This is a genomic window from Bacillus sp. MC1252, from assembly GCF_056838025.1.
Window position 1 is genome coordinate 2,525,337 of record NZ_CM166369.1, and the last position, 57,671, is coordinate 2,583,007.

Annotated in this window: 57 protein-coding genes and 2 other annotated features (2 of these 59 cut by a window edge); of the genes, 9 read left to right on the forward strand and 48 right to left on the reverse strand. The window is 42.2% G+C overall.

The window, feature by feature from the left end:
- The 3 genes from polX to zapA form a co-directional block, all read right to left on the reverse strand.
- Positions 1–491 carry the 5' end (the start) of a DNA polymerase/3'-5' exonuclease PolX gene (gene polX, locus ACYH0L_RS12980; protein WP_482354088.1) on the reverse strand. Its footprint begins 1,222 nt before the window's first position, so only the first 491 of its 1,713 coding nucleotides appear in the window; the start codon lies at positions 489–491; its stop codon lies beyond the left edge, outside the window.
- A 114-nt stretch (positions 492–605) separates the two neighbouring features.
- Positions 606–1,139, reverse strand: a complete 534-nt coding sequence (locus tag ACYH0L_RS12985) for a CvpA family protein (protein WP_099726927.1) — start codon at positions 1,137–1,139, stop codon at positions 606–608.
- A 7-nt stretch (positions 1,140–1,146) separates the two neighbouring features.
- The gene (zapA, locus tag ACYH0L_RS12990) at positions 1,147–1,404 is read right to left on the reverse strand and encodes a cell division protein ZapA (protein ID WP_034320877.1); all 258 of its coding nucleotides are present in this window, start codon (positions 1,402–1,404) and stop codon (positions 1,147–1,149) included.
- A gap of 134 nt (positions 1,405–1,538) precedes the next feature.
- Here zapA and rnhC point away from each other — a divergent pair, with 134 nt between their 5' ends.
- Positions 1,539–2,462, forward strand: a complete 924-nt coding sequence (gene rnhC, locus ACYH0L_RS12995) for a ribonuclease HIII (protein ID WP_256498888.1) — start codon at positions 1,539–1,541, stop codon at positions 2,460–2,462.
- Between the two features lie 56 nt (positions 2,463–2,518).
- Here rnhC and pheT read toward each other — a convergent pair whose 3' ends face one another.
- From pheT to ACYH0L_RS13010, 3 genes are all read right to left on the reverse strand, one after another.
- Positions 2,519–4,933, reverse strand: a complete 2,415-nt coding sequence (gene pheT, locus ACYH0L_RS13000) for a phenylalanine--tRNA ligase subunit beta (RefSeq protein WP_230031022.1) — start codon at positions 4,931–4,933, stop codon at positions 2,519–2,521.
- Positions 4,934–4,948: 15 nt separating this feature from the next.
- Complete coding sequence (pheS, locus tag ACYH0L_RS13005) at positions 4,949–5,983, reverse strand: phenylalanine--tRNA ligase subunit alpha (RefSeq protein WP_099726924.1); 1,035 nt, start codon at positions 5,981–5,983, stop codon at positions 4,949–4,951.
- A gap of 372 nt (positions 5,984–6,355) precedes the next feature.
- Positions 6,356–7,099 carry a TrmH family RNA methyltransferase gene (locus ACYH0L_RS13010; protein ID WP_230031023.1) on the reverse strand — a complete coding sequence of 248 codons (744 nt, stop codon included), beginning with the start codon at positions 7,097–7,099 and terminating at the stop codon, positions 6,356–6,358.
- Positions 7,100–7,212: 113 nt separating this feature from the next.
- On the opposite strand from ACYH0L_RS13010, the gene sspI reads away from it, so the two are divergent.
- Positions 7,213–7,434, forward strand: a complete 222-nt coding sequence (gene sspI, locus ACYH0L_RS13015; RefSeq protein WP_024425725.1) for a small acid-soluble spore protein SspI — start codon at positions 7,213–7,215, stop codon at positions 7,432–7,434.
- 53 nt (positions 7,435–7,487) lie between these two features.
- On the opposite strand, the gene cstA is transcribed toward sspI, so the two are convergent.
- Together cstA and ACYH0L_RS13025 are read right to left on the reverse strand one after the other, a co-directional pair.
- Positions 7,488–9,284 carry a carbon starvation protein CstA gene (gene cstA, locus ACYH0L_RS13020; protein WP_482354089.1) on the reverse strand — a complete coding sequence of 599 codons (1,797 nt, stop codon included), beginning with the start codon at positions 9,282–9,284 and terminating at the stop codon, positions 7,488–7,490.
- 352 nt (positions 9,285–9,636) lie between these two features.
- The gene (locus tag ACYH0L_RS13025; RefSeq protein WP_099726921.1) at positions 9,637–10,725 is read right to left on the reverse strand and encodes a M42 family metallopeptidase; all 1,089 of its coding nucleotides are present in this window, start codon (positions 10,723–10,725) and stop codon (positions 9,637–9,639) included.
- Positions 10,726–10,904: 179 nt separating this feature from the next.
- Here ACYH0L_RS13025 and ACYH0L_RS13030 point away from each other — a divergent pair, with 179 nt between their 5' ends.
- On the forward strand, positions 10,905–11,309 hold the full coding sequence (locus ACYH0L_RS13030) for a sigma-w pathway protein ysdB (RefSeq protein ID WP_099726920.1): 405 nt from the start codon (positions 10,905–10,907) through the stop codon (positions 11,307–11,309).
- Between the two features lie 23 nt (positions 11,310–11,332).
- On the opposite strand, the gene ACYH0L_RS13035 is transcribed toward ACYH0L_RS13030, so the two are convergent.
- The 8 genes from ACYH0L_RS13035 to ACYH0L_RS13070 form a co-directional block, all read right to left on the reverse strand.
- A complete protein-coding gene (locus tag ACYH0L_RS13035) occupies positions 11,333–11,599 on the reverse strand; it encodes a DUF1294 domain-containing protein (RefSeq protein ID WP_249704969.1) in 267 nt (88 codons plus the stop codon).
- Positions 11,600–11,661: 62 nt separating this feature from the next.
- Positions 11,662–12,021: a 50S ribosomal protein L20 gene (rplT, locus tag ACYH0L_RS13040; RefSeq protein WP_007501659.1), complete on the reverse strand. Its 360-nt coding sequence runs from the start codon at positions 12,019–12,021 to the stop codon at positions 11,662–11,664.
- A gap of 31 nt (positions 12,022–12,052) precedes the next feature.
- Positions 12,053–12,253 carry a 50S ribosomal protein L35 gene (gene rpmI, locus ACYH0L_RS13045; RefSeq protein ID WP_003216324.1) on the reverse strand — a complete coding sequence of 67 codons (201 nt, stop codon included), beginning with the start codon at positions 12,251–12,253 and terminating at the stop codon, positions 12,053–12,055.
- Between the two features lie 24 nt (positions 12,254–12,277).
- Positions 12,278–12,793: a translation initiation factor IF-3 gene (infC, locus tag ACYH0L_RS13050; protein WP_034320896.1), complete on the reverse strand. Its 516-nt coding sequence runs from the start codon at positions 12,791–12,793 to the stop codon at positions 12,278–12,280.
- A 71-nt stretch (positions 12,794–12,864) separates the two neighbouring features.
- Positions 12,865–12,995: a sequence feature (ribosomal protein L20 leader region), on the reverse strand.
- A gap of 128 nt (positions 12,996–13,123) precedes the next feature.
- Complete coding sequence (gene lrgB / locus ACYH0L_RS13055) at positions 13,124–13,819, reverse strand: antiholin-like protein LrgB (protein WP_482354090.1); 696 nt, start codon at positions 13,817–13,819, stop codon at positions 13,124–13,126.
- Between the two features lie 14 nt (positions 13,820–13,833).
- A complete protein-coding gene (lrgA, locus tag ACYH0L_RS13060; protein ID WP_099726917.1) occupies positions 13,834–14,274 on the reverse strand; it encodes an antiholin-like murein hydrolase modulator LrgA in 441 nt (146 codons plus the stop codon).
- A gap of 137 nt (positions 14,275–14,411) precedes the next feature.
- A complete protein-coding gene (locus tag ACYH0L_RS13065; protein ID WP_099726916.1) occupies positions 14,412–15,149 on the reverse strand; it encodes a LytR/AlgR family response regulator transcription factor in 738 nt (245 codons plus the stop codon).
- Entirely contained in the window at positions 15,146–16,903 is a 1,758-nt protein-coding gene (locus ACYH0L_RS13070) for a sensor histidine kinase (RefSeq protein WP_230031025.1), read from the reverse strand. Before ACYH0L_RS13070 ends, ACYH0L_RS13065 begins: the two co-directional genes overlap by 4 nt.
- A 177-nt stretch (positions 16,904–17,080) precedes the next feature.
- Here ACYH0L_RS13070 and ACYH0L_RS13075 point away from each other — a divergent pair, with 177 nt between their 5' ends.
- Positions 17,081–17,860 carry an HAD family hydrolase gene (locus ACYH0L_RS13075; protein WP_099726914.1) on the forward strand — a complete coding sequence of 260 codons (780 nt, stop codon included), beginning with the start codon at positions 17,081–17,083 and terminating at the stop codon, positions 17,858–17,860.
- Positions 17,861–17,925: 65 nt separating this feature from the next.
- Here the strand turns inward: ACYH0L_RS13075 and ACYH0L_RS13080 are convergent, their stop codons facing one another.
- The 20 genes from ACYH0L_RS13080 to ACYH0L_RS13175 form a co-directional block, all read right to left on the reverse strand.
- Positions 17,926–18,270: an IS3 family transposase gene (locus ACYH0L_RS13080; RefSeq protein ID WP_370461124.1), complete on the reverse strand. Its 345-nt coding sequence runs from the start codon at positions 18,268–18,270 to the stop codon at positions 17,926–17,928.
- A gap of 247 nt (positions 18,271–18,517) precedes the next feature.
- Positions 18,518–20,458, reverse strand: a complete 1,941-nt coding sequence (gene thrS, locus ACYH0L_RS13085; protein WP_099726913.1) for a threonine--tRNA ligase — start codon at positions 20,456–20,458, stop codon at positions 18,518–18,520.
- 45 nt (positions 20,459–20,503) lie between these two features.
- Positions 20,504–20,752 (reverse strand) — a binding site (T-box leader).
- A gap of 43 nt (positions 20,753–20,795) precedes the next feature.
- The gene (ytxC, locus tag ACYH0L_RS13090; protein WP_256498895.1) at positions 20,796–21,665 is read right to left on the reverse strand and encodes a putative sporulation protein YtxC; all 870 of its coding nucleotides are present in this window, start codon (positions 21,663–21,665) and stop codon (positions 20,796–20,798) included.
- A 60-nt stretch (positions 21,666–21,725) separates the two neighbouring features.
- Positions 21,726–22,364: a TVP38/TMEM64 family protein gene (locus tag ACYH0L_RS13095; protein ID WP_230031026.1), complete on the reverse strand. Its 639-nt coding sequence runs from the start codon at positions 22,362–22,364 to the stop codon at positions 21,726–21,728.
- 33 nt (positions 22,365–22,397) lie between these two features.
- Positions 22,398–23,327, reverse strand: a complete 930-nt coding sequence (gene dnaI, locus ACYH0L_RS13100) for a primosomal protein DnaI (RefSeq protein WP_482354091.1) — start codon at positions 23,325–23,327, stop codon at positions 22,398–22,400.
- A gap of 17 nt (positions 23,328–23,344) precedes the next feature.
- Positions 23,345–24,769, reverse strand: a complete 1,425-nt coding sequence (dnaB, locus tag ACYH0L_RS13105; RefSeq protein ID WP_256498897.1) for a replicative helicase loading/DNA remodeling protein DnaB — start codon at positions 24,767–24,769, stop codon at positions 23,345–23,347.
- Between the two features lie 101 nt (positions 24,770–24,870).
- A complete protein-coding gene (gene nrdR, locus ACYH0L_RS13110) occupies positions 24,871–25,329 on the reverse strand; it encodes a transcriptional regulator NrdR (protein ID WP_003216720.1) in 459 nt (152 codons plus the stop codon).
- A 4-nt stretch (positions 25,330–25,333) separates the two neighbouring features.
- Positions 25,334–25,720 (reverse strand): cytosolic protein, encoded by a 387-nt coding sequence (locus ACYH0L_RS13115; RefSeq protein WP_482354092.1) that lies wholly within the window; start codon positions 25,718–25,720, stop codon positions 25,334–25,336.
- A gap of 183 nt (positions 25,721–25,903) precedes the next feature.
- Entirely contained in the window at positions 25,904–26,284 is a 381-nt protein-coding gene (gene speD / locus ACYH0L_RS13120; RefSeq protein WP_003216492.1) for an adenosylmethionine decarboxylase, read from the reverse strand.
- A gap of 234 nt (positions 26,285–26,518) precedes the next feature.
- Positions 26,519–27,541 carry a glyceraldehyde-3-phosphate dehydrogenase gene (locus tag ACYH0L_RS13125; RefSeq protein WP_099726907.1) on the reverse strand — a complete coding sequence of 341 codons (1,023 nt, stop codon included), beginning with the start codon at positions 27,539–27,541 and terminating at the stop codon, positions 26,519–26,521.
- A gap of 172 nt (positions 27,542–27,713) precedes the next feature.
- The gene (coaE, locus tag ACYH0L_RS13130) at positions 27,714–28,319 is read right to left on the reverse strand and encodes a dephospho-CoA kinase (protein ID WP_099726906.1); all 606 of its coding nucleotides are present in this window, start codon (positions 28,317–28,319) and stop codon (positions 27,714–27,716) included.
- A 13-nt stretch (positions 28,320–28,332) separates the two neighbouring features.
- Entirely contained in the window at positions 28,333–28,965 is a 633-nt protein-coding gene (gene ytaF / locus ACYH0L_RS13135; RefSeq protein WP_099726905.1) for a sporulation membrane protein YtaF, read from the reverse strand.
- Positions 28,966–29,138: 173 nt separating this feature from the next.
- The gene (gene mutM / locus ACYH0L_RS13140) at positions 29,139–29,972 is read right to left on the reverse strand and encodes a DNA-formamidopyrimidine glycosylase (protein ID WP_230031030.1); all 834 of its coding nucleotides are present in this window, start codon (positions 29,970–29,972) and stop codon (positions 29,139–29,141) included.
- Between the two features lie 26 nt (positions 29,973–29,998).
- The gene (gene polA / locus ACYH0L_RS13145) at positions 29,999–32,638 is read right to left on the reverse strand and encodes a DNA polymerase I (protein WP_099726903.1); all 2,640 of its coding nucleotides are present in this window, start codon (positions 32,636–32,638) and stop codon (positions 29,999–30,001) included.
- A gap of 254 nt (positions 32,639–32,892) precedes the next feature.
- The gene (gene pnpS / locus ACYH0L_RS13150; protein ID WP_099726902.1) at positions 32,893–34,635 is read right to left on the reverse strand and encodes a two-component system histidine kinase PnpS; all 1,743 of its coding nucleotides are present in this window, start codon (positions 34,633–34,635) and stop codon (positions 32,893–32,895) included.
- Positions 34,628–35,356: a response regulator transcription factor gene (locus ACYH0L_RS13155; protein ID WP_230031032.1), complete on the reverse strand. Its 729-nt coding sequence runs from the start codon at positions 35,354–35,356 to the stop codon at positions 34,628–34,630. The genes pnpS and ACYH0L_RS13155 overlap by 8 nt, the downstream gene beginning before the upstream one ends.
- Before the next feature lie 188 nt (positions 35,357–35,544).
- Complete coding sequence (gene mdh / locus ACYH0L_RS13160; protein WP_099726900.1) at positions 35,545–36,483, reverse strand: malate dehydrogenase; 939 nt, start codon at positions 36,481–36,483, stop codon at positions 35,545–35,547.
- A gap of 34 nt (positions 36,484–36,517) precedes the next feature.
- The gene (gene icd, locus ACYH0L_RS13165) at positions 36,518–37,789 is read right to left on the reverse strand and encodes an NADP-dependent isocitrate dehydrogenase (protein WP_099726899.1); all 1,272 of its coding nucleotides are present in this window, start codon (positions 37,787–37,789) and stop codon (positions 36,518–36,520) included.
- Positions 37,790–37,936: 147 nt separating this feature from the next.
- Entirely contained in the window at positions 37,937–39,055 is a 1,119-nt protein-coding gene (gene citZ, locus ACYH0L_RS13170) for a citrate synthase (RefSeq protein WP_008346063.1), read from the reverse strand.
- Positions 39,056–39,429: 374 nt separating this feature from the next.
- Positions 39,430–39,894: a DUF441 domain-containing protein gene (locus ACYH0L_RS13175; RefSeq protein ID WP_099726898.1), complete on the reverse strand. Its 465-nt coding sequence runs from the start codon at positions 39,892–39,894 to the stop codon at positions 39,430–39,432.
- Between the two features lie 101 nt (positions 39,895–39,995).
- On the opposite strand from ACYH0L_RS13175, the gene ytvI reads away from it, so the two are divergent.
- Positions 39,996–41,114 carry a sporulation integral membrane protein YtvI gene (gene ytvI / locus ACYH0L_RS13180; protein ID WP_482354093.1) on the forward strand — a complete coding sequence of 373 codons (1,119 nt, stop codon included), beginning with the start codon at positions 39,996–39,998 and terminating at the stop codon, positions 41,112–41,114.
- Between the two features lie 24 nt (positions 41,115–41,138).
- Here the strand turns inward: ytvI and ACYH0L_RS13185 are convergent, their stop codons facing one another.
- From ACYH0L_RS13185 to dnaE, 7 genes are all read right to left on the reverse strand, one after another.
- Positions 41,139–41,525: an FxsA family protein gene (locus ACYH0L_RS13185; RefSeq protein ID WP_099726896.1), complete on the reverse strand. Its 387-nt coding sequence runs from the start codon at positions 41,523–41,525 to the stop codon at positions 41,139–41,141.
- Between the two features lie 98 nt (positions 41,526–41,623).
- Positions 41,624–43,384 carry a pyruvate kinase gene (gene pyk, locus ACYH0L_RS13190; RefSeq protein WP_099726895.1) on the reverse strand — a complete coding sequence of 587 codons (1,761 nt, stop codon included), beginning with the start codon at positions 43,382–43,384 and terminating at the stop codon, positions 41,624–41,626.
- Positions 43,385–43,411: 27 nt separating this feature from the next.
- A complete protein-coding gene (pfkA, locus tag ACYH0L_RS13195) occupies positions 43,412–44,371 on the reverse strand; it encodes a 6-phosphofructokinase (protein WP_099726894.1) in 960 nt (319 codons plus the stop codon).
- 342 nt (positions 44,372–44,713) lie between these two features.
- Entirely contained in the window at positions 44,714–45,691 is a 978-nt protein-coding gene (gene accA / locus ACYH0L_RS13200; RefSeq protein WP_034320966.1) for an acetyl-CoA carboxylase carboxyl transferase subunit alpha, read from the reverse strand.
- Positions 45,676–46,551 carry an acetyl-CoA carboxylase, carboxyltransferase subunit beta gene (accD, locus tag ACYH0L_RS13205; protein ID WP_099726893.1) on the reverse strand — a complete coding sequence of 292 codons (876 nt, stop codon included), beginning with the start codon at positions 46,549–46,551 and terminating at the stop codon, positions 45,676–45,678. Before accD ends, accA begins: the two co-directional genes overlap by 16 nt.
- A gap of 305 nt (positions 46,552–46,856) precedes the next feature.
- Positions 46,857–48,089, reverse strand: coding sequence for an NADP-dependent malic enzyme (ystJ, locus tag ACYH0L_RS13210; protein WP_025092260.1), 1,233 nt, complete (start codon positions 48,087–48,089; stop codon positions 46,857–46,859).
- A gap of 141 nt (positions 48,090–48,230) precedes the next feature.
- Positions 48,231–51,566, reverse strand: a complete 3,336-nt coding sequence (gene dnaE, locus ACYH0L_RS13215) for a DNA polymerase III subunit alpha (RefSeq protein ID WP_482354094.1) — start codon at positions 51,564–51,566, stop codon at positions 48,231–48,233.
- Positions 51,567–51,703: 137 nt separating this feature from the next.
- Between dnaE and ytrH the strand changes: the two genes are divergently transcribed.
- The 3 genes from ytrH to ACYH0L_RS13230 all read left to right on the forward strand — a co-directional run bounded on the left by ytrH (position 51,704) and on the right by ACYH0L_RS13230 (position 52,840).
- A complete protein-coding gene (ytrH, locus tag ACYH0L_RS13220) occupies positions 51,704–52,045 on the forward strand; it encodes a sporulation membrane protein YtrH (protein WP_034320977.1) in 342 nt (113 codons plus the stop codon).
- Entirely contained in the window at positions 52,042–52,545 is a 504-nt protein-coding gene (gene ytrI, locus ACYH0L_RS13225; protein WP_007501718.1) for a sporulation membrane protein YtrI, read from the forward strand. The genes ytrH and ytrI overlap by 4 nt, the downstream gene beginning before the upstream one ends.
- Positions 52,546–52,654: 109 nt before the next feature.
- Positions 52,655–52,840, forward strand: a complete 186-nt coding sequence (locus ACYH0L_RS13230; RefSeq protein WP_099726891.1) for a YtzJ family protein — start codon at positions 52,655–52,657, stop codon at positions 52,838–52,840.
- A gap of 51 nt (positions 52,841–52,891) precedes the next feature.
- Here the strand turns inward: ACYH0L_RS13230 and ACYH0L_RS13235 are convergent, their stop codons facing one another.
- Positions 52,892–53,833, reverse strand: a complete 942-nt coding sequence (locus ACYH0L_RS13235) for a DHH family phosphoesterase (protein WP_099726890.1) — start codon at positions 53,831–53,833, stop codon at positions 52,892–52,894.
- A gap of 147 nt (positions 53,834–53,980) precedes the next feature.
- Between ACYH0L_RS13235 and ACYH0L_RS13240 the strand changes: the two genes are divergently transcribed.
- Positions 53,981–54,283, forward strand: a complete 303-nt coding sequence (locus ACYH0L_RS13240) for a YtpI family protein (RefSeq protein ID WP_099726889.1) — start codon at positions 53,981–53,983, stop codon at positions 54,281–54,283.
- A 67-nt stretch (positions 54,284–54,350) separates the two neighbouring features.
- On the opposite strand, the gene ACYH0L_RS13245 is transcribed toward ACYH0L_RS13240, so the two are convergent.
- The 4 genes from ACYH0L_RS13245 to argH form a co-directional block, all read right to left on the reverse strand.
- Entirely contained in the window at positions 54,351–55,673 is a 1,323-nt protein-coding gene (locus ACYH0L_RS13245; RefSeq protein WP_099726888.1) for a CBS domain-containing protein, read from the reverse strand.
- A 147-nt stretch (positions 55,674–55,820) separates the two neighbouring features.
- A complete protein-coding gene (locus ACYH0L_RS13250; protein ID WP_099726887.1) occupies positions 55,821–56,504 on the reverse strand; it encodes a metal-dependent hydrolase in 684 nt (227 codons plus the stop codon).
- 65 nt (positions 56,505–56,569) lie between these two features.
- Positions 56,570–57,325 (reverse strand): SDR family oxidoreductase, encoded by a 756-nt coding sequence (locus ACYH0L_RS13255; RefSeq protein ID WP_230031033.1) that lies wholly within the window; start codon positions 57,323–57,325, stop codon positions 56,570–56,572.
- 274 nt (positions 57,326–57,599) lie between these two features.
- Positions 57,600–57,671, reverse strand: partial view of an argininosuccinate lyase gene (gene argH, locus ACYH0L_RS13260; RefSeq protein WP_230031034.1) — the 3' portion only. It continues 1,302 nt past the right edge of the window; only the last 72 of its 1,374 coding nucleotides appear in the window; the start codon falls outside the window, past its right edge; the stop codon is at positions 57,600–57,602.

The window sequence follows — 57,671 nt, forward strand, 5'->3', positions numbered from 1 at the left end:
CGCTCTGCGACATCTAATGCAAAGCCAATTGGCAGTCGTTCAGGCTGCTTTCCCGCTTCCTCAAGGGCTGTAAGAATTTTTTCCTCTGTTTTTTTGCCGAAGCCAGCGAGCGCTTGAACTTTCTCAGCTTCACACGCTTCTTTTAAAGACTGTGCATCGCTTACACCAAGTTCTTGGTAAAGCTTAGCAATTTTCTTCCCGCCTAATCCTGGCAATTTTAAGAGCGGGACAAGTCCTTCAGGCACTTCCTTTTTTAATTGTTCGAGTGTTTCTGATTGTCCTTTTTCGATATACTCTGTGATGACAGCAAAGGTCCCTTTCCCAATGCCGGGTAATGCTAATAGATCATCTATTTGAGAAAGGCTGCGGTCATCTTGTTCAAGTGCCGCTGCTGCTTTACGAAAGGCAGATATTTTAAAAGGATTATCTCCTTTTAGCTCCATATATACTGCAATTGTTTCAAGAAGTTTGATAATATCTTTTTTATTCATCTCTTAACCTCCAGCCGCTTTGGCATCTTCCTTTATAAATATACAAACTTTTCCTTCATCCTACAACTTTCTGTCATGGAATGAGAAAAAACTTCTCCAAGAAAGGAGAAGTTTTTAAACTCCATACGTCGTCCATAAGTCTTTGACAAGACTGGACAGATAAGGGGTGTTGCCTACGATCACATCTGCTAATATTGATTTGCTCATCATTGTTTGCAGCGCATCCACTGGAAGTAGTGCAGCGACAAACAATAGAATAAACACAAATAGATATGTTTCGAGAAATCCTAAAACACCGCCAAGCAGTTTGTTAACCTGTTTAATCACAGGTATACTTGCAATGGTTGTGAGCAATCCGCCAATAATGGCGAGCAGGATTTTGGTCAAGATAAACAGAATGATAAACGCAATGGTATTATAATAAGCTGTTTCTAGATTCCCACTAAAGAAAGCGAGCTGCGCTTGACCACCGCTGAAATTAGGTGCTGGAATCCACGTAAGCTGTGGTGCAAGTGACTGATAAAACATGGAAGCCACTAAAATAGAAACAACAAAGCTAATCAATTTAATAAATTGAAGAATAAACCCGCGTTTTAGACCGACAAGCGTTCCCATAAGAAGCAAAAACAAAATGATGATATCGATCACGGTAATTTCATTCCTTTTCTTTAAGCTGAACCTCTAGTTTTTCGTATTGCTCTTTTAATTTCAAGTAGTCGTGGACGACATTGACTGCTGTCAGTACAGCTAATCTGTTTATATCAAGGTATGGGTTTTTTTCATTTATTTCTCTCATTTTATCATCAACAATTGAAGCAACATGTCGCATATGCATCTTTGTTTCTTGACCGATGATTGTATAGGACTGTCCGTAAATCTCAACTGTTGTTTTCGTTTTACCGCCGTCAGACAACGTTTCTCCTCCATTCCACGAGAATCCTAGTCTCTATCATAACATGTTTAGACATTGAATGGAAAGACGAGCCCTTCCCTGTTATGGTACACTTTAGAAATCAATGATATCAAGGTAAAAAGGAGTTATCCACTGTGCCCCAATCCGTCTTAAAAGCAACATCAGAAGACATTAAGAAGATGAAGAGCTTGTATGCTCAACATTTAACTGACACTTTGCCGCCAGGCGCTCTCTTTCAAGCAAAGGTTCCTGGCTGTACGATTACAGCATATCAATCCGGAAAAGTGCTGTTCCAAGGACAAAAGGCAGAAGCTGAAGCAAGTCAGTTCAGCCATATAAAAGCAGCTGATACGAAAAGTAAAAAAGCACCTGCTGTCACAAAATACAGCCCGCCGTCTGGCATTGCTTCCATGTCGGTTATCGGTTCAGATGAGGTAGGTACAGGTGATTATTTTGGACCGATGACGGTCTGTGCGGCCTACGTTGATTCCAGCCAGCTTGCTCTGATGAAAGAGCTTGGCGTTAAAGACTCAAAAGGACTAAAGGATCCGCAGATTATCAATATTGCCAAAGATCTCATCAAAACCATTCCGTTCAGCCTTCTCGTTCTCCGTAATGAAAAGTACAATACGATGCAGGAAAAGGGCATGAGCCAAGGGAAAATGAAGGCACTTCTTCATAATCAAGTGATCACCTCTGTGCTAGAGAAACTGGATGGGAAAAAACCAGAAGCTATTCTCATTGACCAATTTGCAGAACCCGGTATTTATTTCAAGCACCTTGCAGGAAAAAAGATCATCCGAGAGCGTACATACTTTAGTACAAAAGCGGAAGGCATCCATTTGTCAGTTGCTGCGGCTTCCATCATCGCAAGGTATGCCTTTTTAATTGAGATGGACAAATTATCAAAAGCAGCGGGCTTTGACATTCCAAAAGGAGCCGGTCTTCATGTTGACAAGGCGGCTGCAAAGCTCATCAAGCTGCACGGCGAAGACGCTTTACGCCAATTTACAAAGCTGCATTTTGCCAACACTCAAAAAGCGAAAAAATGGTTATAATCAAAAAAGAGCTATAGCCCATGAGGTCAGTCCCCATGAGGCCATAGCTCTTTTCTTTATCCGCGCAAGACGGCTTGATACGTATCTTCTAATGCTTTCAATACGTTTGTATGAACAGCCGTGACTTCTTCCTCTGTCAATGTTTGTTCCGGGTTTAAATATTGGAGAGAGAACGCAACAGATTTCTTGCCTTCTTCCATATGTTCCCCCTCATACACGTCAAAGACGGATAGGTCTGTCAGTAAACGGCCGCCTGCTTCATAGATGACTCGCTCCAGCTGTCCGCTTGAAATATGCTGATCTACGACAAGCGCAATATCTCTTGTCACAGCAGGGAATCTCGGAATCGCTGTATATTTCATATCCTCTGTTTCAGACGTCATCACATCTGTTAAATCAAATTCGAATACATATGTTTCTTTTAGATCTAATTCCTTTTCGACAACCGGATGAAGTGCGGCAACAAAGCCAATCACTTTTCCATTTAAGTGAACATCTGCTGTACGTCCTGGATGAAGACCCTCACGCTCTGCTTGAACATATGTGATTTGCTCTGATACACCAAGCTTTTCAAACAGACCTTCTGCAATTCCTTTCGCTACATAAAAATCAACGGCTTTTTTCTCGCCCTGCCAAAGATTTTTATGCCATAGGCCTGTCACCGCGCCAGCCACATGCTCTTTCTCCACCGGTTTTGCACCTTCAGCTTCTGCTAAGAAAACAGAACCCGTTTCATAAAATCCAAAGGAATCAGCCTGTCTTGCCAAGTTATACGCGACAGAATCAAGTAAGTTTGGCAATAGACTTTGTCTTAGCACACTGCGTTCCTCACTCATTGGCAGTGAAAGTCTCGTTTCATAAGCAGGATGCAATGCAAAGGCTGTGGACTTATGCTGATTCGTCAATGAATATGTGATCGCTTGAGATAGCCCTGCTCCCTCTAAGAAACGTCTCACCTTTCTACGCTTCACTTGGTATGGCGTGAGACCGCCAACTGTACCAGCTGTCGCAGGCAGTGTAGACGGAATATTATCGTAGCCGTATAATCTCGCTACTTCTTCAATGAGGTCTTCTTCAATCGTAATATCCATTCTGCGAGAAGGAACCGTCACGACGAGAATGTCATTTGATTCACCCACTGTAAAGCCCAGTTTGTTGAAAATCTGAATCATATCTTCTTTTGAAATGCTCATGCCAAGAACCTTGTTCACACGCTCAGTGGATACGTGGATGACATTCATACTTGCTTCAAGGTGGTTTTCCTCCACAGTCCCACTTAGCACTTCACCACCTGCATAGACGCTGATCAATTGCGCTGCTCTTTCTGCTGCCGATTTCACACGCTGCGGATCGAGTCCTTTTTCAAATCGTGTGCTTGATTCGCTGCGAAGCCCTAAGTCTCTAGATGCTTGACGGACTGTTTGACCGTTAAAATATGCCGCTTCTAAAAGAATTGTAGTCGTTTCATCACGCACCTCTGATTCAAGACCGCCCATGACACCTGCTACAGCGTGCGCTTTCGTACCATTTGTAATGACAAGATGCTTTGATGACAAGGTGCGTTCTTGATCATCCAGTGTTTGAATCATTTCGTTTTCAGCCGCTTTACGTACGACCACTTTCTTTGAACCAAAGCGGTCATAATCAAATGCATGAAGCGGCTGACCGTATTCAAGCAGCACAAAATTCGTAATATCCACGACGTTGTTGATTGGGCGGATGCCTGCATTCATCAATCTTGTTTGCATCCAAAGCGGTGCAGGTCCAATCTTTACATTTTTAATGATCTTCGCTGCATAAAGTGGATTCGCTTCTTGATCTTCAATTTTCACAGAAATATAGTCTGCTGCTTTTTCCGAAGAAGATTCATGTGTTGTATCAGGAAGTTTGATATCTCTTCCTAAAATGGCTGCAACTTCATAAGCCACACCTAGCATATTGAGGGCATCCGCGCGGTTTGGCGTTAAACCAAGCTCAAGTACCGCATCATCTAATTGAAGCGCCTGAAGTGCATCATCTCCTGGTTTTACGTCATTGGGGAAGACAAAGATGCCTTCTGCATATTCCTTTGGTACGAGTTTACTCTCTACTCCTAATTCTTGCAGAGAACAAATCATGCCATGAGACTCTTCGCCGCGCAGTTTTGCTTTTTTAATTTTAAAGTTCCCTGGAAGAACTGCTCCAACTGTTGCGACTGCGACATGCTGTCCTTTCTCCACATTCGGAGCCCCGCAAATAATTTGCACAGGAGCGTCTTCTCCAATATCAACAAGACATTTGTTTAATTTATCTGCATTCGGGTGCTGTTCACGCTCAATGACATGTCCAACGACAACCCCTTTGATGCCTTCGCCTTTATATTCAACGGCTTCCACTTCAATACCGCTTCTTGTGATTTTTTCTGCTAATTCATCTGGCTGAATGCCTTCTAAATCGACATAGTCTTCTAACCATTTATATGAAACAAACATGTTGATTTCCTCCTCTTAGTCCTGCTTGAATTGCTTTGTGAATCTAATATCGTTTGTGTAGAAATGGCGAATATCATCAATGCCGTATTTCAGCATCGCAATACGTTCAACGCCCATTCCAAAAGCAAAGCCTTGGTAAGTATCTGGATCAAATCCGCTCATTTTCAGTACATTTGGGTGAACCATTCCTGCACCTAAAATCTCAATCCAGCCTGTTCCTTTACATACAGAACAGCCTTTCCCGCCGCATTTAAAGCAAGACACATCTACTTCTACTGATGGTTCTGTGAATGGGAAAAAGCTTGGACGCAGTCTAATTTCACGATCTTCACCAAACATTTTTCTTGCGACCGTCTCTAGCGTTCCTTTTAGATCACTCATGCTAATATTGTGATCTACCACAAGCCCTTCAATCTGCATGAATTGATGTGAATGGGTTGCGTCATCGCTGTCACGTCTATATACCTTACCAGGGCAGATGATCTTCACAGGGCCTTGGCCTTTATATTTCTCAAGTGTACGCGCTTGAACTGGTGACGTTTGTGTTCTCATGAGTGTATCTTCGGTAATATAGAAGCTGTCCTGCATATCACGTGCTGGATGCTCCTTTGGAAGATTTAACGCTTCAAAGTTATAGTAATCCGTTTCCACCTCAGGACCTTCCTCAACGGTATAGCCCATTCCAATAAATAAATCTTCAATATCTTCTACAACAATCGTTAATGGATGTCTTGCCCCCATTTTGATGGGACTTGCTGGTAATGTGACATCAATGGTTTGAGAAGCCAGTTTCTTCTTCACTTCTTCTGCTTCCAGTTGTTCATTTTTTTCTGCAATGGCATTAGCAATCTGCTCTCTCACTTCGTTTGCGAGCGCACCCATTTTTGGTCTTTCTTCAGCGGAGAGTTTGCCCATTCCGCGAAGGACTTCTGTAATCGGCCCTTTTTTCCCTAAATATTGTACACGAATGTCGTTGACCTCTTTGAGCGAGCTAGCTGCTTCTACCTTCGCTATCGCCTCTGTTTCAAGCTGTTTTAACGTTTCTTGCATGAGTGTAATCCTCCTTTTGATATACAAAACCGCCTGGATAAACGGCTGTTTGATCGTTTGAAGACAATAAAAAAACCCGCCCCTCCAAAAAAGAAGGGACGAGTTGTGGTCGCGGTACCACCCTTGTTAAGCACACATGTGCGAATAAGCTTCATTGAAATAACGGAATCAAACGAATCCGGTTCACCTTTACGCAAAGCTTGCGGTCCCGGTGACAACTCCAGAGGTGAATTCCTGTTTCAGCATCCCTTAAATGCACTTTCAGTCTACGATGCATTCTCCCTATAAGGCCGCTCATTGAAACAATCTTCCTCTATCATGGTTTTTAAAATATTAGTTTCATTATAGTGAAATTCAGTGCATCATGCAACACTATCCGCGCAAATGATAGACAAGAACCGCTGCTGCAACAGCCACATTTAATGATTCTGCTTGCCCATACATCGGAACATATAAATTCTGATCTGTCATTTGAAGGATCTCTGGATCAATGCCTGCTCCCTCGTTGCCAACAATTAACGCAAACGGGCCTTCTGCCGCTATGTTTCTATACTCTTTCGCATCCTTTAAGGCACTTCCGTACACGGGTATGCCCTGCTCTTTGAATGCTGGAATCGCCTGTTGAAGTGTTTGCTTTAAGATGGGCAGATGGAAATGAGAGCCTTGAGCTGAACGGAGCGTTTTTCCGTTAAAAGCATCGACGGTCCCATCCCCTAAGATCACAGCATCCAGACCAGCGGCATCTGCTGTCCGAATCAGAGTGCCCAAATTTCCCGGGTCCTGCACTGCATCTAAAAGTAAAATTCGCTCATACTTCTTTTCTTCAAATACAGGAAGTGTACAAATCGCTGCGATGTGCTGAGGCGTTTCGGTTTCTGTCATTGCAGAAAAAGCCTCTTCACTCAGTTCATAGAGCTCAATGTCAGGCTTGATGTCAGACCGAAGCATGTCAGGCGATGTGACCATTAACTCCTTCACAATCCCGCTCTTTAATGCTTCTTCTACTAAATGTTTCCCCTCAACGAGAAATAGCCCCGTTTTCGTTCGTTCTTTTTTTGTATGCAGCTTTTTCCATTGTTTAATACTTGCGTTTTTAGCTGATTCTATATATTTCAAGCGACTTTAACTCCTTTAAATATCATGAATTTATTATATCTCATGCACACTACATAATAAACCTGTCTTTGAGACAGAATAGGGCTATTACCATCAAAAAAGGAGTGTGGGCAATGGATTTTAATTTAAGAGGCGCAGTCATTCAAAACATCACTGGCCATAATCAAGAGCAGCTTGAACATACGATTTTAGATGCGATTCAAAGCGGCGAGGAAAAAATGCTGCCAGGCCTTGGCGTGTTGTTTGAGGTTTTATGGCAAGAGGCATCAGAAAACGAAAAAAATGAAATCCTTGAAACATTAGAGCAGGGCTTAAAGCCTCAGCAGCAGCAATAGCAATAAAAGAAGCCGGTTTGCTTATGTATGACAGCAAACCGGCTTTTGTTCGTTTATCCAGTGATAGGTGTCTCCATCCGAAGCGCTGGATCACGCCAGATCTCGACCCATTTTTTAATAGCAAACACAATAATCACAAATCCCAAGATCAGCATGATGATCGACAAGACCGCATTAAGCACGCTGTAGCCAGACGCCTCAGGATTGAGGTATACATTGGCCACCATCCAGTAACCCGCATAATTCACGGTGACATATAAGTAAGCGAGCGGAATTAAACAAGTCAGCATATATCGCCTTTTATCCGCAATTTTTAACACAACGGTCGCACCAATGATCAAGCCTACCGAGGCCATTAATTGGTTTGAAACCCCAAATAGCGCCCAAATGGACCCGATGTCCCCAGAGTAAAGCAAGTATCCCCACATAAAACAGGCAAGCGCACTTGCAAACACAGACCCAGGTACCCAATCATTTCGTTTAAGCGGTTTATATGCTTCTCCAAAGAAGTCTTGAATCAAATAACGTGCCACACGCGTTCCAGCATCAATAGCTGTTAAAATAAAGACAGCTTCAAACATAATGACGAATTGGAAGAAATAAGACGCCAAATGGCTAAAGAATGGAATCCCCGTAAAGATATACGCCATCCCCACTGCTAATGTAACGGCTCCACCCGTTCTTCCCTCTAAATCAAGACCAATTTCCTTACTAAGCTGCGGAAGGTTCTCGACACTCATACCGAGCGTTCGGAACACTTCTGGTGTACTGTTAATCGCAAAATAATCTCCTGGATGAAGAGCTGTGGCGGCAATTAACGCCATGATCCCCACCAAGCATTCCACTAGCATTGCACCAAACGCTACAGGCTTCATATCACTCCAGCGGTCCAGCATCTTTGGCGTTGTTCCTGAGCCAACAAATGCATGGAAACCGGATATGGCGCCGCAAGCAATTGTAATTGATATAAATGGCCAGACAGGACCAGCTAAAACAGGCCCTCCTCCATTCACAAACTCTGTAAACGCTGGAAATTGAATGGCCGGATTCACCACAAAGATCCCAGCAATCAGAGCGATGAAAACACCAATTTTCATAAAACTACTTAAGTAGTCTCTTGGTGCCAATAGCAGCCAAACTGGCAGAGCCGCTGCAAAGAATGCATAAATCGGCAAGGCGAGAGCCAGCGTTTTTGTATCAAGTGTTAAAAAATCACCAAGTGCCGTTCCTTGAATATTTGGTCCAAGGAATACACCAAACATCAGTAAAATAAATCCCGCAGATGTGGCCAGCTTTAAATTGCCTGTCTTTTTATAATAAAGACCTACCCCCATTGCAATTGGAATGGTGATTCCGACTGCAAATGTCCCCCAAGGGTTTCGTTCTAAAGCATGAAGCACAACCATCGACAGTCCTGCCATTGTGATCGTTATGATAAATAGCATGGCAAGCCCTGTACAAAATCCTGCAACAGGTCCTAGGTCTTCTTTCGCTACCTCTGATAGTGATTTCCCCTTTTTTCGCATCGAAGCAAATAACACGACAAGGTCATGCACAGCTCCGCCAATCACCGCTCCGATTAAAAGCCAAAGGAGACCAGGTAAATATCCAAATTGTGCGGCTAAAATTGGACCAACTAGTGGGCCAGCAGCTGCAATCGCAGCAAAGTGATGTCCAAATGTGACCCATTTATTTGTTGGCACGTAATCTTTTCCGTCCTCTAGTGTATGAGCTGGTGTCGGATGATCATCTGTGACCTTTAATACCTTGACCATCATAAATGTACCATAAAGACGATACGCTATCGCTAAAATACACATAGATCCTATGACAATTGTAACCGCATTCATTTAACCATCCCCTTTGTATAAACAATTTGTTACAAATATAACATAAATTGATTGATTTTTCTTTCTTTTAAAACAAAGTTGAAAGATAGGAATAATTGACTTATTCTTAAGTTAGCTTCACCTACTTCCATAAACTCTCTTTTGGCAGAGCGGTCTCTAGGCTCTGTCCTTTTTATTGATTTCATCTTACAAAAATAAAAGCTTGATCACATGTGCCTTATTCACTAGAAAATTTCCTCTCCATTTGTCAAAAACAGTTCTTTTGACGCAACTTGAACAACGAGGTTCATTTCCTGGGAAATTCAATGGAACAAAAAAAGCCTTTCCCCAATGCCGAGGAAAGGCCTTCCTATTAAGAACCGTACGTAATCTGCTCGACAGTTTTTTGATCGAGTCTTTTGATCACTTCTGTTAAAAGCTTCACTGCATTTTCATAATCATCCCGGTGAATCATCGCTGCATGGGTATGAATATATCTGCTTGGTATCCCGATTGATAGGGATGGAACACCATGACCCGTTAAATGGATACCGCCAGCATCTGTCCCCCCGCCAGGCATTGAATCGTATTGATAAGGAATGTTCAATTCATCTGCTGTCTGGACAACAAAATCGCGAAGCCCTTTATGAGATACCATAGAAGCGTCAAAAACAACGATCGTTGGTCCTTGACCAAGTTTGCTTGTTGCTTCTTTTTCAGTAATGCCAGGCGTATCTCCTGCTACACCAACATCAATGGCAAATCCAATATCAGGCTGGATCGTAGCAGCTGCTGTTTTGGCTCCGCGTAAGCCTACTTCCTCTTGTACAGTCGCAACACTGTAAGCGATATTTTCATGCTGAGTGGCATGTAAATTCTTCATGACATCAATCGCAACTGCACAGCCGATACGGTTGTCCCATGCTTTTGCAAGGAGCATTTTTTCATCATTCATCACCGTAAACTCAAAGTAAGGAACGATTTGATCTCCAGGCAGCACTCCCCACTCCATTGCCTGTTCTTTGCTTGAAGCCCCAATATCAATAAACATATCTGTTATCTCAATTGATTTTTTACGGGCTTCTGGCGATAAGACATGTGGTGGTTTAGAACCAATCACGCCTGTGATCTCCCCTTTTTTCGTCACAATGGTGACACGCTGCGCCAGCATGACCTGTGACCACCAGCCGCCAACCGTTTGAAAACGAATATAGCCTTTGTCATCAATTTTTGTCACCATGAATCCTACTTCATCTAAGTGACCAGCGAGCATGATTTTAGGGCCGTTTGCGTTTCCTTCCTTCTTAGCGATCAAGCTGCCAAGGCGGTCTGTCGAGACTTCATCTGCATATGATTCTATGTATGTCTGCATGACTTTTTTGACATCACGTTCATTACCTGGAATCCCTTTTGCATCCGTTAGGTCTTTCAGCATAGTTAATGTTTGATCTAGCTTTGTCATTCCATTTATCCTCCTTTATCTTCATGGTGCATTCTTATTATACAAAACCTCTTTCGTTCAATACGATCTTTTTATGAATATTTTTTCGTTTTACGAAATATTTTTTTAAAAAAAGTTGAAACCTTTTGACTTTCTCATTCGTAGTACATCAGATAACGGTATTGGAGGTGCATCCTGTCATGTTTGTAATCCTCATTAGACTCGCTCTTGTTGCACTGCTTGTCTACATTTTCTACATGGCGGTAAAATTCTTCTCAAATCCGAGAAGAAAGCTGAAACAAGCGCAATTAAAAGAAGGCTTTTATTTTATGGACGAACAGCAAAATGCGCGCAAAAATTTTAATTTCGTCTATAAAGGTGTCTTGTTTGAAGGGGAAAAGCATGTTCCTTCTAAGGATCATCCTCTGTTTGTCCACTCCATTTACGTTTGGACGGAGTCACCTGAGAAACTAAATGAATTTACATTAGAAGACTTTGAAAAACTTGAGGAAAACATCATCGAACGGTATCCTCAAACAAAAATTGATTGGGATCAGCCCATCAAAAAAATCAAACACAAAAAAGGAGCAGACACGCCGTCCTGATGGCGTCTGCTCCTTTTTCAGTTTCAGATGAGATGGATATATCCTAATATGATCAACTGCAAAACAATTAAAGCAGGCATGCCAATTTGAAAGGCAGTATGCTTTGTTTTATGCCGGAAATACTGCATCCCAAGAAATGACCCAGCAGCGCCAAAAAGTACCGCTGCACTCCATAAATGTGCCTCTGAAATTCTCCATTTATGCGCTTTAGCCCGGCGCTTATCCTCTCCCATAAGAAAAAAACCATAGCCATTCACTAAGATAAGCAGCAGGATCAGACCGATGTTCATTCTTTTCACCTCACATGATGAGAAAAAAGATCACCCCTCGACGGAATGATCTTTTATATGACTTACTTGTCTAGTTGTGCTTTTGCAGCATCAGCAAGCTGATTGAATGCGTTTAGGTCATTCACAGCAAGGTCAGCAAGCATTTTGCGGTTTACTTCGATACCAGAAAGCTTTAAGCCATGCATTAAACGGCTGTAAGAAAGACCGTTCATACGAGCTGCAGCATTGATACGAGTGATCCATAGTTTACGGAAGTCACGTTTTTTCTGACGACGGTCACGGAAAGCGTAGTTTCCAGATTTCATGACCTGTTGGTTTGCTACTTTGTATAATCTATGTTTTGAACCGAAATAACCTTTTGCTAATTTAAGAACCTTTTTACGACGCTGACGCGACACAGTTCCGCCTTTTACTCTTGGCATTGTAATTCCCTCCTATGATTCCTATTCCAAATTACTTAATGTTTGCAAGTTGTTGTTTGATACGTTTGAAATCTCCAGCACTTACGATTGCGCTCTTACGCAATTTACGTTTTTGCTTTGTAGATTTGTTAGCGAACAAGTGACTTGTATACGCATGAGAACGTTTAAGTTTACCAGAACCTGTTTTTTTGAAACGTTTAGCAGATCCGCGGTGAGTTTTCATTTTTGGCATTGGATATTTCCTCCCTCTGTTACTTTACTTTTCGACTTTTGGCGCAAGCATAAGGAACATGCTGCGTCCGTCCATCTTAGGTTTTGTTTCTACTGTTGCTACTTCAGCGCAAGCTTCAGAGAAACGGTCTAACACGCGCTGTCCGATTTCTTTATGCGTAATCGCACGGCCTTTAAAGCGGATAGAAGCTTTCACTTTATCTCCCTTTTCAAGGAATTTGATTGCATTACGGAGCTTCGTGTTAAAATCATGTTCATCGATTGTCGGGCTCAACCGAACTTCTTTTAAGCTAATGATTTTTTGATTCTTACGTGCCTCTTTATCCTTCTTCTGCTGTTCGAATCGGAACTTACCGTAGTCCATGATTCGGCAAACAGGTGGTTTTGCATTTGCAGCAACTAACACAAGGTCAAGATTGGCTTTAGCAGCTATCTCCAGAGCTTCCTGTCGGGATTTAATCCCAAGCTGATCGCCATTTTGTCCGATTAAACGAACTTCACGCGCACGAATACCTTCATTAACTAATTGATCTTTGCTAATAGTGAGCCACCTCCATGAGATTTTGAATTGAGTTCACAATTCATTTTGACCATTTCGTTGTATGTTTTACAGGCAAACAAAAAGTGTGGGCATATAAACACCCACACTACGAACATTTGCATGAAAAAATAAATGTACGGTCAACCTGTCAACTACAAACATGTGTCAAGCAGGTGAGAAGCGGGTGCTTCTGCTTGTGATATCTATTCAATTCGTTAACTATTCTACACAATTTTCATTTGTCCGTCAAGTAACCGAACTCTTGAAACAACTTTTTCATTTTATCATGATGAAACGAATTGGGCAAGACTTTTTCAAACAATGACGTCATCAAAGAATCAATTGCATAAAGATTGGGATGACGATGACGGTCACAACCCCTACGACCACAACGGCGATACTGGCCATTGCCGCTTCTACTTCTCCCATCTCAATCCCAACAGAAACGCCAAGCGCATGTCCTGATGTCCCAAGTGCAAGACCTTTTGCCACTGGATGTTTAATTCGAAACATTTTCAAGAAGAAGGCACCAAGCGCATAGACAATCACCGCATTAAAAATAACAGCAAAGGCTGTAATATCCGCGATTCCGCCAATATCCTTTGCAATCGGAAGAGCAATCGCTGTCGTCGCTGCCTGTGGAAGCATGCTTTTCATGACAGCCGCATCAAGATGAATTCCTTTTGCTACGACATACACAATTGTAATGGAACAAAGTGAGCCTACAAAAATAGCGGATAAAATTTGCCACCAATATTTCTTAAGAAGCGCTCTCTGCTTATAAAGCGGAATGGCAAATGCAATGGTGGCAGGCTCTAAGAAGAACTTAATGATCCGGCCGCCCTCATTATAGTCTTCATAGGAAAAGCCGCCAATTTTCAAAAATAAAATACCTAACACCATGGCAACAAAAAGTGGTGTGAATAAGAAGAAACCTTTAGACTTTTTAAATAAGAATGTGCCGATCCCAAAGGCGACTAATGAGACGACAATGCCAAAATACGTACTCATAGTACTTGTATCCATCTTATCCCTCTCCTTTAATGCGTACTTGAAGCTGGTTTATTTGAATGAGAAGTCGATTTGGTCTCCTGTGTCTCTTTACGTTTCTGCGGTCTTTCTGATAATTGCATCAGAAGCTGCGAAAACAGCCCAGTCGTTGCAAGTAACATAATGGTTGCAATGATAATCACACCCACTACTTGCACGCCTACTTCTTGCATGACACCAAGTGATTGAATGACCGAGATACCAGAAGGAACAAATAGAAAGCTAATAAGTCCTGTCAATGATGTGCCTAATTGCTCTACCTGCTCAAGTTTCACGATTTTAGTTGTTAATAAAACAAATAATAGAACCAATCCAATAACGGATGCAGGCATTGGAATCGGTAAATACATTGAAATGAGATTAGAAACGAACATTACGGTTGCAAAGATAAATGCTTGAGATAGAAATCCATATACTTTTGTGGCACTCATGCCCTTTCACCTCTTTCTTCGACTGCCCTCAGTATATGGCATGAAATAAACGAATGAAGCGTTTACAATGAAACTCACCGGATTCAACGACTGAAATGCAAAAAACGAGTATTGAAATACAAACAAAAAAAGCCGCCCTACTCTAGCAGGAGCGACTTCTTTAGTTCTTTCGCATATGTGCGGCTGACAGGAATGATGGACCCGTCTGTCATATGAAGATTATACGTCGAATTAAACCACGGCTGTACTTCTTTCATATGAGATGTGTTGACAATATAGCTTCGATGGACCCTCATAAAGTAAGTCTCAGGCAGCTTCTTTTCAATCACCACAAGCGGTTCTGTTACCTCATACATGTGATCCTTTGTTTTCACGACCTTTTTTCCCTCACTGAGCCCTACATACATAATCTCTTCGACTTGCAGGATGACAATCGAGTCATCGACTGAGATGGCTAATTTTTGCTGGTGGGGAAGTTTCTCTTCTGATAGCTGGTGCTCTTGCGTCTCAACGGATTTCCACTTTTTAAACTTTTGGATGGTTTGCTGAAGCCGCTCTTCATCAAATGGCTTTGTTAAGTAATCAAGCGCACTCACCTCAAACGCCTTCAGCGCATATTGATCAAAGGCTGTAGCAAATACAATCGCTGGCGGATCAGACATCCGGTTAAGCCGTTTGGCAACATCAAATCCGTTCTCACCAGATAAGTCGATGTCTAAAAAGAGCAAATCAGGCTTATGGTCTACCATTCGGTCAAAAGCAGATTCTATATTTTCTGCTTCCTCTATTTGAACATCCTCTTTCGTTCTTCGTAATAAGTATTTTAATTCGTCTCTTGCTAAAACTTCATCATCTACGATTAATACCTTCATCAACGAGAATCATCCTTTTTTACATAGTCCATTGGAATGTGAAATGAGATGTCAGTGCCTTTGTCACTATGAATGGTTAAAGCGGCTTGTCTGCCAAAAATTCCTCTTAACCGCTGGTCTAAATTATAAAGGGCCGTACCCGTTCCTTCTAGTGATTCAACTGGCGCTTTTAATAGCTGAGCCATCTTGTCATCCTCGATCCCTTGTCCATTATCTGTCACTTTCATATATACACGCTCATCTTTCATCAAAGCGGATACGATAACTTCACAATTCGTTTGATGTTTAGGAAAAGCATGTCTCACCGCATTTTCAACAAGGACTTGAAGCACAAAGGGCGGAATCATCACCTGCTCCAGCTCTTTTTCAATTTGAAAGGTCACATGGTACTTATTTGGAAACCTTGCTTGTTCAAGCGACAAATAAGCCTCTACATGCTGAATCTCTTTATGCATTGGAATCAGCAGCTGGCGGGCGCCTTGCAAGTTTGAACGAAAATAAATACTCAGCTGCAGTAGCAGCTTCCTTGCCATCTCCACATTGGTTCTGCATAAAACAGAGATTGTATTAATGGCGTTAAATAAAAAGTGCGGATTCACCTGTGCTTGAAGCGCTTTGATCTCTGCATCTTTTAGCAGACGGCTTTGGGTCTCTGCCTCCCCAAGCTCAAGCTGTGTGGAAAACAGCATCGCTAAACCTTCTGCAAGCTCCTCTTCCACCCTGCTCAATCCGACCGGCGAATTGAAATACATTTTTAACGTTCCGATCGTTTGACCGTTTGACGTGAGCGGGAGCACAATCGCCGCTTCGAGAGGGCAATGGGCGACTGAACAATTAATGTCGTCTTTCGAATGCGCCTTCATAATCTTCCCACTGATCAATACTTGCTTAGACAGCCCTGTAATCAGACTTTTAGATGGAATATGATGATCCATTCCATCTCCGACATGCGCTAAAATCTTTTCTGTATCTGTTAAGGAGACGGCATCTGTTTCTGTTAATCGATGAATGATCTCCGCCACACTTTTACAGGACTGTTCATTTAATCCTTGCCGGAAAAAAGGAAGCGTTTGATCTGCGATAGAAAATACACGATGTGTCTGCATCGCCTTGGCCTGCTCTTCTTGTCGAATCACTGACTGCAAAATAGATAAAAAGATAAAGCTTCCGATCCCATTCACAAAGATCATCGGCAGCGCAATAATGCTCACAAGCCCCCAAGCATCAGCAAATGGCTTTGCAAACAGAAGAATAATGATCATCTGTAATGATTCCATCGCCACACCAAAAAGTGCTGCCTGGCGAGGTGTCACCATTCGATTCTTCCGCTTAAACCTGCTGCCGACATAGCCTGCAATCACACCGGCTAAAATCGAAGAAATCGCACAGCTGAGCGCCGTGCTCCCTCCTAGTGAATAGCGATGGATTCCAGCTAAAAGGCCTGCCCCAATGCCAACAAAAGGCCCCCCAATCAAGCCGCCCATTTCAATCCCCATGATTCTTGTATTGGCGATGGAGCTTGATGAGCCAAGATGATAAGAAAATTCATGATTCATGACAATCTGCTGCTGGATTTCGATTCCTGTGTAATTACTGATCATACTAAAAGAAGCAAAAACAAAGACAAGGATTGCCTTTTTCCGGAACCCTTGGTTGTGAAGCAACAGATTGCGAAAGCCCTTCACATGGGCAAGCACAAATCCTAAAATAACGATGATCCCCACACGCTCGATCATCATAATGATTAAATGAAGCAAACCGGCCACCTCAATTGATGTATGTGATATCTATTGTCTTTCTATTCTATCATGTGCGGTCAATGATCAAAGATCTCTCAAATCTTTTCTTTATTGCCCTCACCTTCTATTGTAAAATGAACATGAGCCTGTCACATGCAATTGAAGGTAACTACATACATAACAAGGGAGAAGATCATGAAAGCCGTATTTTTCGATTTAGATGATACTTTGCTTTGGGATGAAAAAAGCATTCACACAACTTTTCAGGAAACATGCCGGGAAGCAGAAAAGAAATATGGACTTGATCCAGAAGCGTTTGAACAGATTGTACGTGAAGAAGCAAGAAAGCTGTACTCTTCCTATGAAACATATGATTATACTGTCATGATCGGAATTAATCCTTTCGAAGGACTGTGGTCAAATTTTAGTGAACCGATTAGCGAAGGCTTTCAAAAGCTGAACGCCCTTGCACCAGAGTATCGCAAAAACGCTTGGACAAACGGCTTAAAAGAAGCGGGAATTGACGATGAGGCATTTGGACAATACTTGGCTGATTTCTTTGCAGCAGAACGCAGAAAACGCCCGTATGTCTATGAAGAAACGTATCCTGTTTTAGACCGCCTGAAAGGCAGCTACGAATTACTCCTTTTAACAAACGGTGACCCTAGTCTTCAAAAGGAAAAGCTTGCAGGTGTACCGGAGCTTGCGCCTTATTTTCATGAGATTGTGATTTCAGGAGATTACGGAAAAGGCAAGCCTGACCCTGGCATCTTTGAGCACTGCCTTCAGCTATTAAACTTAACAAAAGACGATGTCATCATGGTTGGAGATAATCCTAAAACAGATATTCTCGGGGCATCTCGCGTTGGCATCCAAACCGTTTGGATCAATCGCCATGGCAAGAAAAATGAAACAGATGTGACACCGGATTATGAAATCAAAGACTTACATGAATTGTTTGATATATTAAAGTAGAACCAAAAGAAAACACCCTTCTTCTGGGACTAGCCCCCGTTTTTGAGACAGGGATCAAAACACCTTTATACAGCCAATTGCCGATAGTTTATCGGTGATTGGTTTAGTTTCGTTTGAATACGAATGTTGTTATAATAATGAATGTATTCTTTAACAGTGCGTTCTACGATTGTCGTCCTCGTTCGATCAATGTTGGCACCGTGCTTCGTGATCCGCTGCACATTTTCCTGAAAGATTTGCCCCTCCTTCAAACGCTTCCAAAACATTTGATAGCTTGCGTGTTCTGCAATATGCGGAGGACAAAACTGTCTATGCTTTAGACCAACCATCTCTTCCTTAGAATACCTCAAAGCTTTTGCAAAAATATCGTTCACCCATAGCACCTCACCTGTGACATCAAATTCAATCATGGCAAATGAGTGCTCCAATGCACGAAGAACAGCTGATTACTCCAATACTTGTGATGATACAGTGTTTGTTGTTTGAATCATCGCTTTCATTCCCCCATTGTCTCTAACCAACAGTACATACTTACCCATACTTTTGCACTATCTAAACGTTTTATTCAAGCATCTGGATCACCAGTGGAAAATTTTTTCATAAGAAAAAAGCCAGCGATCTCAAGGAAAGAGATCACTGACCGCTTAAATAAAAGGATTATTTTTTCGCTTCTGCTACTGCATGTTTCACAAAAGCTTCAAGATCCATTGTTTCTGAATCTTGTTCACCATATTTTCTTACATTGACAGCGCCATTTTCTGCTTCTTGATCCCCAACGACAAGCATGTACGGAATCTTTTGCATTTGCGCTTCTCTAATTTTGTACCCAATTTTCTCATCACGGCTATCAAGCTCTACACGTAAGCCTTCAAGCTGCAAGCGTTCTTGCACTTTTTTCGCATAGTCTAGATGAACAGATGGTGAAACCGGGATGACTTGGAATTGTACAGGTGCCAGCCATGTTGGAAGAGCTCCTTTGTATTCTTCAATTAAGAAGGCAACGAAGCGCTCCATTGTGGAGACGACCCCTCTATGAATAACGACTGGACGATGGTGCTTTCCATCTTCTCCGATATATGTGAGATCGAAGCGCTCTGGAAGTAAGAAATCAAGCTGTACAGTGGACAACGTCTCTTCTTTTCCAAGAGCTGTCTTCACTTGTACGTCAAGCTTCGGTCCATAAAATGCCGCTTCACCTTCTGCTTCATAGTAGTCATGACCAAGCTCGTCCATTGCATCCTTCAGCATCGACTGCGCTTTATTCCACATCGCATCATCGTCGAAATACTTCTCTGTATCCTCTGGATCACGGTAAGATAAGCGGAATGTGTAATCATTTAAGCCGAAATCTTGATACACTTCTTCAATTAAGCGAACTGTACGGATGAACTCGTCTTTGATTTGATCTGGACGCACAAAGATATGTGCATCGTTTAATGTCATGCCGCGAACACGCTGCAGACCAGATAGGGCGCCTGACATTTCATAGCGGTGCATTGTACCAAGCTCTGCAATACGAATTGGCAATTCACGATAGCTATGCGGTTCATTTTTGTAAATCATCATATGGTGCGGGCAGTTCATAGGACGAAGGACAAGATCTTCGTTATCCATTTCCATGACTGGGAACATATCTTCTTGATAATGCGCCCAGTGGCCTGATGTTTTATACAATTCGACATTCGCAAGAACTGGTGTGTACACATGTTCATAGCCAAGACGCACTTCTTTATCGACAATGTAACGCTCAATCACGCGGCGGATCGTTGCGCCTTTTGGCAGCCAAAGCGGAAGACCTTGACCTACCTTTTGAGAATTCGCAAACAGTTTCAGCTCTTTTCCTAGTTTACGGTGATCGCGTTCTTTCGCTTCTTCGAGCAGACGTAAGTGCTCATTTAAATCTTCTTTGTTAAAGAAAGCTGTTCCATAAATACGCTGAAGCATTTGATTGTTACTGTCGCCTCTCCAGTATGCACCTGCAAGGCTAAGCAGCTTGAACTCTTTGATTTTCCCTGTAGACGGTAAGTGAATTCCGCGGCATAAGTCAAAGAATTCACCCTGCTCATAAATGGTGACAGCTTCGCCTTCTGGAATCGCCTCTAACAGCTCAAGCTTCAATTCATCACCAATCGCTTCAAAGCGTTTTTTCGCTTCTTCTCTTGATACTTCAATGCGCTCAATCGGCAGATTGCTATTAATGATTTTTTTCATTTCTTTTTCAATCTTTGGTAAGTCTTCAGGTGTGATGGCAACATCAATGTCCACATCGTAGTAGAACCCATTTTCGATCACAGGACCTACACCAAACTGGACATGATGCTCTTTTCCGTAAATACGTTTAATCGCCTGCGCTAGTAAATGCGCTGTGCTGTGGCGCATAATATCAAGTGCTTCATCACTTTTATCTGTGATGATCTCGATTGTTCCACTTTCTAAAAGCGGCGTACGCAGATCTATTTCTTTGCCGTTCAATTTACCGGCAAGCGCTTTTTTCTTTAGGCCCGGGCTAATTGATGCCGCGATGTCTTCTGTTGTGGCTGTTTTGTCAAACTCCTTGACTGCTCCATCTGGAAATGTAAGTTGAATTTGTTCTGACATCTCTGGTCACTCCTTTTTTTGGCAATATAAAAACCCCGCCCCCTGGAAAGGGACGAGGTTGAATAAACGGAATCGTGGTTCCACCCTTTTTCCCGTATTTGCAGCTTGCTTTTTCATAAGCAAATACGGCTTGTGGTTCGATAACGGGAATTCCCGTCAGCTATTACTAAACAAGTTCACAGCTGATGTTCAAAGGTGGTAAAGCAAATGGTCCTCTGCTAGGAAGCTTTCAGCCGTGGCTTCCCTCTCTATAAGCGGGTGTTCATTTGTTCATGTCCTTATCAATACGGTCTCTGTATGAAGTTACACCGTATTATAAAACGTTTTTTCGTGAAAATCAAGAAAGCTTTTCACTTTTCTTTACCAAATGATCATGAACAAATTGAACATTTTGTTCATCAAACGAATGAGGCGGGAACACCTCGACCCTTTCTTGAAAAATATTTTGAATGGTTTGCACCATCGAGTGACCTGTGTCATTTGTAAACAGGTTAATCTTTTGCGGAGCAATGGAAACAAGCGGTGCAATCAGCTGCGAATCAATATACATTGGATGTTCTCTTACAAACTGTCTGTCTATGTATTGTTTTTGATCACGCTCAGAAGCGTAGCGAAATTCCCAAATCACCAGGCGGTCCTGATGCACAACATGTACTTTTTCAAGCTTGGGCTTTCTTGCCATCACATAGTCTCGAAGTGATTGAATAAAGTTTTGATATTCTTGTTCCATTTTGTATTCTTCAATGGATACTTCAACATAATTCTTCAGCCTCCTGTCATACTCTGACAGCCTAAAGGTCATAAATGAACCAATTGAAAAGATACCTTGCTGTAAAGAGATCGTCTCAAGCTCCTTTTTTAACAGGGCTTCCCTTGATGGGTCCTGATGAATCCCGGGAATATCATCTATATCCCCTTTCATGATGCTATGGGCGATTGAAAGAATTTGGTGCTGCTCTTCGGGATCTTTAAATAAGTATGTGTTTTCAAGGATGCTGCGCATGCGCTCGTTTTCTTTGCATTCCAAAAAAAAGTGAACCAGTAATGGCCGCACGATGTGCTCAAGTGCTTCTTTTGATTCCTTCGCCTCTATGAGAAGCCGGTCTTTCCCTTGTTGAATTGACATGTGATGCCGACTGTCCAAGTGTTCAGCAAGATGTAAAAAAGCAGCGGTATCATATTCATCTTCAAAGATTATTTCAAGCATGTTTGTCCCCCCTAACGACATCTGTTACATATATATGGGGAGAACATAAAAAATAGACGCCTAAAATAAATCAGGCATCTTTCTTTTTAAAATGAATGGTACAGAGATAAAGATCAAATAAATCAAACAAACAATCGCTAAAGCGGCATAATTGCCGCTAACAAAGCTTGACCCGAGGACATTTAACGCAACCGTACCCGGTATTAAGCCTAAAAAGGTCGCTGCAGCAAACGCACGATATTGAGCATGTGAAGCTGCTGCCGCATAGCTGACAAAATCAAAATGAATAGGTGCAATACGCAATAACAAAATATACAGAAACCCATGCTCCTGAATACGGGACGTCACCGCTTTCAGCTTCCGGCTGCTTGCATTTGTTTCATTCTGCTTTGAACGGAAGGTTGAAGCAAGCCAAAAAGAGCCTGTTGCGCCAGCGGTAGCACCGACGAGGGCATAAACGGTCCCAAGTACACTGCCGAATGCCAAACCTGCTGCCAGCGAAAAGACCGTGAGAGGAACAAGAACAAACGGGCGAAAAAGTGATAAGAAAAGAAAAACAAAGGGAGCCAGCATCCCAAATTGAAGTATCCAATTCTTCACATCTTTCGGTGCCAGCTGAAGATGCTGTTTATTCAGCCACCATAGCGTAGCAACGAGAATGCCAATCACGAGAAAAAGCAGCCATTTTCTTTTGTTCATCTCATCCGCTCCTCCTTCATGTGATGTACGCTTTTATAAATGACGGCGATTTTCTCCTTCAAGTACGACTGGCTCTGCTAAATAGACAATCCGTTCCATTAAACGAGCTGCTTTGACCTCTTCTTTTTCTCCGCGCTGTGAGTACGTAAAATGATGCTTTAGTTCACTCGGTGAGAAATTAGAAGAGAAGAAAGTTGGCAGCTGTTCAGCCATACGATATTGTAAGATCGTTCCTAGCAGTTCATCTCGTACCCAGCTTGTCATCGACTCTGCCCCAATATCATCAAGCATTAAGATAGGTGTTGATTTGACCATATTCAGCTTCTCTTCCAGTGTATGATCGGCTAAAGAATTTTTTAACTCTCTCACAAATTCAGGCACGTATACAAGGAGAGATGGGTATTCTTTTTCCGCTAGCTGCTGCGCAATCGCTGCTAGAATAAACGTTTTGCCTACCCCAAATTTCCCGTGTAAATACAAGCCTTTCCCCTTACCAGTCTCATCATAGCTTTGCAGGAATTGACCTACTTTTTGGATGACCTCTTGTCTTCCTGTGACGTTCAGATCAGCGAACGTCGCTTGAAGAACATTCTGCGGAATGTACATGCTTTTCATGAGCTCTTGCTGTTTTTTCTGTCTATCGAGACGCAGCTTTACTGGACAAGGGGAATATTCAATATCAATACTCTGTCCTTTGATCACAAGCTTCGGATGATACCCATCTAAAATGGCATTTACGTTCTCTTCCTCTAAGCAGTAAGAGCAGCCTTTCGATTGCTGCACATATTCAAAGAGCCGATTCAAGCTGCGATCGATCATGTCTTCTTGTATCTCTTCTTGATGCTCCTTTAAAAAGGCTTTTACACCTTCATCAGCTAACACACTTTCTTTAATCTGATTGTATCTCACGCGAAAATCTACTCGTCCTTTTAGCTGTTCAAATGAACGACCGATCGGTTTCATCTCCATCTCACCTCACATTAATGTGCATTGTATTTTTTCATATTTTTAAACTGATCTAACAGTTTTTCTTTTTCTCGTTCAAGATCCTCTGTAGACAGACTGTCCGCTTGTTCTTTTGCCGGCTGTTCTTTCGTTTCAGTTTCTTTCATCCAGTCAGGCAGTTTCTCCTCGCGGACGACTTTTCCTGATCCATATGGGCTTCGCTGCTTTTTCTGCTGCGCCCACTCAGTCATTTGCCTGTTCTCTTCTTTTGCCATTTTCATGGCCGCCTCAACGGTTTTAATTTTCTTTCTCACCCAATGGGCAGCGATTTTTTGCATATACGTTTTGGACAGCTTCATATCTGTTTTCAGCAGTGTATAGTAGATTAGAACGTTCATGACACCTGGCTCTAGCTGCTGCTCGAGCATGATATCTTCGACAATTCTTAAGTCAGCATACGTTGGCTCAATGCCATCTGCCATATCTTTTAGAAGCTCCCTGGGCGAAATATGATCTAGCTTTTCAATCAATTTGGCATCAGGTGTATCTGCCGATGGCGGCTTTGAGGCATCGTGACGTAAATGTCTTGGCTGTTTTTGATCAATCAGTTTCGGCTGTTCGCCTCTGTATTCAATTTGATACCAGTCTCTTGCTGCTTTTCTTAGCTCTTCTGTTGAGATCATTTGATCCGAACCACAGGCGCCGGCTACAATATTTTGCATTTGCAGCGGGGTGATGCCGTATACAACAGCTAACTTCTTAATCGTCTCTTTCACCTGCCTTGTCAAAGCCTTTCTTGGAATCATCATGTCAGACATGCCCGCTAACAACAGATCAAAATCAAAGGATTCGTCTGAGAGCGGTGCCGGCTGACTGGATCCAACTGTCACATATTCATAGCCCTGATCAAGCGATGATGCCTGATTGATTTCTTCTGTCATCTTGCGTTCGCCTGGCTGCAATACGTGAAAGACTTCTTCAAACGAACGTGAAATGTTCTTCGCTTCTGCAGGAACACCTGGATAAGAAAAATAATCACGAAGCTGCATATATTTTGCTTTTTCTACACGATGGTACAAAAGGACATTCAGCATACCGTCTTGGAAAAACTCATCAGGCCTTAGCGGCGGCACGAGCTCATATGTAAACAGTCTGCCCTCTTCCGTTTCCTGTTCATATGTGCGGAGTAATCCGATCGCTTCAAGTTTTAAACGTTCCTCAAAAATATCATTTAAATTCGTTTGCAGCATGACCATGAGCTGCCGATGAGGTGCGGGCTTTCCCCACATACGATTTTGTTCCAGCTCTCCCCACAGCGTCATGTATAAGCTGAAAGCGGACATGCCAATTAGCGGCTGATATAAAAGAGTGATGAGCTGTCTATCGATGTCACCGAGCAATGAAGCGCTTTTGACGACATACGGATCGACGGCTAGCACTTCCTTCCAATGCTCTGTCATTTGCTGATCCTCCCCCTGAATACGATTGTTTCCATTGTACACTCTTTTTGCGTTTTACGCTTTACGCAGGAAAAAGAGCATGAAGAATCTTCAGCTCTTTTTTAGCGTTCTTTCTTTAATAAATCTTTTAATTCGTCAATAAATACATTGATGTCTTTAAACTGCCGGTAAACCGAAGCAAACCTGACGTAAGACACTTCATCAATTTTCGCCAGCTCGTCCATCACCATTTCACCAACAAGCTCACTTTTTACTTCTGACATGCCTTGATTACGCAATTCTTTTTCGATGTTAAAGCAAACATCTTCCAGCTGTTTTAAAGCGACAGGACGCTTTTCACACGCTTTGATGAGTCCTCTCAGCATCTTTTCCCGGCTGAATTCTTCTCGTATACCTTCTTTTTTCACTACAATAAGCGGTAATTCTTCTAATTTTTCAAACGTCGTAAAGCGATATTGGCAGCTTTCGCACTCTCTTCTACGACGAATGGATTTCCCTTCATCTACTGGTCTTGAATCAAGCACCCTTGTGCCAAGGTGCTGACATGTCGGACATTTCATTTCATCAGCTCCGATCTATTCTTGGAAGTTGTTTGTCTAGTTCTTCATAAAGGGACAAAACGGTCTTTTGACTGTAGCCAAAATCTGTTGGCAGGGCCGTTTCTGTTGTCACGTTAAAATCGACAGCTGTTTCAAAAGGACGAATTGAAATGACAGTCGCCACGAGAAAGGCTTTTTTCGGCATTCGTATGTTTGCGCTGATTTCACCTCGTTCTGCTGAAACAGATGTCACTTGATAGGAATCGTTTCGGGAAAGAAGGGCTTCCACCGCTTGAAAAACTTTTGCATTTGTCGATTTGTAGTAACGGCATTTCAGCTCTGACACCGGATGATGGTCAGATGTTTCCGTATGGTTTGAAATCAATCGTTTGAACTTTTGTCCTAAAGTCATACACATATCCCCTTTACCTTTACGCCTCTTCTTTATTTTATAAAAAAAACCTTTGTTTTCCTAGAACAAAAGTATAGACAAGTTTGGGAATGTTGGATGTTGTATATGAAACAATATAAAAAGGAGCATAACACAAAGGCATTCAATGCTTTTGGCCAGCTCCCATTGCAATCTTTTTTATGTTTACAGTGCTTTGGCTTGTGCCTGTTTCACTTGTACAGGTCCCATGCCTCGAGGAATTTCGATGTTCTCTCTTGTTTCAGCACCTAGTTCATCTCCGATATGATCTGCTGCGATATTCGGATCTAGGTCGCCGCAAGTATAGACATCTATGCTCGCATAACCATGTTCAGGAAAGCTGTGAATTGTCAGATGAGATTCAGAAATAATGACAACTCCACTTACTCCTTGAGGTGCAAATTTGTGAAAAGCAACCTCTCTTACCTCAGCTCCTGATTTCAAAGCTGCATTTACAAACGTTTTTTCAATAAAATCCATGTCGTTCAGTTTATCACAGTCGCATCCCCATAGCTCGGAGATAACGTGACGTCCGATTGTTTCCATCATGGACCCCCCTTAAACAAGAATGAAAGAGTGAAGTTCTAAGCAGCCGGACCGGACATATACCACGGGGGAAAGTTAGTCCTAAGAGGTCCTAACCCTTTAAGTATACCCGAATGAGTCTGCGAACAAGAAGTTCACGAAAAATAGTATACTTTGTTTAGACCCATTTTGCAAGCTGTGTTTTTAGTGGGATTTTCTCTCATTTCTTGAAAAGGGACGTTCGTCTTCTTCATTTCAAACAGCAGACAGCTCTTTCATCTGTGAGCCAACATACTTGACAAGATCTACCACTCTGCATGAATAGCCCCATTCATTGTCATACCATGCAAGGACTTTCACTTTTCTATCTTCCATCACCATCGTTGTGAGTCCATCAACGACAGCTGAATAAGGATTTGTGTTAAAGTCTGTGGAGACAAGCGGTTCATCCGTGTAATCTAAAATGCCGGCAAGAGATGTTTTTGATGCATTTGAGAAGGCAGCATTTACCTCTTCTGCTGTCACATCTTTTTTCAAGTCGACCACAAGATCAACCATCGACACATTTGAGACTGGCACGCGAAGCGCAAGTCCATGTAATTTCCCTTTCATGTGCGGAAGCACTAAAGAAAGCGCTTTAGCGGCACCCGTCGTTGTTGGAATGATGGACTGAGCACACGCTCTCGCCCGGCGCAGATCTTTATGCGGGTTGTCGATATTTTTTTGATCATTTGTATACGCATGAACCGTTGTCATTAAGCCGTTCTCGATGCCAAATTCATCATCTAACAGCTTGACAACTGGCGCTAAACAGTTTGTTGTACAAGACGCGTTTGAAATAATGACATGCTTTTCAGGATCAAGATCATCCTCATTCACACCCATCACAATCGTGATGTCTTCATTTTTACCTGGAGCTGTTAAAATGACTTTTTTCGCTCCGGCATCTATATGGCCCATCGCTTGATCTTTTGAATTAAATTTACCCGTTGCTTCTATGACGATATCAATCCCAAGCTCTCCCCATGGAAGCTGCTTTGGGTCTCTGTTATTGAGCAAAAGCACTCTTTTTCCATTCACAATCAAAGCGTCATCTTCTGCTGTCACATCGCATTCGTAACGTCCATGATTTGTGTCATATTTAATTAAATGTGCTAGCGTTTCGGCAGGATAGCTTGCGTTAACCGCTACAATTTGTATTTGATCATCAAGCATTGCTTTTCTGAAGACCATGCGTCCAATTCTGCCAAACCCATTGATCGCTGCTTTTACCTTCATGAACAGGTCACTCCTCTATTATGTGTTATACTCAATAATTTATTTATGAAATTAGTATATCACATTAGAATGTAATTGCCAGTATATAAACGTATATTTTATAAAAAGGGCTGTTCTTTTCAAAGGAAACAAGAAAAAAGCATAAAAAAAAGAAGAGTACGTGTATGTACTCTTACTTATCTGTATGTTCCCATTCGTTTAATATGTTCTGTAATTGTTTTCTCATAAAAGCAAGATCTTTTGTGTTTTCTATCACGCGGTCTGCTTTTTGACATTTCTCCTCAAGAGACTGCTGGGAATGGATACGATTCAGCGCTTCTTCCTCGCTAAGGGCGTTTCGATTCATGAGCCGCGATAGCTGCAATTCAGGCGTTGTATACACCACAATGATGCGGTCAACAAGGCTCTCCAGCTGACTCTCGAATAAAAGCGGGATATCAAGCACAACGAATGTTTCTTGCTGATTAATCCCTTCATCTCGCTGCTTAAGCATTTCCTTTCTGACTTCTGGATGAACGATGGCATTGAGCTGCTTTCTTTTCTCTTCATCAGAAAAAATGATCGCTCCTAGCTGCTGCCGGTTCAGCTCACCATTTGGCAGGAGGACATCCTCACCGAAGGTTTGAACGATTTGATGAAGGGCTGGTGTTCCTTTAGAAACAGCTTCTTTTGCAATGACATCTGCATCCACCACCCGGATGCCCAGCTCTTTTATCATCTGCGAGACTGTGCTTTTTCCACTAGCAATCCCGCCAGTTAATCCAATTACGAGCGTCAATTGATTTCCTCCTTTACAGCTTCCAAACCCCAATTAAAATAAGCAGCAGCCCTGGTAGGCATGCGAGCTTATCAATCCAGCGCCAATTCGCCAAATAATGTCCGGCACGCAGCCCGATACACACAAAGAGTGAGCTCATCACTGCTACCGTGATACTCATCACAATTGGAGAAAACCCTAGAATCGCTGCGCCAATCCCTGCACCAAATGCATCGATGGATAAAGCAATCCCAAGGAGCACTGCTTCCATTCCATTGATCGTCCCAGATCGGTCAATATCTGCACTTGTAGGCTTTCGCAAAATTTGGATGACAAGCCCAAGAGATTGCACTTCTACATTAAGCAACGTTTTTTCATGAAGGAGCAAGTCACGCTCTTTCGCTGGTTTGTAAAATTGATACAATACCCAAAGTCCAATGGCAATCAAAATACCTCCACCAAGTTTATCTGTCACTGAGACAGGGAGGAATGTCGTCAGCAGGCTGCCAATCAGCATGGAAATGAGCAGCACAATCCCTGAACAGCATGCAATAATGACAATGGCTTTAAATGGAATCCTCATTTTACGAAGACCATACGTAAAGCCCACAGAAAAGCTGTCGATGCTGACTGCAATAGCTAAAAACAGGAGCGAAATCGAAATCATACCTGAACTCTTCCTTTCTGTTCATGCAACGATGATCAAGAGTCTCTAGGCGTCCTAGACTCTTCTTCACTATATGAAGAGCAGGTGGGCTGTGTGTCAGTCTACACCTTGCTGAAAAATGAATGTTTTTTATCGTATGCACAGCAAAAAGGAAGCATGCTGATGGCTGACCTTTATTGAGGACGTTTTTGGCAGGTCACACAAAAATGAGTGCCGCGCCCTCCAACAACCGTTTTCTCAATGATACTTCCGCATGTTTGGCAAGGCTCTCCCCGCCGGTCATATACAAGAAGCTGCAATTGAAATGTTCCAATATCGCCTTGTGAATTAATATATGAACGAATCGTGCTTCCTCCCGCATCTACCGCCACTTGAAGTGTGTCGATAATATGCTTGTGAAGCACTTTGCAGGATTCCAGACTTAGCTGATTTGCTTTTGTTTCTGGATGAATGCCTGATTTAAAAAGGACTTCATCCACATAAATATTACCAAGTCCCACGACAATCTTTTGATCAAGTAACGCCGTTTTGACCACGCGGGATGTTTTTTTCAATTGCTCCCATAAATGCTCCGGAGTGAACTGTTCAGAAAAAGGTTCATATCCCAGCTGTGAGAGCGGGAGTTCTTTTTCCTCTTCACCTGGCTGAAATAGATGCATTGTGCCAAATTTCCGCACATCATGGTACCGAAGCTCGGTACCATCTGTAAACGTAAAGACGACGTGTACGTGTTTATCATAAGGCTCAGCTGCTTCATGTACGCGGTATTTTCCTTCCATCCTTAAATGGGAGACCATCACGTAGTGGTCTAAATGAAAGAGTAAGAACTTCCCTCTTCTTTCAATGGTTTGTATGGTTTCTCCTACCATCCTTCTTGCGAACTCTTCCGGTTCCCCAGGACGTTTGATGATGTTTGGCCATTTGATATCGACCGTTTCAATCGTTTTTCCTTTGACTAACCGCTTGAGAGTGCGCCGGACGGTTTCAACTTCTGGTAATTCCGGCATGCTCCTCGCTCCTTTTCTCTCTCTATTTATTTTGCGTCATACCAAGATGGGCCTGAAGCAAAATCAACTTTTAGCGGCACATCAAGCTGAAGTGTGTTTTCCATGACTTCAGGGACAATTTTTTCTAGTATGGCGATTTCTTCTTTCGGCGCTTCGAAGATCAGTTCATCGTGCACCTGCAATAAAAGGTTTGCCTGCAAGTTCTCTTCTTTTAGCTTTCGCGCCATATCAATCATTGCTTTTTTAATAATATCGGCAGCACTGCCTTGAATCGGTGTATTCATCGCCGTTCTTTCTGCAAAGCTTTTAATATTAAAATTACGGCTTGTGATATCCGGGATATATCTTCTGCGTTTTAGAAGCGTCGTGACATAGCCTTTTTGTTTTGCTTCTTGCACAATCTCTTCCATATATGTTTTCACGCCTTTAAAGCTTGTTAAATAGCGTTCAATAAATGCCGCTGCTTCTTTTCTTGTAATTCCAAGGTTTTGAGAAAGTCCATAGTCACTAATTCCATAAACGATTCCGAAGTTCACAGCCTTGGCCTGTCTTCTCATAGAGGAGGTTACTTCTTCTTCTGATATATGGAACACATCCATTGCTGTTTTTGTATGAATATCCATATCTTGCGTAAAGGCTTCGATCAAGTTCTCATCTTGAGAAATATGAGCGAGTACACGCAGCTCGATTTGTGAATAGTCAGCTGCAAACATGAGCCACCCTTCTTTTGATGGAACGAACGCTTGACGAATCTTCCGGCCTTCTTCTAAACGAATCGGGATATTTTGAAGGTTTGGATCCGTTGAGCTTAGTCTTCCTGTTTGCGTGAGCGCCTGATTAAATCTTGTATGAACTTTATGGGTATCCTTGCGCGTTACTTTCATTAAGCCTTCTACGTAGGTCGATTGCAGCTTTCCAATTTGGCGGTAATGCAGAATCGACCGAATAATTTCGTGCTTGTCTTCAAGCTTTTCAAGAACATCGGCAGACGTGGAATAGCCTGTTTTAGTCTTCTTGATCATCGGCAGACCTAATTTTTCAAATAAAATCACACCAAGCTGTTTAGGCGAATTGATGTTAAACGTTTCTCCCGCTAAACGGTGAATGGTTTCTTCATATTCCTTGAGCTTTTTCGTTAATTCTTCACGCATCTTCTCTAGGCGCTCAATATCCACCTTTACCCCAAGAGATTCCATTTCACCCAAGATGAGTGCAAGCGGCAGCTCTAAATCTTCATACAGTTCATGCTGATCATTTTTTTCTAACGCTTCAAGTGTTAGGTCATGCAGGGCAGAGATCGCCGCTGCTTTCCGTCCAAGATGATCTTTTAGCTCATCTTCAGGCGGAATCGCCTGCTTTGCACCTTTTCCGTACACTTTTTCATCAGAAAGAGCAATATTCAGACCATACTCCTTCGCCACACTTGCCACGTCCTCGTATGATTTCTGCGGGTTGACGACATATGAAGCGAGCAGGACATCGTAATCGACACCTTTTAGATCGACATCATGCCATCTGAGGGCGACAACTGCTCTTTTTGAATCAAAGACCCATTTTTTCTTTGTTTCATCCTGTGCCCATTGTTTAAACGCGTCAGATTCTAGTGCATTTTCTTTTGTCATAAAAAACGCACCGTTTTCATTATGGATTGCAAATCCGATCAAATCCGCTTCGTGATAATTATCTCCTAGCTGTTCTACCACAAGCGCAGCATGATCTGTCAGCATATCATCCATTACATCTGTCACCTTTTTCACTTCTAACGCTTCTACTTCGACCTGTTCACCAGTTTCTGGTGCTTCTCCAAGACGCTCTAGCAGCGTTTGAAAGCCTAGTTCTTTGTAAAGGGAAATCACTTGATCCATGTGAGGGCCTTCATAAGCGAGATCTTTGCTCGACACATCAAGTGGTGCTTCTACATGAATTGTCGCCAGCTTTTTACTCATCAAAGCTTGTTCTTTATGTTCTTCAAGCTTTTCTTTTAGCTTTTTGCCGCTGACCTCGTCAATATGTTTAAGCAAGTTTTCAACCGTTTCAAACTGCTTTAACAATTTAATCGCTGTTTTTTCGCCCACACTAGGCACCCCTGGGATATTATCTGAGGAATCTCCCATCAGCCCTTTCATATCGATGATTTGATCTGGACGCAGGCCATATTTTTCTTCAATATGTGCCGGAGTGTAGTATTCTACTTCTGTGATGCCTTTTTTTGTAATAGCCACCGTCGTATGATCAGTTGAAAGCTGCGTTAAATCTTTATCTCCTGAGAAGATTTTGACTTCAAAGCCGTCTTTTTCTGCCTCCACAGCTAATGTACCGATAATATCATCTGCCTCATATTGAGGAAGCTCGTACCTTTTCACGTGATAGGCATCTAATAGTTCACGAATGAACGGCATTTGTTCTGATAGCTCTGGCGGCGTTTTTTGTCTTCCACCTTTATATTCTTTAAATGTCTCGTGACGGAACGTTGTTTTTCCCGCATCAAAAGCGACGAGCATATGGGTCGGCTTCTCGTCCTCCAGCATTTTCATGAGGATCATCGCAAAGCCATAAATGGCATTTGTATGTACGCCTTTATCATTTGATAATAGCGGCAAAGCAAAAAAGGCTCGATAAGCGAGACTGTTTCCATCCACTAGCACTAATTTCTTTTTGTCTGTCATGTTTTTAATCCTCCATCGACTGAGCCATCTCAGCCGTCTCTTTCACACGTTGTATCTTTATTTTATCAAAGTTTATTTTGAAAAGAAAATAGACGAACCTGCATAAAAAAGGGACGAAAACAACAAGTGCTTTCGTCCTTCCAAAATTGGCTCCTTGGATGAAGGGGTTCCTATTCATCCTACCAATGATTGTTTAACAAAACATGAATTCATTGTAAAGATCATGTAAATTTTAACGCGACTTTCCTTTTTCTTTATTTCGATTTCAGGCTTACTGTAAAAGTCGTCCCTTTGCCTTGTTTGCTGTGGACGGAAATTGTCCCTTCATGTGCTTCGACAAGGTGTTTGACAATGGCAAGGCCAAGCCCTGTACCGCCTGAATTTCTGCTTCTATCTCTATCAATTCGATAAAATCTTTCGAATATTCTTGGAATCTCCCTTTTTTTCATACCGATTCCTGTATCTGCTACATCAAATTCATAGCCGTCTTTCCGTGGTCTTGCCGAGATCGTGACACTTCCCCCCTCCGGTGTATAGGTGAGCGCATTGTTCACGAGGTTGAGGAAGATTTGCTTTAATCTCAGCGGGTCAGCCATGACATAGACCGGTTCTTTCGGAACACGCACAAGCAATTGTACCCCTTTTTCTGAAGCTTTATGTTTCAATAAGACTTCAATCTCCTGGATAATTTCTGTCGCATTGGCTTCTTGTATGTTCAACTTAAACTGCTGTTGTTCAATTTTAGACAGATCGAGTAAGTCTTGAATGAGTGTTTCTAAACGGACACTCTCTTTTAGGATGATCGAAAGGAATTCTGTCAGCGCTTCTTTGTCATCAATCGCTCCATCAAGAAGGGTTTCGGAAAACCCTTTAATCGATGTAATCGGTGTCTTTAATTCATGGGAGACGTTCGCGACAAAGTCTTTTCGCATCTGTTCTAGCTGCTTTGTTTCTGTCACATCATGAAACACAAGGACAATCCCTTTCCATTCATCGTCCGTACTTAAGATTGGGACGCCATCGACTTGGAAGTAGCGTCGTTCGATCTCAACGGCTAGACGTAAAAACTTCCGAACCTTGGTTTCTGTCATGAAAATTTCGTCAATTAGCTCAATAATCTCTTCATGTGTGAAAGCTTCATGGTACAGTTTGTGCATGTAAATATGCTTTTGTACCTTAAATTGTTTGCGGAAAGTTCGATTGACCAGGTTGATATAACCCATTTTATCAATCAAAATAATCCCCGCTCCAATGTTTTCAATGACCGTTTGTAGGCGGTCTCGCTGCATTTCACCAGCGCTTGTCATTTCTTGAAGGCTTTCTGCAAGGCGCTTCATCGATGTATTGAGCTCACTTGTTTCAATGATCAGCTCTTCATAGTTATTGGTATCATAGTTCCCGCGTTCAAGCTGTTTGGCTACCTTTGTCGCATAATCAATCGGTTTCACATACTTCATCGACATGCGGTAGCCAAAGAAGACGATGATTATGATAGCCGAACCAAGACAAAAGGCTAATGCAAGCCACAGCTGGCCGTCAATTTCATTTAAAGGCTGATATGAAGCATGAAGAAATAAATATCCCCCTGGTTCGTTTTGATTCATGATAGGGACTACATAATGAAATAGCGCATCCTTCTCATCATCAATGACCGCTCCTTTTGTTTGCAGGCGTTCATTTTTCAGCGTGTTTTGAATAATGGCTCTTTGTTCTGCTTGACCCGTTGTATGTATGATATTCCCCTTCAGGTCCACAATCGACGCATTCATATCGAGATGCTGCTTTGCCTGTTTGAGGATCTCCTTGTTTTGGTCCGCCTTCAGATCATCACCATTCATTGAAGAAAGGAGAAAGCTCGATTCCTTTTCCATTCGTTCCGTTAATTTTGTTTCATAGAAAACATGAAACATGTGATCCAGGAAAAGACCAAGTGCAACAAACACAATAAAAAGGAGAAAAATGAGCCCTGAAAACAGGCGGGTCCTAATTTTACTCATTTGGCTTTGGCTCCTCCAATTTGTAGCCTAAGCCGCGAATGGTTTTAATATATGTTGGTTTTTTTGTATTCTTTTCAATTTTGTCTCGCAAGTGGCTGATATGAACATCCACAATACGTGTGTCTCCTGCAAAGTCATAATTCCATACGGCACTTAATAATAGATCACGCGTGAGAACACGGCCTTTATGCTTGGCCAAATAAAGCAGCAGTTCAAATTCCTTTGGCGTAAGCTCTAAACGTTCTTCTTGGAAGTAGACTTCGTAATGTTCAGGTAAAATGCGGAGTTCACCAATTTTGATTTGGTCTGCAATGATCTCTTCCTTCTCCTCTTGCGTGGGGACAGGCTGAGATTGCTGCGCTCGTCTCAAAATGGCTTTTACCCGAGCACCAACTTCTCTAGGACTGAATGGCTTTGTCATGTAATCATCGGCTCCAAGTTCAAGGCCGAGCACCTTATCAAATTCATCGTCCTTTGCTGTCAGCATTAAAATAGGGAACATCATTTTTTGAATTCTCAGTTGTTTGCACACTTCAATGCCGTCCATCTTCGGAAGCATTAAATCTAATACAATGAGATCAGGCTGTTCACTTGCTGCTTTTTCAAGTGCTTCTTCCCCATCTCTTGCTGTGACGACATCATAGCCCGCCCTTTCAAGGTTATAGCTTAGAAGTGTTACAATCGATTCTTCATCATCCACAACTAATATTTTTTTATTCATGTTGTGCCTCCAATTAGTGATTTCCCCTGCATCCGGTTTTTTGTATCTTATGTGAAAAGCGAGAAGTCATGCTTTCTCTTTCATTTTAACGAAAGCTTAACAAGAGGACAATTTAAAATTTCGACAAGTTTTGTTTTGTAAACAAAAAGAAGGCCCCCTATTAAGAGAAGCCTTCTTTTTGATTCATATTAAGACAATACTTTCATGACGTTCTTAACAGATTCAACAGATTGATCAAGCTTACTTCTTTCTTCTTCTGTCAGCTCAAGCTCAATGATCTGCTCAAGGCCGTTTCCACCTACGATTGTTGGAACACCAAGGTAAATGCCTTCGTAGCCATATTCACCTTCAAGGTATGCAATCGTTGGGATGACGCGGCGCTGATCTTTTAGGATCGCCTCAACCATTTCAACTAGTGAAGCAGCAGGTGCATAATACGCACTACCGTTACCTAATAGGTTGACGATTTCACCGCCGCCTTTTCTTGTTCTTTCAACAATCGCATCAATTCGATCTTTTGGAATCAATGTTTCAAGCGGGATACCACCTGCATAAGAGTAACGAACAAGCGGAACCATGTCATCGCCATGTCCACCAAGTACAAAGCCCGTCACATCTTTGACAGATAGGTTTAATTCTTGAGCAACGAACGTACGGAAACGTGCTGTATCAAGAATGCCCGATTGTCCAATGACTTTTTCTTTTGGTAATCCTGATTCTTTATAAACTGCATATGTCATTGCATCAACAGGGTTTGTTAACACAACAATGATCGCTTCTGGAGAATATTTAACAATTTCGCGTGTCACACTGCGCATGATTTTTTCATTTGTTGACACGAGGTCGTCACGGCTCATTCCCGGCTTTCTTGCAATTCCTGCCGTAATGACCACTACATCAGAACCGGCTGTATCTTCGTAGTTAGAAGTTCCTGTAATGTTTGCATCGAAGCCTTGAACAGGGCTTGCTTCCAGCATATCAAGTGCTTTCCCTTTTGTTGGGTTCTCAAGCTGAGGAATATCGACTAATACGACATCCGCTAATTCTTTTTGAGCCGTTAGAAATGCTGTAGTTGCTCCAGTAAAGCCTGCTCCGATGACAGATACTTTTTTACGCTTGTTTGCCATTTCTTTTTTCCCCTTTAACTTTAAAGTTTAAGAATCAAGACAAGTTTTTGATGAGCTCGTCAGCAAACTCAGAACACTTCACTTCTGTTGCGCCATCCATTAATCTAGCAAAATCGTATGTGACGACTTTTGATGCGATTGTTTTTTCAACAGATTGAATCACTAGATCAGCTGCTTCCTGCCAGCCAAGGTGCTCAAGTAAAAGCACGCCTGATAGAAGAACAGAAGATGGATTCACTTTATCAAGACCAGCATATTTCGGAGCTGTTCCGTGAGTCGCTTCAAAAATAGCGTGTCCTGTTTCGTAGTTGATGTTTGCCCCTGGTGCGATACCAATTCCACCAACTTGTGCTGCAAGTGCATCAGAGATGTAGTCTCCGTTTAAGTTCATTGTTGCAACAACCTCAAACTCAGCTGGACGAGTTAGGATTTGTTGAAGGAAAATATCTGCAATGCTGTCTTTGACAATGATTTTGCCAGCAGCTTCTGCTTCACTTTGCGCTTTGTTTGCCGCATCTTTTCCATCTTTTTCTACAATACGATCATATTGTGCCCATGTAAAGACTTTGTCGCCAAACTCTTTTTCAGCCACTTCGTAGCCCCAGTTTTTGAAGGCACCTTCTGTAAATTTCATGATGTTTCCTTTGTGAACAAGCGTCACAGATTTACGACCTTGGTCAATTGCATATTGGATAGCTGCTCTGACAAGACGAGATGTTCCTTCTTCAGAAACTGGCTTGATCCCGATACCTGAAGTTTCTGGGAAACGGATTTTGTTCACACCTAATTCGTTTTTCAAGAAGTCGATTAACTTCTTCACTTCGTCTGATCCTTTTGCATACTCGATTCCTGCATAGATATCTTCAGTGTTCTCACGGAAGATAACCATATCTGTATCTTCTGGACGTTTCACAGGAGATGGTACGCCTTGGAACCAGCGAACTGGACGTAAGCATGTGAATAAATCAAGCTCTTGTCTAAGTGCCACGTTTAATGAACGGATTCCTCCACCAATTGGTGTTGTAAGTGGTCCTTTAATAGCAATTAAGTATTCACGAATGTCTTCAAGCGTTTGCTCTGGAAGCCACTCTCCAGTTTTATTGTAAGCTTTTTCACCTGCATATACTTCTTTCCAAGTGATTTGCTTTTCACCTTTATATGCTTTTTCTACAGCTGCTTCAAGAACTCTTGATGCTGCTTTCCAAATGTCAGGACCGATTCCGTCCCCTTCGATAAACGGGATAATTGGATTATTTGGTACATTCAATACGCCGCCAGTAACTGTAATTTTTTCGCCTTGTGACAATGATATTACCTCCCAGGTTATGTAGTGAATATTTGAAACTTCTTGGCTTGATGTCTGCAAGCGAAGAAGTTTTTCACATGATTCGTTTTTTGTTGATATGGAGGCTGATTGGTTTATTTGGATCAGCCTCCGCTTATTCTATAAACATTAGTCTCTTTCACTGATCGGAACAAACGTTTGAAGATCAGGTCCAATGTAATCAGCTCTTGGACGGATAAGACGGTTGTTGTCATATTGCTCTAAAATGTGAGCGATCCATCCAGAGAATCGGCTGATCACGAAAATTGGTGTAAACAAGTCATGATCAATACCAAGACTGTGATATACAGATGCAGAATAAAAATCGACATTCGGTGGAAGATTTTTCTCTGATGTCACGATTTCCTCTGCGCGAACAGACATTTCATACCATTTCGGCTCACCAGTCAGGTTTGTTAAACGCTGGCTCATTTCTTTTAGATGTTTAGCACGCGGGTCACCTTGGCGGTATACACGGTGGCCAAAGCCCATAATTTTTTCTTTCTTCTCTAGCTTACCATGAATATAGGAATCTACGTTTTCGACTTCGCCAATTTCTGAAAGCATCTTCATCACGCCTTCATTGGCGCCGCCATGAAGCGGTCCTTTAAGCGCGCCGATGGCTGCTGTTACACCAGAGTAGATATCTGACAGTGTAGCAACACATACACGTGCTGTAAATGTCGACGCATTTAATTCATGATCCGCATGTAGAATGAGTGCCTTATCAATTGCCTCAATTTCTACTGGTGATGGTTCTTCGCCGTTTAGCATATACAAGAAGTTCGCAGCATAGCTGTATTCTTCTTTTGGCTGTACAGGCTCAAGCCCCTTTCGAATGCGTGAGAACGCAGCGACAAGACCAGAAATTTTCGCCTGTAATCGAATGGCTTTTCTGTAATTCGCTTCTTTGTCCATAATCTCTGATTCATCATCGAGTAAACCTAGTAAGGATACCGCTGTACGAATCGCAGACATTGGATGAACCCCATCCAGCGAATAAGATTTAAAGTGCTCAATGATTTCTTGCGGAATGTGAGCATTTTCATTGAGCTGCTGTTTTAGTTCACTCAGCTCCTGCTCATTCGGCAGCTTTAAGTGCCATAACAGGTAGACAATTTCTTCGAATGTAGCTTTTTCAGTTAAATCATCAATATTGTACCCTACATAAGTAAGAGTATCATCAATAATTGAGCTTACGGATGAAGTTGTTGCCACAATACCTTCTAGACCTCTTGTTGCTGTCATGTTCAATCTCCCCTTTTTAAAAAGATTCCCCTTCGTTGCAGAATTCTCGCTTTTGAAAGCGCTATCCAATCCGAATATGTTGGCAGGTTCAGAAAAGAAAATGCTTACATTTACCTATACGGTTAGAGCGCTTTTAGCCTCATATCTCTTGTGTGATCAATGAGTTCAAAATTAAGCCTATTCCCATTATAAACAATAATCAGACATTTGTTAAATGTTTAACTATAATTTTTTTTGATAAATTTTTTTTCAGCCTTCCGTTTAGGGCATGGAATAAAGGGATTTTACTTCTTTTAATATATTTAATTATGTTTTATTGCAAAAGCTCGCGCAAGAAAAAAATAAAAAAGAAAGTGACATGAGCCACTCTCTTTTCATCCGCTGAAAAATTTCACAGCTTGCATCGCCAAATAGGCAATTCCTGCACCGATCAGCGGGCCAACAGCCACACCTTTAAATAAACTGACGGCCAAAATCGTGCCGAATACAAGCGCTGCCGTAATATGCGGATCATTTTCGAGTAGTACAATGCCGTTTTTTGCAATAAGTGCTACTAATATACCCGCTCCAAGTGCAATCCAAGCATAGGAAGATTTCACCGCTTCTCCAAGCTGCTTAAATCCAATGTCACCTGTTGCGATCGGCACAAGCACAGCAATTGTAATGACGGTCACCCCCCAATTGATTCCTTTTGATTGCAGAACCGGGAAAATTTTCTGATCCAGGCCAATGAGCTTAATCACAATCAGCACAGAAACCGCTAAAATTAACGAATTGTTCTTCGCAATAAGTGCAATAACGAGTAAAAGAACCAAAAATAAATTTGCTTGAGTAAACATACGCCGCCCCTTCCTTTCTTTTTATTGCGACCTTTTCATATTACTAATCTTTTTGAATAAAATGAAGTATCGGACATGCTTGTTTTTTTGGAGGGGATTGTGTGAATCACGCCTATGTGGCCATTTTTCTGCGAAGTTTGATGATGATCAGCATTGCCGTGTTTGCGGTTGTCTTTTTATATCAGTCTTTTCCGTTTTTATATCCTTTTTGGATCGCACTTGTTGTGTCGTGTTTGATTCATCCTGCCGTCTGCAAAATAGAAGAGATCACCGGGATGCCAAGAGGGTTTGTCGTGGTTATTGTTCTATTGCTCTTTTTAGTGGCTGCAGCCGGCTTAATGACGCTTTTAGTAGCGGAAATCATTTCAGGAAGTGCTTATTTAGCAAAAGTATTGCCTGATCACCTTGATCAAATGATCAGTATTGTGGAGCAGTTTTTCACAAATAAAATTCTGCCTTTATATCATGATTTGACTGCCCAATTTAATACACTTCAAGCAGGACAAAAGGAATCAATTTTGGGACAAATTCAAGCACTTGGCGACGAAGCAGCCGCGAAAATCGGGACTTTTCTTTCAAAAACACTCGAACTCATTCCGGTTTTTTTAGGTCTTTTGCCTGATGCAGCAGCAACGCTTTTATTTTCCGCACTAGCGACTTTTTTTATCACAAAAGATTGGTTTACTTTAAAAAAATATGGTTCACGTATCTTTCCCGCAAAGTGGATGCAGCATACACGCGCCATTTTATCTGAAATCAAAAAAGCGATTACTGGCTTTATGAAAGCTCAGCTTCTGCTCGTTGCCATAACCATCGGCATCGTGCTCATCGGGCTGATCATCTTAAAAGTCGATCATGCTTTTGTGATCGCATTATGTATTGGGCTTGTCGATTTACTTCCTTACATCGGCAGCGGAACTGTTTTTCTACCTTGGATCATTTACTCCGCCATGACAGGCAATCTTTCACTTGCCATCGGGCTGGGCATTTTGTATATTGTCGTATTAATTCAAAGACAAATATCAGAGCCGAAAGTCTTAAGTAAATCCATCGGGCTTAATCCTTTAGCAACGCTTGTAGCACTATTTGTCGGGTTAAAATGGTTTGGTTTTCTCGGACTTGCCCTTGGCCCCGCTTCTCTTGTCGTATGGCAGGCGTTTCGTAATGCAGGTGTTTTCAGGGATATTTATCAGTACATTAGGTATGGCATGCAAAAGTAAAAGAGACCTTCTGATGAGGTCTCTTTAGCGAATAATGGTATAGCGTTTCCGGTTTGACATGTTTCTGAGCCAGCGTTCAAAGAGCGGCTTGATTCGTTTTCTCGTCATCGGAATGAGCAGCAAGGCCCCAATGAGATCCGATAAGAAGCCTGGAATGAGCAGCAGCAAACCGCCAATGAGAATGCAAAAGCCATCTACAATGGTTGCCCCTGGCATCTTGCCATATTGTAAATCTCGCTGCACTTTCTGAAATGCTTCAATTCCTTGCTTTCTTGCAAAATAAGCACCTAATGCACTCGTGAGCACGATGATGAGCATCGTTGGTAAAATGCCAATGATTTTACTTGAGATTAAAAACAAACTAATTTCCACTGCAGGGAACAGAATCAATAATAGTAGAAAATATTTCAACCATATCACCTCATGGGGTATCTTTCATCGAAAGCTGTTTACTTTTTTAGTGTAACATAAAAAAAGAGAGGAGTCAGACAACTCCCCTCGTGTGTGATTTAAAGGACGCTTGCACGGCCTTTGTAGATCGCTCCGCGTGTTGGATCTACTGTAATCTCTTCGCCTTCTTTTAGAAGTGTTGTTGCGCTGTCAAGACCAACAATCACTGGAATGCCAAGGCTGAGTCCAACGACTGCTGCATGGCTTGTTAAACCGCCTTCTTCTGTGATAAGAGCAGATGCTTTCTCTAAAGCGCCCATCATATCACGGTCTGTGCAGTTCGCTACAAGAATTGCACCATCGTACATTTTTTCGTCTGCTTCTTTTCCGCTTTGTGCAATGACAACCGGTCCAAATGCAGATTTACGGCCAATTCCTTGACCCTTCGCAATGATGTCACCGACAACATATACTTTCATTAAGTTCGTTGTACCTGTTTCACCAACTGGCACACCTGCTGTAATCACAATCAAGTCGCCATGTCTGACATAGCCAGTTTCAATTGACTTCTCTACTGCATTCTCAAGCATTTCATCTGTAGAGTTCGTATTTGATCCGCTCTTAGCAAATACGCCGAATACAAGAGATAGCTTTCTAGCCACTGATTCGTTTGCTGTTACCGCTACGATTGGTGCTTTTGGTCTATATTTTGAAATCATTCTCGCTGTATGACCGCTTTCAGTAGGTGTCACAATCGCTGCCACGTCAAGCTTCATTGCTGTATGCGCAACTGATTGGCCGATGGCATCTGTAATGCTGACTTCTACTTCTTCGCTTCTGCGAGAAAGAATCGCTTTATAGTTTAGTGCTTCCTCTGAACGTGATGCAATGTTGTGCATCGTTTGTACAGCTTCAACTGGGTATGTCCCTGCTGCTGTTTCACCAGAAAGCATAATCGCATCTGTGCCGTCAAATATCGCATTTGCCACGTCACTTGCTTCCGCACGAGTTGGACGAGGGTTACGCTGCATGCTGTCCAGCATTTGAGTAGCTGTGATCACAGGCTTGCCTAAACGATTGCATTTTTTAATCAGCATTTTTTGAACAAGCGGTACTTCTTCTGCTGGGATCTCTACACCAAGGTCTCCACGTGCAACCATCAGACCGTCTGATACCTCAAGGATCTCATCGATGTTATCAACACCCTCTTGGTTTTCAATCTTAGGAATGATTTGAATGTCAGCCGCGTTATTCTTTTCAAGAAGCTCACGAATTTCAAGAACATCAGAAGCTCGTCTTACAAAAGAAGCTGCGATGAAATCAACGCCTTGTTCAATTCCGAACAGAATATCATTGGCATCTTTTTCTGTAATACCTGGCAGGTTCACACTCACACCTGGTACGTTTACACCTTTTTTGTTTTTGAGCGTGCCAGTATTCATGACTTTCGTGACGATTTCTTTGCGGTCCTTGTTGAGTTCTTTGACCTCTAAACCAATGAGACCATCATCTAATAGAATGGTTGAGCCCACTTCTACATCATGAATTAAATCTTCGTACGTCACACTAATTCTTTCCGTATTCCCTACAATGTCTTCCATACTCACGATGAGATCAGCACCAGCTACTAGCTCAATTGAGCCGTTTTCAACAGTACGTGTACGGATCTCTGGACCTTTTGTATCAAGAAGGATCGCAATGTCCTTGCCTAAAGTTTTACCTGCTTTACGAATGTTTTCGATGCGTGCACCATGCTCTTCAAAATCTCCATGAGAGAAGTTTAGTCTGGCTACATTCATTCCTGCTTCAATCAATTCAGTCAGCGTTTCAATGCTTTCACTTGCTGGACCGATTGTACAAACAATTTTTGTCTTTCTCATTACTGTTCCTCCTAAGGTCTTCTCGTTTTATATAGAGAGCTCTTGTGAAAGTCGGTACATATGTTGATCGACTGTATGTTTTTTATCTAAGATTTCTAAAATATCGTGATGAACGAGTTCATTGCTTTGAATGCCCACACAGCGTCCGCCACTTCCTTCAAGAAGAAGCTCCACTGCATACGCTCCTAAACGGCTTGCCAGCACCCGGTCAAACGCACTTGGAGAACCTCCGCGCTGAATATGTCCTAAGACAGATACACGTGTTTCAAGGCTTGTCTCCTCTTCAATTCGCTTGCCAAATTCAACACCGCTGCCTACGCCTTCTGCTACGATGATGATACTGTGCTTCTTGCCGCGCTCATGACCTCTTCTCAATCTGGCAATAATTTCGTCCATGTCATAGTCTGCTTCAGGAATCAAAATAGATTCAGCTCCGCCCGCAAGACCTGACCAGAGGGCAATATCACCAGCATGTCTTCCCATTACTTCCACTACGTATGTACGTTCATGAGATGTGGCTGTATCACGAATTTTATCAATGGCATCAATGACAGTATTCAGTGCTGTATCAAAGCCAATAGTGAAATCAGTACCTGGAATATCGTTGTCAATCGTGCCAGGGACACCTACACATGGAAAACCGAGCTCTGTTAATTTCTTCGCTCCCATGAATGAGCCATCTCCACCAATGACAACAAGCCCTTCAATACCGAATTTTTTTAAGTTTTCAATCCCTTTTTCGCGACCTTCAACTGTCTTGAATTCAGGGCATCTTGCCGTGTAAAGTTTTGTTCCTCCACGATGAATAATATCGCCTACTGAACCTATTTCGAGTTTCTCAATTTTACCGTTAATTAGACCTGAATATCCATTATAAATACCGTAAACTTCAACATTATGGTAAATTGCTTTTCTTACAACTGCGCGCACAGCTGCATTCATTCCTGGGGAATCCCCACCGCTCGTTAAAACTCCTATACGCTTCATCTTTTTCACCTCAGAGACCATATATGAATTAAACATACCATTTCCATTGCTTGAAAACAATCATGAGCAAAACCGGATGTTTTCAATACGAATTTCTAAAACCGTACTTATTATACAATTAAATAAACCGTTTTTAAACAAAAGTTAAGAAAGTCATGAAAGCAAATCTCTCAAAAACTTGTAGGATCAAGCGCTCTAAACCTTATCATATCAAGGTTTTCAGACGTTTCAAATTTTATGAAAACAAAAGAAAATTATTTTCAAATAGCGCTTACACAAGGAAGGTTTTCATAAAAAAAGATGAAAAAAAATAAACGTCAGCCAAAAAGGCTGTACGTTTATTTAGTTTACCCCAATATATTGATTTTCAATCGACACTTTGCCAATTGCTTTGTATTTTTGATATCTTTGTTCGACTAATTCTTCTGGCGATAGTTTGAGCAAAGATGTAAGTGACTGTTTTAATGTTTGATCCATGTAGGCTGCTTGTTGTTTCACGTCTCGATGTGCTCCACCTTGCACTTCTTTAATAACATCATCTATAATATCTAATTCTTTTAGGTCTGGAGCGGTAATTTTCATTGTTTCTGCAGCTTTTTTAGCAAGTGATGAGTCCTTCCAGAGCAGTGCTGCTGCACCTTCAGGTGAAATCACTGAATACGTTGAGTTCTCTAGCATGAATAGGTGGTTTCCTACGCCTAAGCCTAGTGCTCCGCCACTTCCGCCTTCTCCAATGACAATACAGACAACCGGTACACGAAGTCCTGCCATTTCGAATAAGTTTTTCGCAATTGCTTCACTTTGCCCGCGTTCTTCAGCTGCTTTACCAGGATAAGCTCCTTTTGTATCAATAAAGCAAATGATGGGGCGATTAAATTTATCTGCTTGTTTCATCAAGCGCAGCGCTTTACGGTAACCTTCTGGATGAGGCATTCCGAAATTACGGCGCAAGTTTTCTTTTGTGTCTTTTCCACGCTGATGGCCAATGACTGTGACAGGAAGCCCTTTAAACGTGGCGATTCCTCCAACAATGGCTTCATCATCGCCATAGAAACGATCACCATGACATTCGAAAAAGTTGTCAAACAGCTCTTGAATGTAATCGAGAGTTGTTGGACGCATGGCATGACGTGCAATTTGCACTCTGTCCCATGGTTTTAAATTTGTATAAATGTCCGCTTCAAGCTTACTCAGACGTGTTTCAAGGCGCTCAATTTCTGCACTTAAATCCATTTCTGAGTTTTGTGTGAACTTTTTCAATTCATCAATCTTCGCTCTAAGTTCGATGACAGGTTTTTCAAATTCTAGTTCTCCAGCCACTCTCGTTCACCTCCTGTGCTGTGTAATGCTAAGATTTGACCCAGTTTTTCTTTCATCTCTGCACGGTGAATGACAGCATCCAATTGACCATGCTTCATTAAAAATTCAGCCGTTTGGAAGTCCTCTGGCAGGTCTTCACGAATGGTTTGTTCAATGATTCTGCGGCCTGCAAAACCAATTAATGCACCAGGTTCTGCAAAGTTGTAATCACCGAGAGACGCAAAACTAGCTGATACACCGCCAGTTGTCGGGTTGGTCATCACAGAGATAATCAAACCTTGGTCCTCGCTGAACAGCTTTAATGCTGAACTTGTTTTTGCCATCTGCATGAGACTGAGAATCCCCTCTTGCATTCTCGCTCCGCCAGATGCAGTAAAGATAATAAATGGCACCTTGTCCGCTTTTGCTTTCTCAATAGCCAGTGTGATCTTTTCACCAACGACCGAGCCCATACTTCCCATACGGAACGTGGCATCCATGACAGCAATTACAGCACTTTGGCCTTCAATTTCACCTTTACCTGTGACAATGGCTTCATTCAAAGATGTCTTTTCTCTGTCTTTCTCAAGCTTTTCTTCGTAGCCTGGGAAACCGAGCGGGTTTTCAGAAATCAGGTGCCCGTTAAATTCTTCAAATGTGCCTTCGTCTACAAGGCTTTCAATACGCTGTTTTGCATTCATTTGCAAATGTCTGCCGCAATTCATACAAACACGTAAATTTTTATCTAGTTCTTTGGTGAGCATTATTTTTTTACATTGCGGACATTTGGTCATGATGCCTTCAGGGACATCTTGACTTGCCTGTTCAGAGGGTACAGATGCATATTTTTTCTTTTTACTGAAAATGTTCTTGATTGACAAATGACTACCTCCCTTTTTGAAGGGTTTTTTCTTTACACGCACATCCACTATTATAGGACATGTCATAACTGTACCGAAACTATTGTACTTTTTTTGTCAAACGCTGTCATCCTTCATTCCATTTTTTTAGTGGGGAATTGATGAGAAATGAGTATGTGTTTGGGGCGCTGAGCAGTTGATATATTTGAATTGTGAACGTCTACAAAAAAATCTCATTCCGGATGAAAAAATTTTCGTATCAGAGAGGAAATGGTGCACGCCTTTCCTCCTATTCCAGAAAGAACGTGCACACTTTTCCAATTCGATTACTCGCCGATAATCGTTAATTTTCTTGTTTTTTCTGCAACAGCTTCTGGGTCTACTTTGATTCTTGCAACGCCTGTTTCCATTGCTGCTTTTGCCACTGCTTTAGCTACCGCTGGTGCTACACGTGCATCAAATGGTGCAGGGATGACGTATTCCGCTGACAATTCTTCATCTGATACAAGGGAAGCAATCGCTTCAACAGCTGCAATTTTCATTTCTTCGTTAATGTGTGTTGCACGTACATCGAGCGCTCCGCGGAAAATGCCAGGGAATGCAAGGACGTTGTTCACTTGGTTCGGGAAGTCAGAACGGCCAGTTCCTACAACACTTGCACCTGCTGCATGTGCATCTTCTGGCATGATCTCTGGGTTTGGATTTGCCATTGCGAAGATCACAGGATCTTTTGCCATTTTTCCAACCATTTCTTTTGTTAAAGCACCTGCTACTGAAACGCCGATAAAGACATCTGCGCCTTCAATTACTTCTTCTAAAGAGCCTTCTTTACGGTCTTGGTTCGTAAATTTAGCTACTTCGTTTTTCACTGCATTCATACCATTTGGACGGCCTTCATAAATAGCGCCTTTTGTATCACACATAATGATATCACGTACACCGAAATGATAAAGAAGTTTGATAATCGCAATACCTGCTGCGCCAGCGCCGTTTGCAACAACTTTGATTGAAGACATTGATTTTCCAGACAGTTTAAGGGCATTGACAAGTCCTGCCACTGTTACAATCGCTGTTCCATGCTGATCATCATGGAAAACAGGAATGTTTGTCTCCTTTTTCAAACGCTCTTCAATGATGAAGCAGTTTGGTGCTGCAATATCTTCAAGGTTCACGCCGCCAAACGTCGGCTCAAGAAGCTTCACTGTTTCAACGATTTTGTCTACATCGTTTGTTGCAAGTGCGATTGGGAATGCATCAACACCTGCAAAACTTTTGAATAATACAGCTTTACCTTCCATGACCGGAAGAGATGCTTCCGCACCGATATTTCCAAGCCCTAACACAGCGCTTCCGTCTGTGACAACAGCGACCATATTACCTTTCATTGTATAATCATACACTTTGCTTGTGTCGTCATAAATATCTTTACATGGCTCTGCAACACCTGGTGAGTAAGCCAAGCTCAAGTCTTTCGCATTTTTCACTTGTACTTTTGATTTTGATTCGAGTTTGCCTTGATTCTCTTTGTGCATATGTAATGCTTCTTCTCTTAATGACATGTGATGAACACTCCTTCAAGTGGAAAATGATTTAATGAATTGCTAAGTTGATAAGCACATACTTGGCAGTTTAAATACACAGAATCTTTAAAATGATAACACAATAGGTGAAATTGTAAAACATATTCAGACGATTTGTCATCATTTAATCACAACGTTTTGTTCACCGAGCAGCTCTTTTAACTGGAAGATCACGGCATGATCTGCATGAACTTTGTATGCATCTGGAAGTCTCATCGTCTTTTTTTGCTTTTCATAATACAAATAGACATCTGCTTCTCCGCTGTGCAAAGAGATCACTCGTTTTACTTGCTCAAGCAGCTCCTGCGTATGGTTTTCTTCTTTCACCCGAATGTAGACAGACTCTTTTCTTTTTGTGCCCATCTCTTCAAGCAGAACTGCTTCTTGCACGATGATTTGACTGCTGTCATTTCTGACATCTATTCTGCCTTCAACATAAAGCATGGCGCCCTCCTCAAGTAAGGGGGACAGCTTTCTGAATTGCTCTGGAAAGACGACGCCTTCCATTTCTCCCGTTTCATCCCCAAATGTGACAAATGCCATCGATTGTCCATTTTTTGTTCGAATCGATTTCACTTTTGTCAAAAGACCACCCATTGAGATCGTTCGCTTTATATAAGAAGAAAGTCTGATGATTTCTACTGCTCCATTCTCTCTTAAACGATCTCGATACGCTTGTACTGGGTGGTTTGATAAATATAAACCGAGTGCCTCTTTTTCAAATTGCAAAAGGTCGACAAGCGGCAGTTCGTCTATCTCAGCATATTTTGGCTTAATGGAGAAGGTTGTATCCCCAAGAAAGTCCAGCTGGTCCTCAGGTGTTAAAAATGACACGTGGTCTAACGCAATATCTATCGATGCTAAAAGCGAAGCACGATTTGGATAAAACTCATCCATCGCCCCTGAAAAAATGAGCGCTTCAATCGTTTTTCGGTTTACACTCTTTGGTGATACCCTTGCGCAAAAATCAAATAAATCTTCAAACGGCTTTTCCTGTCTTGCTCTGTATATATCCTTTACAGCTGACACTCCGACATTTTTGATCGCTCTTAAGCTGTAGCGGATCTCCCCTTTTTCAACCGTAAATGGAAATTCACTCTTATTAATAGAAGGCTTCAACACAGAGATCCCTTTTTCCTTTGCCTCATAGAAATATTGAGCGACTTTGTCTTCATTTCCAATCACACTAGTTAAAAGTCCGCACATAAAATATAACGGATAATGCGCTTTTAAATAAGCAAGCTGAAAGCCAATCATGCTATATGCGACAGCATGGCTTCTATTAAAACCATAGTTTGCAAATTTGACGATTAAGTCATAAACATCATTTGCAATGTTAACAGGATACTCCTTTTTTAGGCATCCTTCAACAAAATGGCTTCGCTCTTCATCAAGGACCTTTTTATCCTTTTTTGAAACGGCCCTTCTTAATAGATCGGCCTCGCCTAGCTGAAAGCCCGCCATCTTTGCTGCAATCAGCATGATTTGCTCTTGGTAAACGATGACCCCGTAAGTGTCCTTTAAAATGTCATACAAATCTGGGTGCGGGTAAGAGACCTTCACCCTGCCGTGCTTTCGGTCGATAAAGAGCGGGATATTCTCCATTGGACCTGGCCGGTAGAGGGCATTGACTGCCACGATGTCTTCTAGACTAGAAGGTTTCAGCCGTCTTAGCACCTGGCGCATCCCCTGTGATTCAAGCTGGAAAATCCCTGTTGTATCTCCTGCTGATAACAATTCAAACGTTTTTTGATCTTGATACGAAATGTCACTAAAGTTAATGTGGACGTTCTCCTGTCTTTCAATCTGGTTTTTAATGGATTCGATTAGCGTTAAGTTTCTTAACCCTAAGAAATCCATCTTTAGAAGTCCTAGATCTTCTAAATAATTCATGGCATACTGCGTTAAATACACACCATCATGGCCGTCTTGGATCGGAACAACCTGCGTCAGCGGCTCTTCGCTTAGCACAACGCCGGCTGCATGTGTCGACGTGTGTCTTGGCAAGCCTTCTACCTTTAAAGCTGTCTGGAAGACCTTTCGAAGTTCTTCTGATTGCTGGAGCAGCGTTTTTAATTCGGGAGATGCGGCCACCGCTTCTTTCAGCGTCGTCCCTGGCTTCGATGGGACGAGCTTTGCAAGACGGTCCGCTGCCTTTGAATCAATCCCCATCACACGTCCGACATCCCTTAAGGCTGCCTTTGCAGCAAGCGTTCCAAACGTAACAATTTGAGCCACATGCATGTCCCCGTATTTGTCTTTTACATAAGAAATCATTTCATCTCTTCTCGTGTCAGGAAAATCAATATCAATATCCGGCATGCTGATTCGCTCAGGATTTAAGAAACGCTCAAATAAAAGGCCGTGACGGATCGGATCGACATCTGTAATAGACAGAACATAGGCAACAAGTGAGCCTGCTGCTGACCCCCGTCCTGGGCCTGTGACAATGCCGTGGTCATGCGCATACTTCATAAAATCCCATACAATAAGAAAATAATCACTGAAATTCATTTTTTGGATAATGCTTAGCTCATACTCAAGCCTTTTGACATACGTTTCATTTGAAGCGATCTTTCTTTGTTTCATGCCTTCCGCGCACACTCTTCGTAAAAATTGATCTGCTGTCGATTGATCAGGAGTTGGATAGGATGGCAGTTTTGTCTGTCCAAGATTTAAATCTACTTCACAGCGGTCTGCGATCTCAACCGTTCTTGAAAGCAGTTCAGGATCATCCGCATACCATTCCGTCATCTCTTCGATGGATCTGAAATGCTTTTCTCCTCGGTCTTCCTCTATATCTGAAAGCTGCTGTCCTGCTTTTATGGCCTTTAAACATGTATACGCCGTTTTGTCCTCTCGGTTGATGTAATGAACATCTCCCGTCGCGACAAGTGGAATTTCCGCACTTTTTGAGACGTCCCGCAGCTTTCCGGCAAGCGACTCGTCTTGCTGAAATGGCTGAACCGCAATGTACACATGCCCCCCGCCAAAAATACGTTTCAAATGGCTTGCTGCATCGTGCGCTTCTTCTAACTGATCATGCTTCAGCAGCGTTTCAATATAGCCAGATGTGCCTGGCGTTATGGCAATAAGCCCATGATGATAGCTTTTCAGCCATTTTTCTTTCAGTCCAGCTTTTGATTTTGATTTCAGCACACTACTAATTTTGATCAGATTTTGATAGCCTTCATTGTTTTTTGCAAGGAGTACCAAGGGATAAGCCTCTGTCTCTTGTTCATCTATGAAGACAGAAGCTGTTAAACCGATGACCGGCTTGATGCCATGTTTTTTACATTCCTTATAAAATTCAACCGTTCCATACATCACATGGTCATCGGTAAGAGCGAGCGCTTTGCAGCCAAGTTCTTTCGCTTTTAGCACGAGCTCCTTTACCTTAGCTGCACTGCTTAACAAGCTGTATCCACTGTGGACCTGAAGATGAACATAAGACATGCTTAATCCACTCCTTTCGTCTAAAGTCATTCTTTCATTATAAAACGCGATGCGGTGAGAAACAAATGTTCTTTCTTTTCCGTCCGTTCATACTTGTCCAGAGCACGCCATATATTGAATAGAGTGAGGTGGAAAAAATGGATGTGAAGGAAGCCTTTATTCCGAACTTTATTAGCTGTTACTTTATCGCACTTGGGGTGATTTTAGGTGGTGCCATTATAGGCGGTGTAGGTGCATATTTATCCGGTCAGCCTCCCCTATCAATTATTTCAAGTCTTGCCAACCGTTTAAAAATTTGGGCGCTTGTCGCCGCAATCGGCGGCACATTTGATGCGGTCTATAGCTTTGAAAGAGGCATTTTCGAAGGAAACACGCGTGATATTTTCAAACAGATCTTATTAATTATCTCTGCCATGGGCGGTGCACAAACGGGATATCTCATTATTACGTGGCTCACTCAGGAGCATGTGTCATCATGAGAGTGCCGGAGCTGTATAAACGCCCAGGCTGGCAGCGTTTTTTTGCTGGAATGATGTTCGGCGCGATTATCAGCTGGCTGATTTTCCTCTTTACATATGGAACCTTTCAGGAAAAGCAGGTGACACTGCTCAGAAGCCAGCAGCACCATATGGACAGTCTGAAAGAACAAATCACACTCTATCGGGAAGATTTGCATAAGTTAAATGAGGATAATAAGCAGCGGCTGCTGATCCAAAGCGTAGATGTTCATCTCGTGAATCGTGAGCAATATAAAATCCCAGAGCCGGATACGCTAAAGTTTGAAGATCAGGTCAAAGAGGACATCTCAGAAGTCATCACAAAGGATATTGAAAGTGTCTACAAAACAAAGGAATTATTAAAACGAACGGTGGAAAATAAAGAATATACGATTCGGGAAAAGGCATACCGCGCCAAAGTGACAGAGCTGACGATTTATACGAAGCTTTCACTGGAAGTGCGTATTTCATTTGCTGAATAAATGATCCTGTGGAATTTTTATGAATTTCTGCCCTCAATGATCGCTTTTCACTCCAAATTTTTATACACTAAAAGAAGAACGATATCCTAAATAGAAAGAGGTGAGGACAATGGAGGTTTATAGCTATCGTCAAATGGCACGAGACAAAGCAAGCCGGATCAAAGACGGCATGTGTGCTTATGCTGAGACAGAAATGATGGCTCATTTAATTAAAAAAGAATTAAAGCATCAAAATCTCCAAGCCTATGAAGATTCAACGGACATCGGCTGCTGGTTTATCCCTGTATCCAATTAACCCTTTTCTCCAGCATCAAAAAAGAGAGAGGAGACTTGAAGCCTTCCTCTCTCACGATGATGATTTACATACTTCTTCTAAATCACGCAAGATTTCATCTGCCACGGCCCAATCAAAAATGGACGCACCGGCTGCAAGCGGGTGACCGCCGCCATGATATTTTTTAGCAATGGTGTTAATGACAACGCCTTTAGAGCGGAATCTGACACGAATCTGATCGTTTTCTTCCACAAAAAAGACCCAAGCTTTAATACCTGCAATATTTCCAAGTGTCCCAACAAGCTGCGAGGCTTGCTGCGCCGTTGTTTGGAACGATTCCAAAATGTCACGTTTAATAAAAACAGAGGCTACCCCATTCTCTGACAAAGAGATATGTTGAAAAATATAGCCATTTAATTTCACGACATTCAAATCCGTCTCATACAATTGATTGAAAAGGTCTGATGATGAAAATGGATATTCGATTAGTTCCCCTGCATATTTGAGTGTCTTTTTCGTTGTATTTGGGAAAAGGAAGCGGCCTGTGTCTCCTACAATGCCGGCATAAATCAGTTCAGCCGCCTTTGTATTCAGCTGATATCCTTCTTCTTTCCCCTCTAAATACAATTCATAAATCATTTCACTCACAGAGCTTGCCTCTGTATCCACCCAAAGCAAGTCACCATAAGGATCTTCATTCGGATGATGATCAATTTTCATTAATCGATCACCCATTGAATAGCGCTGATCATCAATTCTTGCTTGATTGGCTGTATCACAGACAATGACAAGGGCACCTTTATACACTTCGTCCGGTACCTCATCGAGTTCATATAAAAATGAAAGGGTTGGCTCCGGGGTTCCAGTCGCATAAATATTTTTTTCTGGATAGGTGGCACGCAAGATTTCCGTAAGGCCGCACTGCGATCCATACGCATCAGGATCTGGTCTTACATGTCTATGGATGATGATGGTGTCATATAATGATATGGTTCTAATCAGTTCTTTTTTCATAAAAACTCCTTCTTATGCGATACTCTTTTTATTATTAAATCATAATCTATCCTGACGGAAAAGTGAGGAATAGACAATTTATTCTAGTAAGCAAGCCTATTTACGTTTAAAATAGGGTTGTAATCACTTACAATGGAGGCTTGACACATGCTTGTTTTGATTGTGTTTATTATTAGTTCTGCCATGTTTTATTTATACTACAAAGCAAAGAATGTCCGTACGAACCGTCCAGTCGAGAAGAAATTCTGGTCGGCCAAATCCAGTATGGCACTTGGCTGCTTTGTCCTGCTCTTCGGTGTGAATCAATTATTTTTAAACCGTTCGTCACTCGCATTTGTCATTGGATTTATTTTTGTTGCAGTTGGTATCGGCAGTACGTGGGCTGGGTATAAAGCCTACAAGCATTATCTTCCGCTCTTTTTAAAGGAAGGCGAAAAAGATCACGCATAATGAGAGAGAAGGGCTAAAATGATGTTTATTTTAGTCCTTTGTCTTCTTCGCAATCGCCCTTTTATCGTTATCCTCTCTCCATCAGCTGCACCATCAGCATCGCTTTCCCTACGATATTTGATTGGTGGTACACCTCAACTTCCAGCTTTCCAAACTTGCGCCCTACTTCTAAAATATTCGGCTTGATCTGTATCGTCGATTCCATTTGTACCGGTTTTAAGAAGTAGACAGAGAGACTTTCGACAATCAGCTCGCCTTTTTTATGAGATTTTAAGAAACGGTTGGCTGCTTCGATTAAAATTTGTGTAAACACACCATATGAAATATTGCCAAGCTGGTTTGTCATTTGTGGTGTGACCTCATATTGATAAACCGCATCTGCTTTCGGTTTTTCTGTATCGGTTTCTTTAAACCCTCTCGACACAACGTCATCCAGTTTTTCTCCGACCTGCGGCTGCTTTTGGATCATTTGCAGCGCCTTGAGCACATCCTGACGGCTAATCATCCCAATCAGCTTCGCATGATCATCTACAACTGGCAGCACCTCAATGCCTTCCCACACCATCATTTGTGCAGCAGATGCAACAGATGTTTTGCCAATGACTGTGAGCGGATTTTTCGTCATCACCTTTTCAATCGGTGTAGAGCGGTCATAGCCTGCAATATCCTTTGAGGTGAGAATGCCGTGAATCTTCATTTGATCATCTGCTACCGGGAAGCGGCCGTGTCCTGTTTCGTAATTCTTTTCATACCATTTCTCAAGCTTATCCTCTGGTGATAAGTATACGGTCCGTTCAATCGGCGTTAAAATATCCTCCACAAGCACAATCTCTTTTTTAATTAATTGGTCATAAATGGCCCTGTTAATGAGAGCCGCTACCGTAAATGTATCGTAGCTTGTCGATAATATTGGCAGCTCAAGCTCATCTGCGAGCTGAATGATTTGTTCATCTGTTGAGAATCCGCCTGTGACCAGCACAGCCGCTCCTGCCTCTAATGCTTGCCTGTGGGCATTGATCCGGTTTCCGACGATCAGCAGGTTTCCAGCTGCCGTATATCGCATCATCGCATCCAGCTCCATCGCTCCGATGACAAATTTGTTTAACGTTTTATGTAAGCCTGCTCGTCCTCCAAGCACCTGTCCATCAATGACATTGACAACTTCCGCATATGTCAGTTTTTCAATATTTTCTTTTTTCTTCTGTTCAATTCGAATGGTACCGACGCGTTCAATGGTGCTAACGAACCCTTTATTTTCAGCATCTTTGATGGCCCGGTAAGCGGTGCCTTCACTCACTTTCATTTCTTTCGCTATGCGCCGGACAGAAATTTTCTCTCCGACATCTAATGAATCAATATACGATAAAATTTGCTCGTGCTTTGTCGCCAATCCCGTTCACCCTTTTTGTTTTCAGCGTTTTCATCTATGTTTCATTATAAAGGCAGGAGGCTTTTAATAGCAATTTGTCTTTTACTTCAGCACGATGCAGACAAACAAAAAAGCCGGCATTTGTGTGCCGGCTTTTGTTCATGATGATCAAATTTCAATGGATTCTCCGCTGTTTAACACGTGACCTACGCCGCCGTGCAGGCTGTCTGCAAATGCATGCGGGTCCTGCTCAATTGGCGGGAATGTGCTGTAGTGAATCGGCACGACCTGCTTTGCACGAAGCCATTCTGCTGCGATTCTTGCATCGTCCGGTCCCATCGTGAAGTTATCACCGATTGGAAGGAATGCGAGCTCAATATGATTCAGCTCACCGATCAGCTTCATATCTGAAAAGAGCGCAGTGTCTCCAGCATGATAAATCGTTTTGCCCTCAGCGGTAAATAAAATACCTGATGGCATGCCTGTATACGTAATCGTTTTTGCCTCTTCATCAATGACCGCTGAACCGTGGAACGCTTGTGTGAGCTTGACTTTACCAAATTCAAACTCACGTCCGCCGCCAATATGAAGCGGGTGCGTTTTCACCCCTTGCCAGCTTAAATAGACAGCAAGCTCGTTTGGCGCGACGACGAGAGCGTCATTATTTTTAGCCATTTCAATGGTGTCACCGAGGTGATCTCCATGTCCATGAGTCAGCAAAATCACATCTGCTTTGATATCCTGTGGTTTGATATCTGTGTGCTTATTTCCATTTAAAAATGGATCAATCCAAATATGGTATCCGTTTGTTTCAATGTGTACGACTGAATGTCCATGATATGTAGCTTTCATGTAGTATGTCCACCTCTCAATTTTGATCTCATATCATCTATTCCCTGTATAAAAAGCTAAAAAACTTAATGCCTATGAATCACGTTAAGTCCACCTGTCGCTTCAATGACAGTCCCTGTAATGAGGTCTGATCGATCATCACATAAAAATGAGATGATGCGCCCTATATCCTCTCCGGTACCAGACCGGCCTATTGGTGTTTCACCGTCTCTGATCTGACGTGCTTCCTCGATCGTGGATTCTTTCATGGCTCCGACGATTTTGCCTGGACAAACCATATTGGCCGTGATGCCATTTTCAGCTTCTTCAATCGCAATGGTTTTCGTCAATGAGGCCAGCCCTACCTTTGCCGCTCCGAAGGCTGATCTGTGCATCCAGCCTGGTGCATGATCTGCCCCTTGGAAGCCATACGTGATAATGCGGCCAAAGCCTTGTTTTCTCATCATAGGGATCACCATTCGGAACAAATGGAACACTGCGGATAGGTTGCCTTCCATCATTTGATACCATTCATCTTCAGAGTAATCCGCGAGTTTTTTTCGTTCAAAAATATAAGGCCCGGCATTATTGATCAAGGCATCAATCCGCCCAAATCGCTCTGTTGCCAGCTCTACCATGTTTTTTAAATCTTCTTTGTTTGTCACATCGCCTTGGACAAATTGAAGCTTTTCTTCGTATTCCTGCAATTCTTCTTTCATCTGCCGGACAGCTTCATCATCACTTCGATAATTCACTGTCACAGAATACCCCATATTCAGTAAAGACTCGGTGACTTTCCTTCCAAGCCCTTTAGAACCCGCTGTTATTAATGCGTGTCGCACACAATCTCCTCCTAAAGCAAAGGTTGCAAGTTCATGTGTTTCTCATACTATCTTTACTTTACTATAAACCAGTACTGGACGCACTTCTGAACCCTTTGTCTGCTATTCATGATGCGGACGATGGGTTGATCAAACAAAGCCTACAGCTTTTGAGCTATCGCCCCCTCCCCAACTTAAAAACATCATACGCTTTCATGTTCTCCAAGGAGGATGCTTCTCCTTTCTGCATTACAGCAAAAAACCATCCGTCTCATACGAATGGTTTTTTAAAAGGTTACGCTAGGCAGGCTTTTGCTTTTTCTAAAGCGAGCTGAATTTGTTTGAATCCAGTTCCCCCTGCACTTGT

Excerpts from the sequence above, each read along its gene's own strand:
- pheT (WP_230031022.1), bottom strand. The coding sequence starts at position 4,933 with ATGTTTGTTTCATATAAATGGTTAGAAGACTATGTCGATTTAGAAGGC.
- pheS (WP_099726924.1), bottom strand. The coding sequence starts at position 5,983 with ATGCAAGAAACGTTAAAACAGCTTGAAACAGAGGCGATAGCGAAGGTA.
- sspI (WP_024425725.1), top strand. The coding sequence starts at position 7,213 with ATGGATTTTAATTTAAGAGGCGCAGTCATTCAAAACATCACTGGCCAT.
- cstA (WP_482354089.1), bottom strand. The coding sequence starts at position 9,284 with ATGAATGCGGTTACAATTGTCATAGGATCTATGTGTATTTTAGCGATA.
- ACYH0L_RS13025 (WP_099726921.1), bottom strand. The coding sequence starts at position 10,725 with ATGACAAAGCTAGATCAAACATTAACTATGCTGAAAGACCTAACGGAT.
- ACYH0L_RS13030 (WP_099726920.1), top strand. The coding sequence starts at position 10,905 with ATGTTTGTAATCCTCATTAGACTCGCTCTTGTTGCACTGCTTGTCTAC.
- ACYH0L_RS13035 (WP_249704969.1), bottom strand. The coding sequence starts at position 11,599 with ATGAACATCGGTCTGATCCTGCTGCTTATCTTAGTGAATGGCTATGGT.
- rplT (WP_007501659.1), bottom strand. The coding sequence starts at position 12,021 with ATGCCAAGAGTAAAAGGCGGAACTGTGTCGCGTCAGCGTCGTAAAAAG.
- rpmI (WP_003216324.1), bottom strand. The coding sequence starts at position 12,253 with ATGCCAAAAATGAAAACTCACCGCGGATCTGCTAAACGTTTCAAAAAA.
- lrgB (WP_482354090.1), bottom strand. The coding sequence starts at position 13,819 with ATGGATACAAGTACTATGAGTACGTATTTTGGCATTGTCGTCTCATTA.
- lrgA (WP_099726917.1), bottom strand. The coding sequence starts at position 14,274 with ATGAGTGCCACAAAAGTATATGGATTTCTATCTCAAGCATTTATCTTT.
- ACYH0L_RS13075 (WP_099726914.1), top strand. The coding sequence starts at position 17,081 with ATGAAAGCCGTATTTTTCGATTTAGATGATACTTTGCTTTGGGATGAA.
- ACYH0L_RS13080 (WP_370461124.1), bottom strand. The coding sequence starts at position 18,270 with ATGATTGAATTTGATGTCACAGGTGAGGTGCTATGGGTGAACGATATT.
- thrS (WP_099726913.1), bottom strand. The coding sequence starts at position 20,458 with ATGTCAGAACAAATTCAACTTACATTTCCAGATGGAGCAGTCAAGGAG.
- ytxC (WP_256498895.1), bottom strand. The coding sequence starts at position 21,665 with ATGCTTGAAATAATCTTTGAAGATGAATATGATACCGCTGCTTTTTTA.
- ACYH0L_RS13095 (WP_230031026.1), bottom strand. The coding sequence starts at position 22,364 with ATGAACAAAAGAAAATGGCTGCTTTTTCTCGTGATTGGCATTCTCGTT.
- dnaI (WP_482354091.1), bottom strand. The coding sequence starts at position 23,327 with ATGAAACCGATCGGTCGTTCATTTGAACAGCTAAAAGGACGAGTAGAT.
- dnaB (WP_256498897.1), bottom strand. The coding sequence starts at position 24,769 with ATGACAGAGCATTGGAAGGAAGTGCTAGCCGTCGATCCGTATGTCGTC.
- nrdR (WP_003216720.1), bottom strand. The coding sequence starts at position 25,329 with ATGAAATGTCCGACATGTCAGCACCTTGGCACAAGGGTGCTTGATTCA.
- ACYH0L_RS13115 (WP_482354092.1), bottom strand. The coding sequence starts at position 25,720 with ATGACTTTAGGACAAAAGTTCAAACGATTGATTTCAAACCATACGGAA.
- speD (WP_003216492.1), bottom strand. The coding sequence starts at position 26,284 with ATGGAAACAATCGGACGTCACGTTATCTCCGAGCTATGGGGATGCGAC.
- ACYH0L_RS13125 (WP_099726907.1), bottom strand. The coding sequence starts at position 27,541 with ATGAAGGTAAAAGCAGCGATCAATGGGTTTGGCAGAATTGGACGCATG.
- ytaF (WP_099726905.1), bottom strand. The coding sequence starts at position 28,965 with ATGATTTCGATTTCGCTCCTGTTTTTAGCTATTGCAGTCAGCATCGAC.
- mutM (WP_230031030.1), bottom strand. The coding sequence starts at position 29,972 with ATGCCGGAATTACCAGAAGTTGAAACCGTCCGGCGCACTCTCAAGCGG.
- polA (WP_099726903.1), bottom strand. The coding sequence starts at position 32,638 with ATGACAGACAAAAAGAAATTAGTGCTAGTGGATGGAAACAGTCTCGCT.
- pnpS (WP_099726902.1), bottom strand. The coding sequence starts at position 34,635 with ATGAGTAAAATTAGGACCCGCCTGTTTTCAGGGCTCATTTTTCTCCTT.
- ACYH0L_RS13155 (WP_230031032.1), bottom strand. The coding sequence starts at position 35,356 with ATGAATAAAAAAATATTAGTTGTGGATGATGAAGAATCGATTGTAACA.
- mdh (WP_099726900.1), bottom strand. The coding sequence starts at position 36,483 with ATGGCAAACAAGCGTAAAAAAGTATCTGTCATCGGAGCAGGCTTTACT.
- citZ (WP_008346063.1), bottom strand. The coding sequence starts at position 39,055 with ATGACAGCAACAAGAGGTCTAGAAGGTATTGTGGCAACAACTTCATCC.
- ACYH0L_RS13175 (WP_099726898.1), bottom strand. The coding sequence starts at position 39,894 with ATGTTTACTCAAGCAAATTTATTTTTGGTTCTTTTACTCGTTATTGCA.
- pyk (WP_099726895.1), bottom strand. The coding sequence starts at position 43,384 with ATGAGAAAGACAAAAATTGTTTGTACAATCGGTCCAGCAAGTGAAAGC.
- pfkA (WP_099726894.1), bottom strand. The coding sequence starts at position 44,371 with ATGAAGCGTATAGGAGTTTTAACGAGCGGTGGGGATTCCCCAGGAATG.
- ystJ (WP_025092260.1), bottom strand. The coding sequence starts at position 48,089 with ATGTCATTAAGAGAAGAAGCATTACATATGCACAAAGAGAATCAAGGC.
- dnaE (WP_482354094.1), bottom strand. The coding sequence starts at position 51,566 with ATGTCTTATGTTCATCTTCAGGTCCACAGTGGATACAGCTTGTTAAGC.
- ytrH (WP_034320977.1), top strand. The coding sequence starts at position 51,704 with ATGGATGTGAAGGAAGCCTTTATTCCGAACTTTATTAGCTGTTACTTT.
- ytrI (WP_007501718.1), top strand. The coding sequence starts at position 52,042 with ATGAGAGTGCCGGAGCTGTATAAACGCCCAGGCTGGCAGCGTTTTTTT.
- ACYH0L_RS13230 (WP_099726891.1), top strand. The coding sequence starts at position 52,655 with ATGGAGGTTTATAGCTATCGTCAAATGGCACGAGACAAAGCAAGCCGG.
- ACYH0L_RS13235 (WP_099726890.1), bottom strand. The coding sequence starts at position 53,833 with ATGAAAAAAGAACTGATTAGAACCATATCATTATATGACACCATCATC.
- ACYH0L_RS13240 (WP_099726889.1), top strand. The coding sequence starts at position 53,981 with ATGCTTGTTTTGATTGTGTTTATTATTAGTTCTGCCATGTTTTATTTA.
- ACYH0L_RS13250 (WP_099726887.1), bottom strand. The coding sequence starts at position 56,504 with ATGAAAGCTACATATCATGGACATTCAGTCGTACACATTGAAACAAAC.